This is a genomic window from Dermabacter sp. HFH0086, assembly GCF_000413375.1.
Classification (GTDB): domain Bacteria; phylum Actinomycetota; class Actinomycetes; order Actinomycetales; family Dermabacteraceae; genus Dermabacter; species Dermabacter hominis.
This window is the reverse complement of sequence record NZ_KE340308.1, coordinates 572,353-630,023: the sequence shown is the minus strand read 5'-3', so window position 1 is coordinate 630,023 and position 57,671 is coordinate 572,353. Positions and strand designations below refer to the sequence as shown.

Sequence of the window (57,671 nt, the reverse complement as noted above, 5' to 3'; positions counted from 1 at the left end):
TCACGGACGGTAGGTCAAGATCGCGTAATTCGCGGGCCGTGAGCGGCGCAGGAAGAGACGGCGCCGCCCACGAGGCCCAATAGAGATGAATGTGAAACGTGACGACTTCACTCGAAAGTGAACCGTCGGAACCGGGCTCGCTCACTCGAGCGTGGCGAGGTATTTCTCTGCGTCGAGAGCGGCCGAGCAACCCGAACCGGCCGCAGTGATGGCCTGGCGGTAGCGGTGGTCAACGACATCGCCACACGCGAAAACACCCTCGAGCGAGGTGTGGGTCGTGCGACCCTCGCAGAGGATGTACCCCTCGTCGTCAATATCGATCTGGCCCTTGAAAAGATCGGAGCGGGGCAGGTGCCCGATCGCCTCGAAAAGACCATCGGCAGGAACCGTTTCACGCTCACCGGTGACGGTATTTTCAAGCACGAGGTGCGAGAGCTCGTTATCGCCCTCGATGCCAACGACCTGGGTATTCCAACGGATTTGAAGCTTGGGATCATCTTCCGCGCGCTTCGCCATGATCTTCGAGGCACGCAGGGCGTCACGGCGGTGAAGCAGGGTAACGGACTTGCCGAAACGGGTGAGGAAGGTTGCCTCTTCAACAGCGGAATCGCCGCCGCCAACGACGAAGATGTCCTTGTCCTTGAAGAAGAAGCCGTCGCACGTTGCACACCAGCTCACGCCCTTGCCGGAAAGACGCTCTTCGCCGTCGACGCCGAGCTTGCGGTAGGCGGAACCGGTCGCGATGATGACGGCCTTTGCGCGGAACACGTCACCGCTTTCGGTGCGGATAGTCTTGATCTCGCCTGCGAGCTCAACGTCGGTAGCGTCCTCGAACAGGATCTCGGCGCCGAAACGCTCCGCTTGTTCCTGCATGTTGCCCATGAGGTCCGGGCCCATGATGCCCTCCGGAAAACCGGGGAAGTTCTCGACCTCGGTGGTCGTCATGAGGGCGCCGCCAGCATCAAGCGAGCCAGCGATGACCACGGGCTTCAGCCCAGCGCGCGCCGCGTAAACGGCGGCGGTGTAGCCCGCCGGGCCCGAACCGACGATCACAATGTCACGCACGGGGGCGTCCGAAGCGTCGGCAGGCGAAGCAGTTTCAGCCGCCTCGGTCTGCGCTCCCGCAAGGCTGATGCCGAAGCCACCGCCGAGGGTGTTGAGGATCGGGGTCTGAGGCTCAGAGGTGGTCATGATGTCCTTTCACAGCGAAAGCTCGCAACGGTCAAACAGAACAAGGGTAGGTGGGAAGGCTGAGATCCGCGGTCAGCTCTTCGGATCCACGAGTACCCGTGCGGAAAACAGGAGATCGGAGGCGCCGTCGGCATTTCTTCCGCATGTGGAACGCACGACGGACGCGGAAACTTCCCCACCCTCGCGGCGAACTTGCGTGAGGTTATGCTCATCGAGCACAAGGAGCCACGCGTTTTCGTCGGCGCCCCACGACACCTGCTCGAGCATAAGCACCGACTCTTTCGACGACAGGGACTTCAGGCACTGCGTGACGTCGAACGTCGCGGGCGTTTGCAGGCTTCCGGTATCGAGAAGGTTTTGGACCTCGGCGCCGAGCGTGTACTCGGTGAGTACCGGAAGGCCGGCATTATCGGTTCCAGGGGCCGAGTTCGAATCGGCGATGCTTTGCGAGGCAGGTGCGTCCATCGTCACGCTGAGGTTGAGCGCCCACGACAGCATGACGCCAAGGAGAATCGTCACGACGAGAAAAGCGGCGAACACCCCGGGTGGGAAGCCCGTCCAGCTTTTCAATTCGCCTCGCGCGCGTGAGCGGCGACGCGAGCCGCGACGAAAGAACATCATTCCTGATTGACCTTCACTTCGGCGATTTCGAGGCGGAACCCACCGTCGACAGCGCCGAGGTTCGGGGCCCACAGCACAAGCGCCCGCGCGTCGACGGGCTTCTCGGGCGTGAGGGTGAGGTCTTGGCCGGCGGCGACCTCGCCCGAGGCGAGCACGTCGCCGAGCTGGCCGTCCTCAGTCAGGGTGCGCAGCTCGATCGTGCCGCCCTGCTGCGCGCCGGGCGTGACGCGGACGTTCTTGACTTCACCTTCGCCGAGGTCGAGCTTGACGCCCATCCCGTCGCGAAGCTTGCCGAAATCGGCGCCGTTGTACCGCTGGGTCTTCCACACGGTACCCGGATCGCCGTCAAGCATGTTCCCCGCCCTCTCGGGCTTATCAGCCTTCGTGGGGTCCGGCGGGTACACGATGCTCACCTGGTTGAGCGGCGCGAGGGGCTTGGGCGTCTCGGTTGGTTTTTCGCTCGGCTTTTCAGCCGGGGCCTCGGTTTCTTTCGGGGCTTTTTCTTCCGACGCCTGCGTGGTCGGGCTCGTGGCGACATCTCGATTGTGGCGGCCCACCGACGTCACGGACGTTACCGCCCAGACGAGGCCGAGGATGACGGCGAGGAGGGCAGCAACGAGAATGACGCGCGCCGTTGTCGAGCGAGACACTGTGCTGGCGCCGGAAGCCGGGGTGCTCCCCGATGCGTCGGAGGCGAGTGCGATGTCCATGACGTCGCGGAATGCTGAAGCGTGCTGTGGGCTTTGCGGGGCGGGAGCGTTCGCGTCGAAGGCGCTCGCGTCGCGGCCCTGCACGGGGATGACGACACCCGCTCCGGGAGCGTTTTGGCGCACGCGAGGGGCAGCGTGCTGCACTGCCGAGGGAGGCGCCACGGCCGGGCGGCCGGGAGCTGAGTGGGGTTCATCGTTCGTGTTTGGTGTGCGCGGAGATTCGGCGAGGGACTCCTCGCGACCCGCGACCGGAATAGGGGCGGGTGCGGCAGGGGCGACGGGCGCCACCGGCGCCGTGGGTTCCTCCGCAGGCGCAGCCGGGGCGTAGTGCGTACTCGGGTCGATGTGGCCGGGGAAGGTGCTTGCCGCGCTTGGGTTCTGAGGGGCGTCGATGACCTCGGACCACGGCTTTTCAGAATCCGTAAGGGGCCTGTCGACCGTCTCGGCCGTGCCCGTCAGTGTGGCTTCAGGGGCCTCGGAGCCCTCGGTGATTTCGGGGCCTTCGCTGTTTGCGGGAGTTTCTGTGTGCTCAGCGTTCTCTTCGGCCTCGACATTCTCATTGGCCTCGGGGTTCTCGGCGGGAGCAGGCGATTCGGAATCGCTTACCGCAGCTATGCTCTGTGCTTCCGCCTGGCGCTCAAACGGCCCCGCGACAATGGGTCCCGCGGCCTTGCGCACCGCGAGTGGGACAGGCGCCCCCGCGTGTTGCTCGGGATCGTACGCCTCGAGAGTGACCGGAAGCGATTGCCACGGTGAAAGCTCCTCGCGTACGTCCTCAATCGACAACGGACGCGGTCCATCCGCGGGCGCATTCGGCGTGAGCGGCGTCAGAAGAGCCGCAGTGAGCGCACCCAGCTCGGCGGGAACCGTGCGCGGAGACGTTGTCGACGGATCGAAGGAGGCGTCGGAACCGAAAAACTCCGGCCCGCGCCCCGCGAGCCCGACATACAAAACCCGGCCCACGGCTCGCACGTCCGGGCTGAGAGTGAAGGGTTCGGTGAGGTGCAAAAGACCCTCGTCGCCCGCATCTTCGACACCTGCGCCGAGGATCGTCACCTGATCGTGCTCAAGATCCACGAACACGCGATCCTCGTCAAGGTGGTGGTGGCGAATGCCCTTGCTACGGGCCTCCTGGAGCGTCGTCGTCACGCGACCCGCGATCGTGCGGGCCGTTTCTGCGCGAAGCGCGCCGTCGCGGGTGAGGTCAGCGAGGGTGGGAAGGCCCGGATCCGTATACACCACCGCGGTCGCCTTCGACTCGCCGTCGCTCGGCTCAAGCACGTCATGGACGGCCTCGAGGCCGGGAACGCTCACGAGAGACACGCGGCGGGCCGCATCGAGAACATCGGCGGCAAACTCCCCGCGCACGAGGAAGACGAGAATCGGCTCGCCGCTCTCCTTCACACCGCGATGCCACGACGCCCCTTCGGTGGTGGACGATGGCACGCGGCCAGATTCTCCGCGCCCCGAACCGTCCAGGGCAGGGCTCAGCGAGAGGGAGGAAAAAAGCTCCTCGAGGCTGCGAATATCGGTCACGGTCATCCTTTGGTTCGCTTGAACAGTTCGATCCGATGTTTGACCATCGTAGCGGGGTGCCTCTGGCACGCTCGAGGTTTCCTCCACGGCGGCGGGAGTCTCCTCCTGCGGCTTTTCTGCTGGTTTCCCGCGGCCACGCTTGCGCATGACTCGGGAGGCGATCATCGTTGCCGCGTCGCGGATCTCAGACACGCGAAGCGCCCACGCGACAAGAGCAAACACCCCTGTCATGACCGCCGCAACGATGACGCCCACGACGATCGCGATGAGGCGCCCCTTCCACGTGAGATCGCCGAGAAGTGCGAGGAGACCCCAGCCCGCGGCCATTGAGACCAGGCCGGCAACGAGAAGACGGGCAACCATCGACACGGCACCGAGCGAGTTCACCTGACTCATGTCGACGCCCTTGCGGGCGAGATTGCGCCGCATGTGCCACACGCCCTCGAGCCACCCGATCAGAATCCCGACCGAGCTTACGAAAGCGCCCGCCGCAGCGGCATAGCGAGGATCGACCCAGAAGAGGATCACGGGGATCGCGATGAGCGAGAGCACCGTTGGGGGAACGCGCATCAGGAAGGCCGTGCGGGTGTCCTCATAGGCGTAGAAGTAGCGAGTCACGAGGTAGGTTGCCGCGAACGCGGGAAGTCCCAGCGTGTAGCCGATAAGCACGAGCCCATTTGCACCCGCGCCCGTGGGACTCGTGCCGCCCACAACGACCCACATGATCGGCGCCGCGAGAACAACGAGCACGGCGGTCGCGAGGATCATCGGCACGAACAGAATCCTGTTCATCGACGAATACGTGCGGTAGGCCCCGAGGTGGTCGTGTTCGGTCACGCGCTTCGACATCCGCGGGAAGATACTCGTCACGAGCGATACGGCGATGATGCCCTGCGGGAGCATAAAAACCGTGTAGGACCAGTCGAGGGCCGCGAGAGCGGGGTAAAGCTCGCGGGAAGCGCCGACCCCGCTCGCTTGCGCTTTTTCCACCGCCGAGACCGCACCGCCCGTTGACCAGCGACGTGCGAACACCGCGATCTGGCCGATAACCATCATGGCGAACGTCCACAGGCCCATCGTGCCGAGCTTGCGTAGGCCCAGACCGCGAAAACCCCACTTAAACCTGATCTTGAGGCCGATCTTCCTCGTCCAGGCCCACACGAGCAGGGCCTGCGCGGCGCTGCCCCCCACTTGGGAAAACGCGAGCACGAGCACCATGCCCCACGTCCACTGCGTGCCATCAGGCTGCGTGCCCCACAAAACGAGGAACAGGATCGAGCCTGCAATGTTCATGATGTTGTTGAGCGCAGGTGCCCACGTGAACGGGCCGAAACTCTCGTGAGCGTTGAGGATCTGCCCGAACATGATGTAGATGCACGAGAAAATCATCTGCGGCATCATGAAATAGCCGAGAACCGTCGCGGCCTGCGCCGTTCCCGGGTCGAGCTTTGAGTTCGCCACGACCGTCAGGAGCGGAACGGCAAGCGTGCACAGGGTCGTGATGGCCGCCGCGACAACGAAGAACAGGGTGAACAGGCGCGAACAGAAATCCTCGCCCCGATCCGGGAGCTTCGCTGCGCGCACGACCGCCGGTACGAGGATCGCGTTGAGCGTGCCGCCGCCGATGAGGATCCACAGCGAGTTCGGCAGAATTTGCGCTGCCGAATAGGCGTTCGCCGCGATCGATGCCGAGCCGCCGAGCACCATGCCGAGCAAAAAGGTGCGCACGAAACCCAGGAGTCGGGTCGACGCGGAGGCAACAGCCATAACGGCGCTCGCTCGCATAGCTTTGCCCCGCGCGGAGGAGGTGCTCGGTTTGTTCATAGTTCGGTTCGGGTCCTTAATTCCTGTGTCACGAATGGTGCGGGGAGGCGTCGGGGTCGTCGACGCTCTCAAGATCCTCGGGCGCCGTGATGGCTGGGCTGCGGGCATCCGACTTCGTGCGGCCCGCGCGGATCACGCCCGTGGCGACGAGCGCGGCAAGAAGCACCATCGCGACGAGGGTCGTCCAGTTCTCCCACTCCGGATTGACGCTCAGTTGGCTCTCGCGAGAATCGAGGATGACCCCGTTTTCGCTCGCGATCATCACCGTGAACGTGCCGTTCCCGCTTTTCACTGCTTGCACGGGAACGGAGTGATCGCTCGTCGTGAGGGCGGGGAGAGTGATCGGTGAGAGCTTCCCGCCCGTCTTTGCGATGCGGTCAGAAAACGACACCGTGGGCTGGAGCGTTGCCGGGGTGGGGAATCCGTTGTGGACGGTAAATGGGATCGATGCTTCGTTGGAGACGAGGTTGTAGGTTCCCGCGAGCGTGAGCGAGATTCGCCGGGTGTTCGCTTCCGTCACCGTCGCGATGCTAGAAAGCCGTCGAACGTGCGCGTTCGCGTCCGCGAAAAACGGGCTGCTCACCCCCGAGGCCGCCAGAAGAACCGCTCCGGAAAGGTAGCTCGGGTCCTTGAGCGTCGCGCGCACGTCGGTGAGCGACGTGAGGCTCTTCTCGACCCGTTCGCTTGCGCCCGCCGGCACCTTTTCGGGCGAGGCGTCGATGTGGGCGGGGCTGGCGTCGGAACCCTCACCGATCGCGCGCACGGACTTCACCGAGCCAACCCAGTAGTTCCCACCCTCGCCGATGATCGAGGTCGTGCCCTTTCCTGCCGTCGCCGCGTCGAGAAGCGTGGTGGCAGGGGCGTGGGCGACCCACGGCGCGGCGCTCAAGGCATCGAGCAGGTGCGACGTGCGCTCGGGGTTCAGTGAAGAGGTCGCGGACGGCGCAAGCAGGAGGGTGCGCGGGGCCGACGCCGGCTGGCCCGCGATGAGTGCCGTGTCCGCGAGAGCCCGCTGGTAGGACAGTTCGGGGTCGTGTGCGTCAGCGAGATGCTCTGAAAGCTCGGTCAGACGCGTGTCGTAGCCGACGAGCGCGACCGTGGATTCACCCTTGCGTGCAAGCTGCGCGTAGCCGCTCGGTGTGACGTTGGGGTTCGTGGAGGAGAAGAAGGATTCGGCGGGGACAAGGGCGACTTTCGCGCCCGATGCGCGTATCGCTTTCGCGGAGACCGCCTCGGGTTCCATGCGGACGACTGTCGGCGCCGTGCTGAGGCCCGCGCTTGTCGCAGCGGCGGAGGCCTCTTTTTCGAGGAGCTTCGCGGTCGCGCGGGCAGTTGCCGGGCTCGCGAGGGCGAAAGGCGCGAGCGTAACGTCGTGGCTCGAAGCCGCGTCGATGAGCGCCGAGCGGCGCTCGTCCCAGGTGTGATCCTGTCCCCACGTGGTTCCGGGGGCAGGTGCGCTCGCGGGTTCATCGGCGCCGCCCGCGTCGGAGGCAGCGGGGGTCGTGGGCGGGGAAGGGCTCGGGCTCGGCGTGGAGTCGGAAGGGGCGGGATCGAGCTTAGACAGCGCTTCGTCGAGCGTACTCATCCCTTTGGGGGCCTTAAGCTCAGTGAGCATGGAGGGGTCGAGCCACCAGCTCACGTCAGTACGCTGGGCAATGTCCCACTGCGCAGCGAAGGCACCCTCGCGAACGTCCTTGGCGAAGGCATCGGGGTCGGTCGCCGCGAGCGCGGGATCGGTACTTGCGAGAGGCGCGAGGTAGGCGAGGGAAATCCGGGGCGTTTCGGCGGTGGGCTGCCACACGAGAAATGTGCGGAGAGTTGCGGCGGCGGTGCTTCCGGTGGAGGGCTGGGTGCCGTCGGCTGACGACTGCGCCCCCGTGACTGCCGTGAGGGCGATGCGGCGCGGCCCCCACAGTGATTCGTCACGTGTATAGCCGAGAGAGTCCGCCGGGACGCGCACCGTGAATTCGGCGGCCTCGCCCGGCCCGAGCGTGCGCGTGGCCGAAGTTCCGCGCACCGTTCCTCGGTGCGATGTATCCGCCGTATCCATCGCCGCCCATTCGTCGGCAACCGTGCGATCCGTGACTCGCGACGTGAGCCCCGAGAGTTGCAGGGCCACGCCCTCGAGCGGGGTGCTTCCCGTGTTGGTAATGTTCACGCGGGCTTCGACAGTACCGCCCGGCTTCACCGCCGAGGGGGTGAGCGCGCGAAGATCGAGCGTGAGGGGCGCGCGGGCGTCAGGTTCCGGTGACGGGGTGGGTTCCGACGGCAGGGCGGGTGCGGTCAGTGCCACATTCGTGGGCGGTTGCTGGCCGGTAGACTGGTACGCTGCGGTGTCCCGCTGGGCGAGCGCGCCGGCGGGCACGAGAGCCGCACACAGGATCGAATACAGTGCGACCATGACGAAGAGGGCGCGACAAACGCGCCGCGTCACGGATCGAAGCATGGAACCACTGTAGAGGGCGCAGCTTCGTGCCACGTGCCAAACACGGATGGCGCGCGCGGAGCGATCCGCACATCACAGATCAAGGTGAGGAATGAACGACGTGACTAACGGCGACAAGCGTGAAGCACACCGGATGGGGATCGAGACGGTTCGCATCCGCGCGCGGAGCATGTTCCAGGCGCTTCCAGCCTCCGTTCACGAGCTCGGTCAAATGTTCGAGAGTGCAGGCGAGGAACTGGCACTCGTCGGCGGGCCCGTGCGCGACGCGCTTCTTGGACGTAGCAGCGATGACCTTGATTTCACGACGTCGGCGCGGCCCGAGTCGACGGAGCAGATTCTTCGGCAGTGGGTCGGCAAACGGGGCGCGATCTGGGACATGGGGCGCGAGTTTGGCACGCTCGGCGCGCAGCTCGACGGCGTCAAGGTCGAGATCACGACGTACCGCACGGAGGAATACGATCCGCAGTCTCGAAAGCCGCAGGTCGCGTACGGTGACACGATCGATGGTGATCTCTCGCGACGCGACTTCACCGTGAACGCGATGGCCGTTCGTCTTCCCTCCCTCGAGTTCATCGATCCGTTCGGCGGCCTCGAAGATCTTGCCGCGGGGCTTCTTCGTACACCGGTCGCCCCCGAACAGTCCTTCAGCGACGACCCGCTTCGGATGATGCGCGCCGTACGTTTCGCCTCGACCCTTGGATTCGACATCGAGGAGGGAACCGCGCGCGCGATCGCCGCCCTCGCCGGCCGCCTCGAGATCGTGAGCGCCGAGCGTGTGCGCGAAGAACTCGTCAAGCTCATGCTCGGCGATCACCCAAGGCGTGCCCTCGAGCAGATGGTCGATTTTGGCCTCGCCGAGATCATCCTTCCCGAGCTTCCCGCGATGCGGCTCGAGATCGACGAGCACCACAGACACAAGGATGTCTACACGCATTCGCTCACGGTGCTTGAGCAGGCGATTGACCTTGAAACAGGCCCCGAAGGACCGGTTCCCGGCCCCGACTTCATTTTGCGATTCGCGGCGCTCATGCACGATTGCGCGAAGCCCAATACGCGCCGCTACGAAGAAGGCGGAGTCGTGACCTTCCGGTTCCACGAAGTCGTGGGGGCGCGCATGGCGAAGGCCCGAATGAAGGCACTCAAGTTCGATAAGGAGACGACCAAGGCGGTCGCACACCTCATCGAACTGCATCTTCGCTTTCACGGCTACGCGGATAGCGAATGGACAGACTCGGCCGTGCGCCGCTACGTGACGGACGCGGGCGATCAGCTCGAACGCCTTCACCGCCTCACGCGCGCCGATTGCACGACGCGTAACAAGCGCAAGGCCCAGCGCCTTCGCGAAGCCTACGATGACCTCGAAAAACGCATCGCCGAGCTCGCGGAACAAGAAGAGATCTCCAAAATCCGGCCCGATCTGGATGGCCGCGCGATCATGCAGATTCTTGACCTCAAGCCCGGCCCGGCAGTCGGCAAGGCATATGCCTACCTTCTTGAGCTGCGCATGGAGGAGGGACCTCTCGGCGAGGAGGAAGCCTCGAGGCGCCTTCAGGAATGGTGGGCGCATAATGGGGCGCACGAAAGCGCGCCGGCGACGAGAGGAACCTCGAAGTGAGCGACAAGAGCCCAAAGGGGACGAGCCGTACCCGCTCGAGCGGAAAGCGTGCAGCGCGCCCTGCGACCACTCCCGCGGCAGCGAGCATTGGTCGCAGCCGCACGAAACCGCGCCCCGAAAGCGCCGCGCCCACGAAAGGCCGGCACGCTGTAGCGGCAGCAGGCACGGCTGCGTCTAAGCCCAAACCCAAGCCCACGAACTTTCTCAACTACCCGCGCGCCGGAAAAGAAGGGTTTTCGCGGTGGCTTCCCTCGTGGCGCCTCCTTTCCGCGGCCGTCCTCGTTCTCTTCTGTGCTGGCGTGGGCTTCGGTGCGTGGCTGTATGCGACTACCGAAGTACCCGAGCCGACCGATATCGCCGTTGCTCAAACGACCCGCGTGTACTACTCGGACGGAAAGACTCTCCTCGGCGAGTTCAGCGACCTCAATCGCACGATCCTGCCCGCCGACGAGATCCCGGACAACGTCAAGGAGGCTGTCGTCGCCTCCGAGGACTCCACGTTCTACGAGAACCGCGGCATTTCGCCGAAGGGTATCGTGCGCGCTCTCGTGAACAACCTTTCTGGCGGCTCCCGCCAGGGGGCTTCGACGATCACCCAGCAGTACGTCGAGAACTACTACACGGGCAAGGTCACCTCGTATACCGGCAAGGTGCGCGAAATGATCATGGCCGTCAAAATCGATGAGGAGCTCGACAAGAACGAGATCCTTTCGCGCTACCTCAACACGATCTACTTTGGCCGTTCCGCCTACGGAATCGAAGAGGCGGCGCAGGCCTACTTCGGCAAGAGTGCGAGCGAGCTCGATGACGCCGAGGCCGCACTTCTCGTCGCCGTCATTCCCGCACCGAGCGCCTACGACCCGGCGAAGAATCCCGATAAAGCGAAAGCGCTCTGGCAGCGGGTCATCGACCGAGAGGTCAACGAGACGGGAAGCCTCACGAAGGAGGAGGCTGACAAGCTCAGCTTCCCCGAGACGATCGAATACAAACGTCAAAACTCCTTGCGCGGCACAAATGGCTACCTCATGACGACGGTGCGCAAGGAACTCGAGGCGCGAGGCTTCGACGAGGACGACATCGACACGGGCGGCTACACGATCGTCTCGACGATCGACAAGCACACGCAAGAATCGACCGTCGAAGCGATCGCGAATCTCCCCGAGGACCGCCCCGAGAATAACCGCGTGGGAACTGTGAGCATCGACCCGTCAACCGGTGCGATCCGGGCGCTCTACGGCGGCGAGGACTACCTCAAGCAGCAGCGGAACGACGCTACCCAGTCGCGCATGCAGGCCGGTTCAACGTTCAAGGCGTTCACGCTTGTTGCCGCGCTCGAGGAGGGCTATAGCCTCCACTCCAACTGGGACGCCTCTTCGCCTAGGACCTTCAAGGGGTGGACAGTCAAGAACTTCGGCAATGTCTCGCGTGGCAGCGTCGATCTCCTGACCGCGACGCGGCACTCCTACAACACGCCCTATGCGGCACTCAACGTTGACATGGGCGCCGAGAAGACGCGCGAAGCGGCCGTCAAGATGGGGCTTTCCGAGAAGACACCCGGTCTCGACGACAGTCCGAGCAACGTCCTTGGCTCTTCATCGCTCACGGTTCTCGAGCTCGCGGGGTCGTATTCCGTGATCGCCTCGGGCGGGATTAAGCGCACGCCGCACATCGTCGAAAAAGTGACGAATGCTGACGGTTCGAGCAAGTACGCCTATAAGGATGACGGCGAGCGAGTTCTCAAGGAGTCCACGGCGATCAACGCGACCGTAGCCCTCCAGGAACCCACGAGCTCTCGCGGCTCGGCACGAATCGTCAACAAAAAAATGGATGGCCGCCCGGTCGCGGGCAAGACGGGTACTTCAAGCTCGTTCCGCTCGGCGCTTTTCGTGGGTTACACCCCCCAGCTGGTCACAGCGGTGGGCATGTTCCAACCAAGCTCCGACGGCCGCACTGAAGAGCCACTCACCCCGTTCGGCCCGTGGGAGGACATGACCGGTGGCGGCGCGCCCGCGAGTATCTTCGCCGACATCATGACGAGCGCCCTCGACGGGCAGGATGAACTCGACTTCCCGGACGAAGTCGATACCGATGGCAAGAAGAAGCGGAAGAGGACAAAACGGACGCAGGCGCCTGCGCCGCGCGTGACCAAGGAACCCGAGGTGACCGAGGCACCATCGGAAGAGCCGAGTGAGGAGCCGCCCGCAACCGAGGAGCCGTCGCAGGAGGCGCCCGAGCCGTCTCCTTCTCCGTCCGAGGAGAAGCCGGCATCGCCAGCGCCGAAGCCGAAGCCCGAACCGAAGCCTGAACCGAGCGAAAAGCCGGAGACGCCGAAGGTACAGCCGACGCGCGGCAACGACAAACCCGTTGAGCCGACCGCGACGCCGAAAGAACCTCGGTAGCGGTGAGGTCCAGGCCACCGTCGGACCCCCTTCCCCGAACCCGGGCGAGCCGCTAGACTTGGGAAGTCTGTGGAAAACCGCAGGCGCATGCATGACCCTCCTGCCACGGAAGGACCGTGGCCGCGATAGACCACAGGAGGTGGGGATTTACACATGCGTAAGTACGAAATGGTTGTGATCCTGGACCCGTCGATCGACGAGCGTACCGTGGACACTACTTTTGAGAAGCTCATCAAGGTTGTTCCTGCTGAGGGCGGCACCGTCGACAACACCGACGTGTGGGGCAAGCGCAAGTTTGCGTACGAGATCGACAAGAAGCAGGAAGGCATCTACGTCGTTCTTAACTTCACCTCGAAGCCCGAGACCGCCAAGGAGCTCGATCGCCAGCTCGGCCTCAACGAGTCCGTTCTGCGCACGAAGCTCATGCGCGTCGACGAGAAGTAAAAACCTCGTTTACACGCCACACCGCACCATCAGCTGAAGGAGAGTCATGGCGAACGATACCGTCATCACCGTCGTCGGAAACCTGACCGCCGATCCCGAGCTGCGCTTTACGAACTCGGGGATTCCCGTCGCGTCGTTCACCGTCGCGTCGACCCCCCGCACGTTCGACCGTCAGTCGGGCGAATGGAAGGACGGCGAAGCTCTCTTCCTGCGCTGCTCCATCTGGCGCGATGCAGCCGAGAATGTCGCCGAGTCCCTCACGAAGGGCACCCGCGTGATCGTTCAGGGCCGCCTCCAGCAGCGCTCCTACACCGACCGCGAAGGCAATAACCGCACCTCGATCGAACTCCAGGTCGACGAGATCGGCCCTTCGCTTCGCTACGCGACCGCGAAGCCGACCCGCACTCAGCGCGGCGGCGGCGGAAACTTCGGTGGCGGTTTCAACGGTGGTAACAGCGGTGGCGGCAACTATGGTGGCGGCCAAGGCGGCTACTCCAACCAGGGAGGCTACGGCGGTAACCGCGGTGGCGCCCAGGGTGGACCGCAGGGCGGCCAGAACCCCGCCGATGTTGACCCCTGGAGCAACGGCGGCGCTGAAGAGCCACCGCCCTTCTAAATCGCGCCGCGCCACTCGGCACACATTCTCAATTTATCCATTCCATCCCGGGTAGAAAGCCCGGGCTCCCCTCACTCAAAGGAGCACCACGATGGCGAAGCCAGAGCTTCGTAAGCCCAAGAAGAAGCAGAACCCGCTCAAGAGCGCCGGTATCGAGAACATCGACTACAAGGACCCCGCGGTTCTGCGTAAGTTCATTTCGGATCGCGGAAAGATCCGTGCACGCCGCGTGACCGGCGTCAGTGTCCAGGAGCAGCGCAAGATCGCGAAGGCCGTCAAGAACGCCCGCGAGATCGCCCTCCTTCCCTACTCGACCTCCGGTCGCTGAGCCAAGGAAGGATAGAGAAAAATGGCTACTACCAAGCTCATCCTCACCAACGAGGTTTCCAAGCTCGGCGGCCCCGGCGATGTCGTCGAGGTCAAGGCCGGCTACGCGCGCAACTACCTTCTGCCGCGCGGCCTTGCCACGCCGTGGACCAAGGGCGCTGAGCGCCAGCTCGAGCAGATGGCTGCCGCAAACTCGAAGCGCGCCGTGGCGTCGCTCGAGGATGCGCAGGCACTGCGTGACCTCCTCCAGACCAAGCCGGTCGTCGTGGCCGAGCGTGCGGGCCAGAACGGCCGCCTCTTCGGCGCCGTGACCGCCGCCGAGGTTGCCGAGGCCGTTAAGGCTGGCTTCGATCGCGAGATCGATCGCCGCAAGGTCGAGTTCACCGCGCCGATCAAGTCGCTCGGCGAGTACACCGTGACGGTGCGCCTGCACGAAGAGGTTTACGCAAACCTCGTTGTCCAGGTCGTTGCCGCGAAGGGTGCGCGCGCCTGAACGGCATAGCGTAAACGCTCGAATGAGAGCGAACGAGGAAGCGGCGGGCCCACACCCGCCGCTTTTTCGTGTCATCTGGTGGTCTTTCGCGCGCCCTGCCAAAAAATTGAATACATTTATGCAATGACCTCCCCATCCTCACACCCGTCTACAGCCAGCGATCCCCACGAACACGGCCACCTTTCCCGATCGCTCACGCATCGGCAGATGGCCATGATCGCGATGGGTTCCGCGCTCGGCACAGGCCTTTTCCTCGGTTCCGGAGATGCGATCGCCGTGGCCGGTCCCGCCGTGATCATCAGCTTTGCGATCGGCTCCGCCATTGCCATGACCATCGCCCTCGCGATGGGCGAGATGGCCTCGCGTCACCCCGTCCAGGGCGGATTTGGCACACTCGCCGCGCGCTATCTCTCGCCTTTTTGGGGATACCTCGTGCGGTGGCTCTACTGGATCGTGACGGTCGGGGTGACCGCCGCTGAACTGTATGCGTGCAGCCTGTATCTCCAGTTCTGGGCGCCGGATCTTCCGCAGTGGGCGGGGGTCGCAATCCTCGGCGCGATTGTCGTCGCGATCAACGTGGTGAGCGTCAAGAGCTTCGGCACGATCGAGTTTTGGCTTTCGAGCATCAAGGTCATCGCGGTCGTCGTCTTCATTCTCGTGGGGCTGTGTCTCGTGTTCTTCGGGCTCCCGGGAACACCTGCTGCCGGGGTCTCGAACTGGACGAACGACGGTGGCTTCATGCCCTTTGGCTTCAAAGGTGTGTGGGTCTCGATGGCGCTCGTGATGTTTTCCTTCGGCGGCATCGAGATGCTGTCGATCTCGGCCGCTGAGGCGAAGGATCCCGCACGGTCGATCCGCACGGCCGCGCAGTCGACCGTGATTCGATTGAGCTTCTTTTACGTCGTGGCGATCGGGATTATCGTCGCGCTCGTGCCGTGGAAAGAAGCCTCGGGTGCCGCTGGTGACGTGCGCCTGTCGCCGTTCGTCATGGTGTTCCACGAACTCGGGATTCCCGCCGCGGCGGGCCTCACGAACCTCATCGTGGTGATCACCGCGCTGTCCGCCGCAAACGCCAACGTGTATGCGGGCTCGCGCTTTCTTCACTCGCTCGCCGCGGATTCGCTCGCCCCGCAAATGCTCGAGCGCACGACCAGGCGCGGCATTCCGCTGCCCGGCATCATCGTGCACGCATGCGGGATCCTCGTCGTCGTGGTGCTTGCGATGACGGGTATCGGCGGTCTGTTCCCCCTCATCATGTCGACCGTGATCTTCTCGGCGGTCATCGTGTGGGTTTTGATCCTGGTGACCTACGTGGTCTATCACCGCACGCGCGACGGCCGCGAATTATTCCGCATGCCCGGTGGCGTGGTGACGGCGATCGCGGGCATTGCCGGCCTCCTTTTCGTGTTCTCGACGGTGATCGCCGTTGAGCGCATGCAGCTCGCGGCCATGGTGGGCATCCCGTTCGTGCTGCTCGTGACCCTCGCGTACGTGCTCGTGTTCCGCCACCGCATTAGCGTTGAGGCCATCGACGCGAGCTTTGCCGAGGCTGAAAAGGCGCGCGCCGACTTCTCGTAACCTTGATCCCATGCCTTCGACACCTCAGCGGCGCTATGTGCCAATGCTCGATGTTGTGCGTATTTCGGCGATCGTCGCTGTCGTAGGCATCCACTGTCTCGCGCCCGCCGCCACTGCCGAAGGTGCCCCCTGGGCTCTCGTTGTGTTCCGCTCGATGCTGAACGCTGCAGTGCCCGTGTTCATCATGATCTCCGGCGCCCTGAACCTCGCTCCGGTGGCGATGCGCAATGGAGCATGGCCGTTTCTACGTTCGCGTTTCGCGCGGCTCATTCCCGCGACCATCGTGTGGACGCTCGTGTATGGCGTTGTGATCAATGGCGTGGTTCTGGGTCGCGACCTGACCGCGGAGCGGCTAGGCAAGGAAGCGCTCATGGGGGATCAGTCCCCGCAGCTGTACTTTCTGTGGCTCATCATGGGACTGTCCATCATTACCCCCGTGCTCGGCTCGTTCGTTGCGCATTCGAAAGCGCGTGCGTGGGCTGCCACCGGTGTGAGCCTCGCGTGGGGTTTGTCTGTGTATCTTGCTCCGAACGCGTTTGAGGCGGTCGGGCAACCCACGGGTGTGATTTCCGGGGCGGTGCTCACCTACTGGATTTTCTACGTAGGGCACTACCTTGCCGGTCACGTCGCGTTCGCCCACCCGGTCCGACGGCGCCTTGCGCCCGCCGTGCTCGCCCTCGGTATCGCGCTGCTCGTGGCTCTTGGCGTGTGTGGCGGTCTCGGTATTGAGAACGAGGGATGGGGCAAGCTCGTCAGCGGCAACTACCGCTCACCCTTGAATGTCGGTGCCTCGTTTGCGCTTGTGGCGGGCCTTCTTGCCGTGAGCCGCGAGTGGGAGGTTTCCGATCGTGTGCAGGGTGTGTTGCGGCGCCTCGGCGATGCGTCGTTCGGCGTGTTCCTGTGCCATTTCGTTGTGCTCATCGGTGTGCGCCTCCTAGTGCCCGGGCTCGACTCGAGCGGAACGCTCGCGTGCGTGGGCGCATGGGTGCTCGTGCTCGGGCTTTCGTGGGCACTGTCGCTTGTCGCGGCGCGAATCCCTTGTGTGCGAGCGGTGTTTTAGCGGCGCGGCCTCGTAAGGCGCCTGGTCACCGTCGGACCCCGCCTGCCGCTCGAGCGTGGGGCTTTCCTTCACAACCTCCACACTTTGCAAAGTCTTTACTTTTTGCGTGGGGCGCGGGAAGATATGTCAGCACACACTTCCCTCGTGCCCATGTCTAGAGGAGATTTTCCATGTCGATGAGGTCCACGTTCCGCGGCGCATCCGCCGCGTTCGCCGCCGCGCTTGTGCTCGCTTCGTGCGGGGCGACGGGCGGTGAGGTGTCCACGCCAACCGAGACCCCCACCCACGCACCCGAAACGGCGAAGCCGAGCCCCACCCAGATCCCCTCGGCCGAAGAGAGCGACAAGCCGAGTGCGGAGCCGAGCGCGAGCGAGGATGCGAGCGCAACGCCGAGCGAGAGCTCGAGCCCAACCGCGTCTTCCGATTCTGAAGCCAAGGTGGGCGCGGCTCCCGCGATAATCGCTCACTTCACTGAGGACACCAATCCGGATATCGGCGACTTCCCCTTTAGCCGTGACGTGGTTGCCACGTCCATCTCGAGCGTCTTCGATGATGGCGGTGAGGCAACCGTGGAGTGCGATGGCGATATTGACATCACCGCGGGCAAGCCGAAGACTCACTGCACGGTGACGACAGGGGACAGGACCCGCGAGGCCTACGCCTACGGCACCTTCTCGAATGTGCAGGGCCCGGGCCTTCTCGTCGCCTTTGACAACGACTTTGATGCCTCGCTCAGCGCGAAGTTCACCGAACCCGGAACTGAGGTTCTTGCCTACGGCATCGGTGACATGTGGGCCGTCGATTCTCCCGTGGACGGCGCAACTGTGTCCGAAAAGGCGCTCAAGGCGATGCAGTCCCTCGAAATGCCCATCTCGAAGTTCGAGTGTGCGGGTGAGATGTCGATCGCTGACAGCCGCAACTCCCAGGTGTGCCCGATCGAGGCGGAATGGGGCAAGGCAGAGGCCACGGTCATCGCAGCGACGATCCTCAATTCTCAGGATTCGGGCGTGCTCGTCGTGACACAGGTGCCTACCGACGACTAGTTCACCCCGTGGCGTTGCCCACCCGGCCCGTGCGCGGATTCGCGCGCGCGAGGCGGTGGGGCTATATTAGGGAGCGCTTCGATCTCGGTGTGCCGTGAAACCCGGTGTCGAAGTTCCCGCGCAAGTGGCGGAATTGGTAGACGCGCACGGTTCAGGTCCGTGTGCCTTTGCGGGCGTGGGGGTTCAAGTCCCCCCTTGCGCACCCCATGCGGGCCCCTCCTACGGGAGGGGCTTTCGCGTATCTGCACGCGTGTACTCGGGTGAGGGGTTGAGCAGCATGAGTGAGGAGACACCCTCGGGCTCCCACACAAACGCATGGCTCGGTGCCATGGGGGAGGGCGCGGGGTTCATTCCGACGGCTGCCGATCGGGCCGCCGCTGCCGGCGTTTTTGACAACCTTCCCCTCGCGGGTGCGCAGCTCGAGCTTCCGGACGTGCACGATCCCGACTGGTGGATTAAATCGCGCATTTCCTCCGGCGAATTCGATCGCGAGGCGCTACTGCCCGCCACTGTGGTGCTGCGCAAGGAACACGATATGCTCGCGCACACTCTTCGCTCGCTCCCATCGCAAGACGCGGTGCGCGAATACCTCGAGGACTACAACGCTCGGGCGCGCCGCGAAAACAGCGCGGCGGTCCGTGACGCTTCGCTGCGGCCCGCCTCAAGCGAGGAACCTCCGCTTCTCGTGCCTCTCGTCGATGTCGAAAACTGGGTCTCTCGCTGGCACCGCCTCCGCCAGTTGTGAGGGCCTGCCGCCCCGCTGTGCACGCCCTCAGGGCAGAGGGAGCGCGGCGGCGAAGGGATCCGAATCGCTATCGGTGGTGGCCGTGTATTCGGCCTTCGCAAGGGCCCGATCACGTGCCTCGGCTCCGCAAAGCGAGGCGATGAGCGCGGCCGTCATGTCCATGCCCGCGGCAACGCCCGAGGACGTCCACCGATCGCGATCCTCAACCCAGCGAGCCTCCCTCTGCCAGGCAACCGTCTGACCGAAGGTGCGCGCCCACTCGAACGCGGCTTTATTGCTCGTTGCGCGGTAGCCTTCGAGCAGCCCGGCCGCAGCGAGGAGCGCCGAGCCAGTGCACACGGACGCGAGGAGCCGGGCACGCGCGCCGGCCTCGGTCAGCCACGCGAGAAACGGCGCATCGTCGACGAGCGTTCGCGTGCCGGGCCCTCCCGGGACGAGAAGGATGTCGATCGGCTCCTTGGAGAGCTCCCGAAACGAACGGCCACACTCCACGCGAAGGCCCTGCGCGCTCGAGACGAGACCCGCCTCGGGCCCCACAAAGTCGAGCGTGATGCCCTCGACGTGGCTCAAAAGCTCAACCGGCCCGCAGACGTCAAGAAGCTCGAAGCCGTCAAAAAGTACGACGCTGATGCGCCTCGTCATCTTTTAATCTCCTCTGAGATGCGCTGGCCGAATTACGTCAATATCGACCTTCGTGGAAATTCCGTCGACTGTGCCGTCAAACCGCAGCTGCCATACCGCCCAGCGATCCTCCTCGGGTCGCGACGACCCGGAAAAAAGCCAGGTTGGGCGGCCTTCGGCGTGCGGGAGATCGTAGTGGCGCCGCCACTCGGCACTCGAGTAGATCACGAGCTTTCGCCCCCACGCCTTTTCGACAATGCTCACGAAGTCAGCGACCTCCGCGTTTGCGTGCTGCGCCTCGGGGCGTTCGTCGCACGCGCCATCAAACTCGAGGTCGAGGGCGGGTGGAAGCGCAACCGAATCCGGCGGGGCTGCCTTCAAGAAATCGCGTGCCTGGTCCGCGCCGGGGGAGCACAGCGTGAAGTAGTGGTAGGCGCCCGGGGTGATGCCGTTTTTCGTGGCGCCCTCCCAGTTCGCGGCAAACTTCGGGTCGGTATAGCCGGTGCCCTCGGTCGCCTTGATGTACGCAAAGCTCACGCCCGCATCGGCGACATCGCCCCAGTCAATCGTCTTTTGGTGCGAGGACACATCGATGCCGAGGCTTTCGCCCTCGCGCAGATCCACCCCGCGCGGCAGATTTGTGAGAGCGGAGGCATCCGCGGGGGTGTCCGGGATGGTCATCACGCGCGCCTTCACGGGTGCGGGGGCGGCGGGGACCGCCCGTTGGTCCGACGGTTGCCCGGCCGCAATGGTGCTCACGAGCGTGCCAATCGAGACGAGCATGCAGGACGCGGCGAAGATGGCGACGATCGCTTTGTATTGGCGCCGATAGACGTCGGCGCGAGAAAAGCGCGGCATACCGAAAGTGTAGTGGTCAAGCGCTCACGGATGTGGGTGCGACGCTAGGTGAGCAAGCGTCGGAACGGACCCTGTAGCGTGGTGGTGTGCCTTCCCAGTTTCCGCCACTGACCACCGAGTTCGCGCGCGAGTTTCCCGATCTCGTGCGCGAGTGCGCGCCCAGCATCCCCACCGATACGCGCGTGGGGGCCGCGAATGCGCCGCTCGCGAGGGAGCTCGGGATTGATTCCGGGGCGGAAATTGAGGCGGTCGAGGGCCTCGCGCGCAGCTTTGCGAATGCGAACAGCGCGCACGCCATGGCGTATTCGGGCCACCAGTTTGGCACCTTCTCGCCCGTCCTCGGCGACGGCCGCGCTCACCTCATGGGCGAGCTGACCTGCGGCGATGCGATCGTGGACGTGCACCTCAAGGGCAGCGGGCTCACGCTGTTCTCGCGTCCTGGATCGGACGGCAAGGCGCCGCTCAGCGCGATGTATCGCGAATACCTCATCTCGGAGGCGCTTGACGCCCTCGGCATTCCCACGAGCCGCGCGCTCGCGGTTCTCGAGACGGGGGAGCGGATCAGGCGCCGCGCACCCGAGCCGGAACCTGCGGGGATCCTCGTGCGCACGGCTGCAAGCCACGTTCGCGTGGGCACCTTCCAGTTCGCGAGGGTCGCGGGCGATCAGGGATCAATCGCGGCGGATACGCGCGACACGCTCGTACGATTCGTCCTCGATCGGCACTACCCCGGATGGGAAGAGAGTGCCGACGCTCGCCGGCGGCCTGCCCTTGCTCTCCTTCGCGGCGTCGCAGCGCGCCAGGCGCGGCTCGTGGCCCAGTGGATGGGGGTGGGGTTCGTGCACGGCGTTCTCAATACCGACAACGTCAGCGTTGCGGGCGAATCGATCGACTTTGGGCCGTGTGCCTTCCTCGATCGGTACGAGGCCGGGGCGTGCTTCAGCTCGATCGACACCGGCGGCCGCTACGCCTACGGCCAGCAGCCGGCCATTACGCAGTGGAACCTCGCGCGCTTCGCCGAAGTCCTGCTCGACCTCATCGACCCGGATCCGCAGCGCGCGATCGACGACGCGAGTGCGGTACTAGCGGAGTTTGAGGAGGAGTACCGCGCTGCCTTCACGCGAGTGTTCGCGCGAAAGCTCGGAATTGAGGCGGAACCGGACGCCGCGTTGGCGCAGTTCGTTGCGAACACCCTCGAGTCCCTCGAGCGCGAGCACATGGACTTCACCCTGTTTTTCAGGGCCCTCGCCGAAGGAAAAAGCATCGACGGAGAGTTTGCCGCGGGCAGTGCGTGGCGAGCTGAACTCGAGGAGCTTCGCTCGCGCGGGGGAACGAGCCTCGAGCGCGCGGAGGCGCTCATGCGCGAGACGAACCCGATCTACATTCCCCGCAACCACCACGTCGAGGCAGCACTGCGCGACGTCGAGCGCGGCGAGCGGGGAAAATTCGAGCGCCTCCTTGCCGCGATTCGCGAGCCGTGGACACGCCGCGACGGATTCGAGGACCTCGAGGCGCCACCGCCCAACGCTCGATTCTTCACGAGCTTTTGCGGGACGTGAGCCGCTTTCCCGAGGATCGATTCAGCCGCCGAGCTCGAACGCGAAGCGCTCGAGCGGAGTGTGGCCCGCCTCGGTGACCGAGGTGGCGCGGTCATTCGTGCCATCGCGCTTATCGAACGCTTCGGCAAGGGGAAGCGCCGTGCTGCGCGCCGCTTCAATGAACTCCTCGACGGTTGTGTCTTCGCCGTTGAGGCCCTTGATCGCCATCGCGCCGTACCCGGCGCGCGTAAGCTCGCTCGCCACCACGATCAGCTGCTTGAGCGCCGCAAGGTACATGCTCGGGGCGAGGCCCTCGTGGCGTACGTTCGGCAAGTGGCGCACGAAGAGCATCGCCGCCATGCGCACATTGCCCGTCGCGAGAAGGAACAGCATGTGGTCGATCTGGTGGCTGAGATGCATCGGTGAGGACATGATCAGCGGGTAGGAAAACTCCGCGAGTGCCGCGGCCTCGGGAAGCCTCCCGGCGCGCGCGAACGCGAACAACGCCTCCGAGGCGATCGACTGGGGCTCTTCCGCGCACTCGTAGCCCCGGTCGAGGATTTCGTCCACGAGGCGAAGCGCTGCCTCCGGCTCGTCGATCTGCCACAAAATCGTGGCTTCCTGCGCCCTCGCGCACGCGTCGCAATTGGAGTATTCGTCGGGAGGGCACGCCTTGATGCGAGTGAGAACCTCGCGGGCTTCGTCGACATTGCCCGTCTCGAGCGCGAAAGAGAGTTCAGCCCACAGGATTCCGGCTTCCCCGGCTCCTTCGCGTTGATAGGCGGCGCGCATCATGTCGAGCGCGGAACGCACCTGGGAAAGCGAGTACTGGGGGTAGCTCAGAAGCATGACCGTGAGCCACTTGTACCACCACAGGAGGTCGACGTCCGGCTGAGTCTCGAGAGGACGCACGGGGTAGCGAGAGGGATCGGAATCGTGCATGTGCGCGCACCACAGGAACAGCGTGAGCTGCTCCGTGGCCTCGGCTGCCTGGAAGGCGAAACCTACGAGCCGCATGCGGATCTCGTAGAGGGCTCGCTTATCGCCTCGCTCCTCTGCGAGTCGCTCGGCGCGCTTGCCGATCTCCCACCGCTCCCGCGGCGGCATCGGCGCAGGGGAGTCGAAGCGGCGCGCGAGGCTTTCGACGGTCTCTGTTTCGCTCATCGCGACTCCGGGGTGCCCTTCCACCACGTGTCGGTGATGGTCACGGGCGTTGTGCGCTTGTGTCGCGACGAGAGATAGCGGCGCTCAATGTTCTCTGCGGAGGGCGCGGGGATGTCTCGGCCTTCGAGGTAGTCGTCGATGTCGTCGTAGCTCACGCCGAGCTCGTCCTCGTCCGTGCGCCCGGGGTTGCCATCGAGCAGGTCGGCGGTCGGCACCTTGGTCCAGAGCGGATCCGGTGCGCCCAGATGTTCGAGAAGCGAGCGGATCTGGCGCTTGTTGAGCCCGTAGAGAGGGAGGATGTCCGCGCCACCGTCGCCAAACTTCGTAAAGAACCCGACCGTGGACTCGGCGGCGTGATCCGTGCCGATCACGAGGAGCCCTTCGTCACCGCCGATCGCGTACTGAGCGACCATGCGCAGGCGCGCCTTGATGTTGCCCGCGTTGAAATCGCTTGTCTCATGCCCCGCCGCAGACGCAAACTCGTGGCGAAGTGCATCCGCAGCGCCCTTGATGTTGATGGTCATCTCGCGGTCCGCGCCGATCCACGCCATTGCCGCGGCCGCATCGGCCTCATCGTGCTGCACCCCGTGTGGAAGGCGCACCGCGACGAAATGAGCGTCGCCGCCCTCGGCACGCACCTTCTGAACCGCGAGCTGAGCGAGGCGGCCCGCGAGAGTCGAATCGACGCCGCCGCTAATGCCGAGCACAAAGCCGTTCGCGCCGGTCGAACGCAGGTACTCGGTCAGGAAAGCGACGCGGCGCTCGACCTCTGCCGCAGGGTCGATCTGGGGCTTCACGCCCATCTCGTTGATAATCGATGCTTGGAGTTCACGCATGGTCCCAGCCTAACTTTCGGTGCCTTCGCCCGGTTCGAGAAAATCCTCGATCGAGAGATCGCGCCGCATGAGATTCGTGGAAAGCGCGAGCATGTCGGAAAGGGACTCGTTGAGGATCGCGCGATCCGCGGGCCGCAGCGGGTTGTGCCCCGCGAGCATCGCCTGCACGTAGATGAGCCGCACCGTTCGCGAGGCCACCACCTGATCCTCGCTCTCGATGCCCGCGAGCATTTTCACGAGGGGGCTATTCCAGTTGAGAACGAGTGTGGCAAGGGTGGGCAGGCTCGAGTCTGGGCCTTCCGGCGCACGCTCCGTTTCCGGTGAGGAGGCCGTGACCTCACGCATGAGGTCGCCCCAGAAGCCGCTCGTCGATTCCTCAAGGCGGCGCAGCTCCATGCTCCTCAAAACATCGGGATCAACGACGTAGAGGGCCGGGACATCCTCGGGAGTAAATGCGCGCACCTGGACGTCGCAATCGAGCCCAAACAGCGCGGTTTCGGCGAATGCGCGCACGCGTTCGGCGGCCTCTTTGTCTGGACCGAACACCGCCCCGAACTGCGCAATCACATCGCCAAGGGTGATGGGCGCGGCGCTCGCGGACGCAATAGTCTCGCCGAGCATCCGCATGAGGTCTTTTTCGTACACGTAGCCGGCATTGACGACGACCTGGTCGCTCGGGACTACGCCCGCGAGCTGGCGGAATTCCTCCGTTGTTTCGGCGTAGCGCACACGCGGGTTCGCCTCGACGATCTCGCTCACGAGCATGCGCCCCTGGTTCGTCTCGAACGTGAAATGAGGCAGCACGATCCGCGCGAGCTCCACATCGTGAACGGCGAGGGAGCGCAGGGCCAAGTCGTGAATGGCAAGGAAACGCTGGAGGCCGCGCGGATCGCTCTCAGCAAGCGAGAGGATCCAGGACCGCAAGGTCGAGGCAATCGCGCGCTTCGTGACCGCGAGCGCCTCATCGTTGACGAAACCTTCGCGCGAGGCGGTGGGGGTGAGCCCCGTGGAATCGAGAACGACTCGCACGAAAAATGCCCATTCGGGCAGGAGATCGGGGAGGGCTTCGGAGACGAGAAGCCCGCCCATGTAGGCGCGCGTGGCCTGCCGCGCGCCTGGAGAGGGGGAGGCCGGAAGAACGAAAGCGGTTCCTCGCGTGCCCGTTTCGGGAACGGAAATGTCGATTATGTCGAGGGGTTGTGCACCGAGAAGTTCAGTTCCGTACTCGGCGAGGTGCTCGAGATCCCGCTCGAGGGCCCAAGCGTGAAGGTCATCTTCGCTGCCCTCCACGGGAGCATCTGCCGCCGAGGGGAGCACCCCGGGGGAGAGGTGACGGGTAAAAAACGGGGTGCGGTTGACGAAACGCTCGGTTCCACGCGGCCCGCAGACCTCGAGCGTCACGGGGAGGAACTCCGCGAACGTGGTCGCGAGCTCCCACACGCGAACGTATGACGTGAGCTCGCGAGCATCCGGCCGGGGGGTGAGCCGCACGCTCGTGCCGACTGCAACGTGAGAGCCGGCCGAACCCTCGAGAGATTCGAGCGTGAACGTGCCGTCGCTGCGGCCCACCCAACGGCTCGCCTCCCCACCGGAGGCGGGGCGGGTCTCGACCACGATTTCATCGCTCACCATGAAGCAGCTCAGCAGCCCGATGCCGAACTGCCCCAGCCGATCCGTGCGAGGCAAGTCGAAAATGTCCCGCTTGCTCGATTGGCCGACGGTCGAGAGGAGCTCCGCCATTTCCTCGCGGTGCATGCCCGCGCCGTTATCGGTGACAACGAGCTCGCCAGATTCGGGGCCCACGGGCGTCACCTGGATGAGGGCATCATCGAGGGTCAGCGTGCCCGCCTCGATGCGCGTCATGATCGCATCGCGAGCGTTCTGAATGAGCTCGCGCAGGAACACGCGCGGATTCGAGTAGATGTGCGTGCTCAGAAGCTCGACGACCGCGTGAAGGTTGACCTGAAACGGATGGGAGGGAAGCGTCATGCCTCGATCCTACGGAAACAGGTGAGCCTTGGCAGTCGTCGGACCCTCGATTGTGGATAACTCGCGCCCGGTGCCCGTCAGGCCTTCTCCCCGGGTGCCGAACCCTCACCGCTCTCGGGCGTTTCGGATTCGGCCGCCTCGCCAGCGTCCTGCTGCTCTTCAGCAACCGCGGACTCCTCGGTGTCCTCCGTGTCCTCGGCGCCCTCAGCATCACCGGGCTGCGGAGCATCCTCCGTATCCGAAGAACCGTCGGACTCCTCAGCGCCTTCTGCACCCTCTCCAGTCGACGCTTCGTCCTGAGCCGCGTTCTCGACACGGTCGTGAAGCTTCTTCTTGATTTTCTCCACCCGGCGCTTCGCACGGATACCGAACAAGAGCATCACGAAGGCGACCGCCGAATAGGCAACCATGATCCAAATGAGGTGGGCGAAGTTGATCGAGCCGCCCGCGATCGCGACCCTCAGTGCGTTCACGACCGACGTGAAGGGCAAGTACGGGCTGATGATCTGGAAGAACTTCGGAGTCGTCTCAATCGGGTACGTAGCACCCGCCGACGCGAGCTGAAGCACCGTGAAGATGAGCGACATGAAGCGCCCCACGGGGCCAAAGCACGCGACGAGTGCCTGGTTGAGAGCCATGAACGTGAGCGAGGCGATGAACGAAATAAGGAACGCCTGGCCAAGACGCATCATGTCGATCCCCACGAGGAAGTGCACGGTCGAAACCATGAGCACCGACTGAAGCACGCTCACCAAGGCACCCGGAAGGTAGCTCGCGAGGGCGACCATTGCGGCAGGCATGTTGCTGCCCACGCGGCGACCGCTCAGGGCCGGGAACACCAGGAAGAACGCGAGCGCGCCGATCCATAGCGAAAGCGTCATGAAGTACGGGCCAAGGCCGTAGCCGTAGCTTTCAACCTCGTGCAGGCGGTGCTTCGACAGGTCTACCTGCTGAGAGGCAACGCTCGCGAGATGATCCTTCTCAGACGTGGAGTAATTCGGTACTTGCTCGACACCATCGGCAAGGCCGTCGTGGAGCTCATTCGCGCCGTCCTTGAGTTTGCCGAGGCCGCCGCCGAGTTCGGTCGCGCCGTCATTGAGTTTGCCGAGGCCATCGTTGAGCTTCACGGCGCCGTCATTGAGTTTTATGGAGCCGTCGTGGAGCTTCACGGCGCCATCGTTGAGCTTGCCGATGCCGCCATCGAGCTTTATGGCGCCGTCCTGAAGCTTGCCTGCGCCGGTTGTGAGGTCACTCGAGCCCGTCGCGAGGCGCTGTGCGCCGTCGTTGAGTTTTCCGCTCGCGGCGTCGAGCTTCGAGGCGCCGTCGGCGAGGGTCGAAGCGCCCGCGTACGCCGTGCCCGTTCCGTCCTTGAGTTGGCTCGTGCCATCCGCCAAACGACCCGTGCCGTTTGTCAGGTCGCCGGCACCATTCGAGAGCTTCCCGAGGCCGTCATCGAGCGTGTTTGCGCCGGTCGCGAGCTGGTTGATGCCATCCACGAGCTCGGTCGATTTCGCGTCGAGCTCGCCTACTCCGTCGTCGAGTCTCTTGAATTTGTCGGCGACTTCTCGGGACTTCTCAGCCGCGTGGTCGAAGAGTGCGGGAAGTTCGTTGACCTTGTTATCGAGTGCGTGCGCGGCAACGTCGAGGGGAACGATGATCTTGAGGTCGAGGTCGCTCACGCCAGCGTTGATCTTGCGAGAGCGTTCCGCAATCTGATCGGCGCCGCTCTTGAGACCATCGATCGCGAGCTTTTGCTGCTCGGGATCCATCTCGTCCCAGTGTTCTTGAATGTCCGCGAGCGATTCCGTGTAGTCTTCGGTGCCCTCGACGTCTTCGACCGTGAGTTTCTTGAGTTCGACGGCCTCGTCGTGCGCGCCGCGAGTCTTGTCCTTGACCTTGTGCAGGTCATCAACGATCGCGGGCCCACGATCGCTCAGGTCCTCCATGCGTTCGGCGATGAGCTCGGAGCCATCGGCGAGGGCCGCCGAGCCCTTCTTGAGCTCCGCGACCGCTCCGGGGAGGATCGAAGTCTTTGAGTTCAGTTCGTTCAAGCCCTCGGCAAGTTTCGCGGAGCCATCCTGGGCGTCCGTGAGGCCGTCACGCAGGCGAATCGCGCCGTTGTTGACCTGCGAGGCACCGTCGGAAAGTTGACCCGCGGCCGAATCCAGCCGGCCCACGCCGTTCGCGAGATCGCCTGCGCCAACCGCGGCGCGCCCCGTCGCATCCTTGAGCTGAGTTGTGCCATTCGCGAGGGTGTTCGCGCCGTTCGCGAGGGTGACGGTGCCGTCCTTGAGGTCGCCGAGACCCACGACGAGCTTGCCGGAGCCGTCTTTCGCGGTCGTGGTGCCGTCGGCAAGCTGGGCAGTGCCGTCCTTCGCTGCAGCCGTTCCGTCCACGAGCTGACCGGAACCATCCTTCGCGTTCGCGGTGCCGTCGGCGAGCTTGTCGGCGCCGTCTTTTGCGTCAGAAGAGCCGTCGGCGAGCTGCCCGGCGCCGTCCTCGGCATCCGAGAGCGAGTCGTGCATATCGTTGAAGCCCGCGTAGATGTTGTGGAGGTACTCGTCGCTCACCTTTTCGTTGAGCGAATCCGTGACCTTCGTGAGGATGCTCTGGGCGAGGTTGCCCGAGATCATATTTTTCGCGTCGTTGGTCGTGATTGAGAGTTCGGCTTTCGCGGCCGTCGAGGGGTCGTCGTTTCCAACAGAGGCGACGTTGGTGCTGAAGTTCTCGGGGATTCTCAAGACCGCGTAGATCTCGCCGTCCTGGAGCGCCTTGTTGGCGCGCGACTCGGACATTTCCGTCCAGTCGAGGTTGTTGTTCGAGGTCGAATCGAGGAGTTCATCGGTCAGCTCGTCGCCGAGGTCGAGGTCGGGGTCGGTGTTGCCCTTGTCGAGGTTGACGACGGCGGCGGGCACCTGGTGGAGCCTGTTGATGGGGTCGACGTTAGACCACGTGAGAAGTGCCGCGTAAACGAGCGGAACGAGCGAAACGCCGATCACGAGGATCATGACGCGAATGATGGAAAGGCTGTTTCCGGAACTGCGGAGGCGTCGCGCGATGGAATTGGCCTTGGCCGTGCGCATGGCCTTCAGATTGTTCTGTGACATAAAACGTTCTCCTTAGGCGGCCTTGTGGCCAGTCGCGGCCGCGAGGAAGTCGGTTGTCGTTTCGACCATCGCTGAGACCGGGAGGTCGTCGCGGAGGTCCTTGGTGGCTTGCGAAATGAGACCCGCCGAGAGGAACTCGGCGTAGCGCGCGGCGCGGGGACCGGTGAGACGGGTCAGTGCGTCGCGGAGCGTGCCGATGCCTAGCATGCGCCCTGCAAGGAAGCGCGTGAGTTCGCTTTCGGCGGCGCGCCCGCTCGGGCCGTCGAGAACCGCGAGGTAAAACGTGCGGTTCTCGCTCAGGTGCGTGAAGAGCGCCGTAAAGCTTTCGGCTGCGAAGCGGGTCCAGTTTTCGGGGTGGTCGGGGTTGTCCGACGCCTGCTGGGGGAGCGTCGCGAAGGCCTCTTCGAGGCGAGCCATAGCCGCGGCGTGCATGAGCGTGGGAATGTCCCCGAAGTGCTGGTAGAAGGTGGGGCGGCTCGCGCCGGCGCGTCGAACAAGTTCGGAGACGCTCGGGGGCTGCGGGTTTTCGTCGAGGGCGTCGACCATGACGCGGACGAGCGATTCGCGCGATTTTTGAGCACGCGGATCGGTCGGCGTCTCCTCGACGTGATGGCTGAGGGCACGCCGTGCGGCATACAGGACAGACATGGGGCCTCGACTCTGCTCTTTCTTACAGGTGTCAGTCTTTTCGACCGGGTCAAACATAAAGCACTGATTTACAGATGTAAAGAGCGCTGGCTTACGTTTGTAAGAAATGTGTCATACCTCGCGTTAGGTAGTTCCTAGCCTTTATCGGTGCAGAACACTGTTACTTTATTGTCATCCCCTCAATGCTGAACCTTTCCCCCTAGGACCCCCGTGCCCAGATCCAGCAAGAAAGAGTACGCCCTTAAGGTGGCGTACCACCTCGTCACCGAGACCGGTTGCGTTGACGGCCTTACCTTCGATTCGCTCGCGGCAGCCACAGGTATGTCGAAGTCGGGCCTCATCTATCACTTCCCTTCTCGTCACGATCTCCTCGTCGATCTTCACCACTACGCCGCGAAACTGTGGGAGCGTGAGGTCACCCGCGTGAGCGGCGGGAAGGCCCCCGAAGACCTCACGCCGGCCGAACGCGAGCGTGCCCTTGTAGTCGCCCTCGAGCGCGAAGAGCCCCTCGTAGAAATTCTTCTCAATATCCAGGCGCTGAGCCACCGTGACCATGAGCGGGCTTGGGACGAGATTGATGAACGCTGGCTTCTCAACCCGAGTGAGGATGTCGAGAGCGACGACGACTTAGAGCGACTTGAGGATCACGTTCTCAGTGCTGGGCTTTGGGTGTATAACCACCTCAGCGGGCGCCCGATTTCCGAAAGGAACAGGGCGAAGCTCGTCGCGCGACTGGTAGCGCGAGCCGAAGTGCGCGGGTTGCGCGCCTAAGCGGATTCGGGAACCGCCCTGATCGCGTTCGCGATCTGAGCGCTCAACTCGACGCGCTGCCCGCCACCTTCGATGCTCATGAGGCCCGTCGAATCCATTTCCTCGAGGATCGTGATTCGGGTGCCCGGGGCGAGCGTGCGCTTCGCGCAGTAGCGAAGGATGTCCGGGTTTTCGTCGGAGACGCGTGAAATAACTACGCTCTCGCCCCGTTCGCAGCGCGTGAGCGGAACGCCGGGGTCGGGCGCATCGTGAATATCGCACGGGATCGGATCGCCGTGGGGGTCGACTGCGGGGTGCCCGAGCATGTCGTCCATGCGCCCAATCAGTCGGTCGCTTGTCGCGTGCTCGAGCTTGTCTGCCTCCTCGTGAACCTCGTCCCACGCGAGGCCGAGGTGGTCGACGAGGAAGGTTTCGAGGATCCGGTGTCGCCGCACGACCTGACGCGCGATCGTCTCGCCCTCGGCGGTGAGGGCGATCGCGCCGTAGGGGTGGTAGTCGATAAGGCCGTCGGTCGCGAGGCGTTTGAGCTGCGCTGACACCGTCGAGAGCGAAACCCCGAGTGCGGAGGCGATCGCACTCGTTGCGGGGGTGTGCCCGTCGTCGGGCCACTCGCTCGCCTTCCAGATGACGGCGAGGTAGTCCTCGGTGACCCTGGTTGGTTCGGGCGTGGCGTTCATGCGGGGTGAGCCTCTCGTGGGCGGGCGGCGAAGGGCCCTACGGCCCGTGTCAAGAATCGCCCGCGCGCTATTCTCCGTCAAATTGTTTGGACGTCCTCACTTTCGTTTTCCTCTAGACACACCGCATGTCGAGGCGAAAGTGTTGACAGACGTGGACATCATCGCACTCCTGCTCGTGGGCGTCGGGCTTGCCGCCGATGCCTTCGCCGCCGCTCTCACGCAGGGTGTGCACATGCGCCAGTTGTCCTACCGCGTGGCGCTCCTCATCGCCGTCGTGTTCGGGGCGTTTCAGGGCCTCATGCCCGTGCTCGGGTGGGCACTCGCATCCCAGTTCTCCCAGGTGCTCGCCCCCATCGACCACTGGATCGCCTTCGCGCTGCTCGCGCTCATCGGCGCGCACATGATCCGTGAGGCTTTCGTGGTCGAGGAGGAAGACGCTAGCGGCGAGCAAGCGGCGATCAACCTCAAAACACTTCTTCTTCTGGGCATCGGCACGAGCGTCGACGCCGCCGCGATCGGCGTGTCCTTCGCGATGCTCGCCGTCAACATCGTTGAGGCGGCTGCGATCATCGCCCTCGTCACCTTCGCCCTGTCGTTCGTTGCGGTCATCATTGGTCATCGTGTCGGGGCCCGATTCCGAACTCCCGCCGCGGTAGCGGGCGGCCTTGTCCTCATCGCTCTGGGCGCCAAGATCTTGATCGAACACCTCACAACGTGAGTTGATGCGGGCGATGATGCGCGCGCCTCGCGAATGGTTTTATCCTGAGGCACGTGCCTTCTCCCCGCGTCTCTCGTCATCGCCGGACATTTCTGCACGCGATTCCCGCCGAGGCGAGGGTTCATGTCGGCTCGAGCGCCCGGACCTTTGTGACCCTCGGCGAGGCGCGAGGCGAGTTCGTCCCCGCGGTGCGCATCTCCTTTTCGGTTGCGGTCCCCCTCGTGATTCTCCTTTTCTTGGGACGCCTTGATCTTTCACTCTTTGCGTCATTTGGCACCTTCAGCTCGCTTTATGGCCGATTCGTTCCCACGCGCGAGCGCGTGCGGCAACAGGCCATTGCGGGAGGCGCCCTGGTAGCGTGCGAGGTTTTCGCGACCGCTGCGCGCCACGCGGAGATGCTGGTTCCGACGTTTCCTGGGGCCTGGATCGTCGTCATCGTCGGCACGATGGTGGCGGCCCTGACGTCGGGCCTCGTGCCTCGCTTTTCGCTGAGGCCGCGGGGCGTGCTCTTCTTCGTTTTTGCGGCGACGGCTATCGCGACGAGCCCGCACGTGTTCCCGCTGTGGATACCGCTTGTATTCGGCGGCGGAAGCGTGCTGATTTCCTTAGCGTTCAGCGTGCTCTTTCACGTGCTCGGCGAGGCCAACACGGGCCGCCCGGTGCCGGTGCCGGAGCGCGTGAGCGTTGCCGATTACGCACAGGATGCGGGCCGCTTCGCGAGCGCGGCATTGATTGCGGGGTCGATCTCAACGGCGCTCATGATTCCTTCGCCATATTGGGCGCAAGTGGCGGCCGTGGCTCCTCTTTCAGAAACCCGCCGCGTGGGGCAGGTCAACCGTGCCCTTCACCGCGTTGTGGGGACCGTCCTTGGCGTCGCCATCGCGGCGTTCCTCATGTCGTTTCCGAGTCAGCCGTGGCAGACAGTCGTGTGGATCGTCGCGATGCAGTTCCTCGCGGAGATGTTCGTGACGCGCAATTATTCATTTGGGCTCGTATTCGTCACGCCGCTCGCCTTGCTCATGGTGCATCTTGCGAACCCCGCGAGGCATTACGAGATGCTCGTTCCCCGCATCGTCGAAACATCGATTGGTGCGGGCGTCGGCATTGTCGTCGTCATCGTCGGGCTCATCGTCGAGCGCTGGTGGATGTCGCGTAAAGGAGCGTAGTTCCCTTCTCCTTGTCGCGAATGGCTCTAAGGCAGGCGTCGGCCACTCTTCCCGGGCGGGCTACTGCGCTGCGCGCTGGAGCCGGTATTCGAGGTGTGCGCGCACGGTGGGCCACTCGTGGTCGAGGATCGAGTACAGCGCCGTGTCGCGTGTGGTGCCGTTTTTGAGAACTCGGTGGCGCCGCATGACCCCTTCAAAGGTGGCGCCGAGTTTTTCGATCGCCGCGCGTGAGTGCCTGTTGAAGGTGTGGGTGCGCAGCTCAACGCGCTGAAGCTTCTCGACCTCGAAGAGATACCGGAGAAGAAGGAACTTCGCTTCCGGATTCACCGCGGTGCCCTGCACGCTCTGCGCGTACCAGGTTGCGCCGATCTCGGCGACCCGGTTCGCCCGGTCGATGTTGATGACGTTCGTCATCCCGGCAATGTAGCCGGAATCCTCGTCGACTTTACGGATCACGGTATAGGGGAGCATCGAGCCTGCTTCGCACAGGTCGAGACGCCTCTCGATGTCCTGGCGCATTTCTGCGGGCTTTGCGATGTTTGCGTACCAGAGCTTCCATAGTTCGCCGTCGTTCACCGCGTCCTTGAGTCCCTCGAGATGGTCGAGTGAGAGCGGTTCGAGGACGACGAAGTCGCCGGCGAGGCGAAGGGGTGAAGTGGGCATGCGGAGCATCCTACGCCGCGCGTTCTTCGAGCCCTTTGAGGAGAGTTGTCGCGTTGCGCTTCCATTCCTCGCTCACGGTGAGGCTTCCGTCTTTCAGGTCAGCGCCGTAGCTCGTGTAGCCGAGCAGTGGCTCCACGAGGTCCATCCGGAGCGATGCGGCGACGGGGGTGAGCGCGCGTGCCGCATCGAGCCCGCCGTTGGAGTAGCCCCACGCAATGATGCCGAGTGGCTTGCCTTCCCATTCCGCCGCGAGGTAGTCGATCGCGTTCTCGAGTGGCGCCGAGAACGAGCCGTTGTACTGGGGCGTTGCCCAGACGATCGCGTCAGCACGCGCGACGGTGGCCGCCCACGCACGCGTGTGCGGGCGCTCGTAGTTCCCGGATCGGGGGTGGTCGAGCTCGTCGAGGAAGGGCAGGTTAACGTCCTTGAGATCCGCGAACTCGACGTCGAAGGTCGTGGTCTCCTTCGCAAGGCTTTCGAGTGCGCGTGACACGAGGATCCCCGAGCGCGATGGACGCGTAGTTCCGTGAATTATCAATAACGTGGGCATGTGTCGAGGTTACGCCTCAACCTCTCAATTCGGCCCGTGCTAAGTCACGCATGACACAGTGAGAACATGAAGAACTACACCGCAGAGCACGTTTTCGCCCTCGGGTATCGCGCTGCCGCTGACGCCCTGACGGCAGCTCTCGCCTCGGGCTTCGATCCGGCAGGCGACCCTGAACGCACCTTCACGAGTGTCGGGACCGGCGAATTCCTCACGATGCCCTCAAGGGTCGGTGACGATGCCGGCATCAAAATACTGACCCTTGCGCCGCACAACCCGGACAAGTCTCTCCCGTTCATCCAGGGCACGTATCTGCTGTGCGACGCGCAGACGCTGACGCCGCGCTCGCTCGTCGACGGGATCGCCCTCACCGCGCTTCGCACGCCCGCGGTGGCCATCGCCGCGGCACGCCCGGCATTACGCGCGATCGCCGCGCACGTCACGCTCAGGCCGAACGTCGTCGCCTTCGGCGCGGGAGTTCAGGGGGAGGGGCTCGTGCGGGCGCTCGCCGATGAGTGCGGCAGCGGGGGCGTGGGCTTCGACGCTCTCGGGTCTGTCACCTACGCCGTGCGCAGCCCGGAAAACGTGAGTGAAAGCGCGCTCGCGGTGGGCGCGGGCGGGAGTGCAGGCGACGTTGGAACGGTGAAGGCAGGTTCCGACGCCTGCCGCGCTGCCGTCGAGGCCGCCGACGTGATCGTGTGCGCGAGCGCGGCAAAGGAGGCGGTGTTTGACGATGCGTGGGTGCAGCCGCACGCGGCCGTGCTCGCCGTCGGCGCCCATACACCGCAGACCCGCGAGGTTCCCGCCGAGACGATGGGACGTGCCCGCGTGATCGTCGAGGATCAGGCGGTCGCCTTGCGCGAGAACGGGGATGTCGTGCGCGCGATCGCCGACGGATCCCTCACCGAAGGCGCGCCCATAAGCATGAAGTCGCTTCTCGGAGATGAGGCCGCCGCGAAGGTTGAGACGAACGCTCCGAGTGCCCCCACGGTCGTGACGACCGTGGGTATGAGCTGGCAGGATCTCGTCGTGGCCGCCGCGGTAGCCCGACACGCGGAAGGGAACGCAGGCTTCAGGAAGAGTTGCGAGGATTGAGGCATGAGTGAAACCACCGCACAGCTGAGCGTTATTGAGCGCAGCAAGCGCATCGCCAGGCGGGCTGCACTCGCGACGACTGCCGGTATTGCCGCATCTCAAGCAGTCGCCGTGGGCACCCTCCTCGCCATGGACGCCTACACAAAACGCGGGCGCAAGAAGCGCCGTGCGCCCAAGCCCGGGACGTTCGATTCGAGTGTTGAGAAGTCCGACATCAGGATCTTCACGAGCGGCGAGGAACTTTACGATTCGATGATCGAGTCGATCGACAATGCCGAGCACACGGTTATGCTCGCGACCTTCATCTGGAAGGGAGACCGCGTAGGCCAGCGCTTCATGGACGCCGTGAACAACGCGGCTGCGCGCGGAGTCGATGTGTTCCTCATTTGGGACGTCTTCGCGAATCTCGTGGTTCCTCGCCAGTTCTTCGAGCAACTTGATGAGCGCATCAACGTTCACCGCATGTACCCCATTTCGGGGTCGTTTTGGCGTGCTCCGGTTCGCTCGACCGGCCTGCTCCACTCCAAGGTCCTCGTCGTCGACGACGAGGTGGGGTACGTGGGCGGCTTCAACATCGGCGATGCCTACGAGAGTGAATGGCGCGACACCCACGTGCGCGAGGTGGGGCCCGCCGTGTGGGAGCTGCGCCAGGCGTTCGTCAACGTGTGGAACGAGGATCGTCGCGCCGATGAACGCATTGACTGGATCGCGCCAAACGCATGGAATACGCGCGTCGAGGTCCACCCCAACCTCCCGCTCCAGGCCGTCTACCCGATTCGCCGCATGTACCTCGCGGCCATCGAGCGCGCCCAGAAGAACATCTGGCTCTCGACCCCGTACTTCGTTCCCGACGGTAAGCTCCTTGAGCCGCTTCGTGCCGCTGCCGCGCGCGGGGTCGATGTGCGTCTCATGCTCCCCGAACAGTCCAACCACGTCGTCGTCGACTGGGTCGCGCGGGGTTTCTACCAGGATCTACTCGACGCTGGCGTGCGCATCTTCCTCTACACGCCCGCGATGAACCACTCGAAGATCGCGACGATCGACGGGATGTGGGCAACCGTCGGAACCGCCAACCTTGACCGGCTCTCACTTGCGCTTAACTACGAAACCAACCTCGAGGTTGCCGATCCGGCATTCGCCGAGGCTCTCGAGAAAGTGTTTGAGGCCGACTTCAAGGATTGCTTCGAGGTGGATCCCGAGAAGTGGAAGGCGCGCGCAGGAATCGAGAAAGTTACCGAGAAGCTGCTCGTTCCGCTGCGCCCCATAATGTAACGCGGCTCGTTCACCTGTAGGCCACCGTCGCGTCAACCGCCCGTGGAATTGCCACCTTAGCCTGGCCCGATCACGCGCGGTCGACATGCGTGAACACGCCCCACGAAAAAGGAGTTTCCCGTGAAGTACACGCACCGAGTGCAGGTCTCGGCGCCCTTCGATGTTGCCCTTGAGGCGGTTCGCCACGCCCTCGCCGAGGAAGGCTTCGGGGTGGTGTACGAACTGAACATGCAGGGCACCCTCTCCAACAAGATCGGCGCTGAAGCTGGCGCCGAGCTCGGCCCATATGTGATTCTCGGTGCGTGCATCCCGGCGCTCGCGAGGCGCGCTCTTAACGCCGATCCGTCGATGGGGGCGCTTTTGCCGTGCAACGTCGTCGTGCGCGCGGGGGAGAGCTACGAGCAGAGCATCGTTGAGTGCATCGACCCGACCGTCATGAGCGGGCTCAGCAGGGGCGAGGAGGTCCGCGCGATGACGGAGGATGCCGACCACGGCCTCCGTACCGTTCTCGCGAGCATCGACCATTTCGTCCCCGCGCAGGGTTCTGGAACCGGTGCCCCTGCTCTGGTCACGGAAGCGCCCGCCGTGCGCCCGCCGCAAGCATCGCATGCCGAAGGCGTCGAGGTCGCGGCGGTCGAGGGCTACCGACCCGTGATCGTTGGCCACCGCGGAGCAGCGCTCGTGACGACCGAGAACACGCTCGCGGGCTTCCGCCAGGCAAAGACGGACGGCGCTGGCGTCGTCGAATGCGACGTGCACCTGAGCGCCGACGGCACGCCGATCATCATGCACGACGAGACGATCGACCGCATGGCCGATCCAGCTTCTATTCCCGCAAAAGGCGCGATCAAGGACCTCACGAACGCCGAGCTCGCACAGGTGTCACTCCAGGGTGGCCACGGCGTTCCGCTCCTCACGGAGCTTCTCGCGATGGAGGACCTCGAACTCTATGTCGAGGTCAAGGTCGCGTCGGCCGCCACGGCTTCGGCGCAGCTCATCCACGATAAACGCCCGGGGCACGGCGAGCGCGACACGGTCATTTCGTTCGTCCCCGAGGCTCTCGCGGCTGTGCACGAGGTTGCCCCGCACGTGGGCCTCGGTCTCCTCGTGAATGCGGTCGAGGAGTCGACGTGGGACACGCTCGAGGAGCTCGGCTGCACGTGGCTGAGTTGCAGCGTGGACGGTCTCACCCCCGAGGCCGCGAAGGAAGCGCACGCGCGTGGCTACAAGATCAACGTGTGGACGGTGAACACGGAGGAGCAGCTCGCAAAGGCCGTCGAGCTCCGCCCCGAGTCGATCTCCACGGATGATCCCCGCTGGGCGATCGAACAGCTCGCGGCCCGCTAAAGCGTCGCGTCTCTCATCCTGAGACCGCGACTTCCCGAAAGATGGCCGCGGCGTGTAAGTTTTCAAGAGCGCCTTTACCACTCAGTATCGACAGAGGTGTACGAAGACGACTGCATACACTCACGACAAAGGATGATCGATGGCCACTTCACTTGATGCGACCCTTGACGCCGTTTTGCGCCGCAATCCCGGCGAAAGCGAATTCCACCAGGCGGTCAGGGAGGTGTTCGAATCGCTCGAACTGCTCCACGCTCGGCGCCCCGAATACGCCGAAGCCGCGATCCTCGAGCGCATCGCCGAACCGGAACGGCAGATCATCTTCCGCGTCCCCTGGGTTGACGATGAGGGCAAGGTGCGGGTCAACCGCGGCTTTCGCATCGAGTTCAACTCGGCACTGGGCCCCTACAAAGGGGGATTGCGCTTCCACCGCAGCGTCAACCTCGGCATCGTGAAGTTTCTTGGCTTCGAGCAGATCTTTAAGAACTCCCTCACCGGCCTCCCGATCGGCGGCGGCAAGGGCGGCTCCGATTTCGACCCGCACGGCAAGTCTGACGCCGAAATCATGCGCTTTTGCCAGTCGTTTATGACCGAACTCTTCCGCCACATCGGCCCCGATACCGACGTCCCCGCGGGCGACATCGGCGTGGGCGGCCGCGAGATCGGCTACCTCTTTGGCCAGTACAAGCGGCTTGCGAACCGCTTCGATGCCGGCACCCTCACCGGCAAGGGCCTCAACTGGGGTGGCTCGCTCGTGCGCACGGAGGCGACCGGCTACGGCGCCGCGATCTTCGCGAACGAGATGCTCAAGGCGAAAGGTCTCGACTTCGAAGGTCGCCGCGTGCTCGTGTCCGGCTCCGGCAACGTCGCGCTCTATGCCATTGAGAAGGCCCAGCAGCTCGGCGGCGTGGCTATCACGGCGTCTGATTCGAGCGGCTACGTCGTCGACGAGGAGGGCATCGACCTCGACCTGCTCAAGCAGATCAAGGAGGTCGAGCGCGGCCGCATCCGCGAGTACGCCGAACGTCGTGGCGGCAAAGCGCGGTTCGTCGAAGGTGGCAACGTGTGGGACGTCCCCGGCGAGATCGCCATCCCCTCCGCCACCCAGAACGAGCTCGACGCCGCGAGCGCAAAGACGCTCCTCAAGAACGGCCTCATCGCGGTCTCCGAGGGCGCGAACATGCCCTCGACCCCTGAAGCCGTGGACCTTTTCCAGGAGGCCACCATTGCTTTCGGCCCTGGCAAGGCCGCCAATGCGGGAGGCGTGGCAACCTCGGCCCTCGAAATGCAGCAAAATGCCGCGCGGGACTCGTGGACGTTCGAGGACACCGAAAAGCGCCTCACCGACATCATGGTGAACATCCACGACACGTGCGCCGCGACAGCCGAAGAGTACGGACGCCCCGGTGACTACGTTGTGGGCGCCAACATTGCGGGCTTCGTGAAGGTTGCTGACGCGATGCTCGATTTTGGTGTGATCTAGGCGTGCAGTTCGCGGTGGCGCGATGAACGCCGTCGCCTTCGCGGCGGTGATCGGTGTGGGCATCGGCCTCGTGGTCGGTGCCCTCGGCGCGGGTGGAGGCATCCTTTCTGTCCCCGTGCTCGTGTTCGTGCTCGGCATGGCGCCCCACGACGCGACCGGTGCCTCGCTCGTCGTCGTGGGCCTCACCGCCATCGTCGCGCTCCGCCACCCCGCACAGCAGGGCAATGTCCGCTGGAGGGAGGGGCTCACCTTCGGCGCCGTTGCCATCGTCGGCGCCGCCCTCGCCTCGCGACTCTCCCTTTTCGTGCCCGAGCGAACCCTGATGCTCAGCTTCGGTGCACTCTTACTCATCGTCGCTATCGTCATGGCGCGCCGCGCCTACACGACGAGGCTCGAAGAGAACGTGAAAGAGAGGGGGCCGACGCTTGCTGGGCAACCGTCGGAACCCGAATCCCAACCGTCTCGGCTTGCCCTTGTGCTTGCCGCGAGCGCCACGGGGCTGCTCACGGGCTTTTTCGGCGTCGGTGGAGGGTTTCTTGCCGTGCCGATGCTCGTGATCGCGCTCGGTCTGCCGATGCGTGCGGCGTCGGGCACGAGCCTGCTCGTCATGATCATGACGTCCGCCGCGGCGCTGCTCGCGAGGATCGGAACCCCCACGCATATCGATTGGCCGTCGGTACTCATATTTGCGGCCGGAACGGTGCTCGGGGGGATGGCCGGTGGGCCCCTCTCGGCGAAGGCGCGGCCCTCGAGTCTCACGGCACTTTTCGCGGTGCTCCTCGCGGGCGTCGGGGTGCTGACGCTCGCGACTGCGTGAGCATTCGTATCCTTCACCACGTATGGATCACCTCGGGGACCTTTCCACTTTCCCCTCGGGACAACGGCGTTTACTGTGGGGGTGTTCCTGCGTTTGCGACACGCCTAGGAGGTCCCAGTGGTAGAGACCTACCCGATCCTCACCCTCGTTCCGCCGATCCTCGCGATTCTCCTCGTGATCGTGACGAAACGTGTGCTCATATCGCTCTTCGCAGGCGTCGTGGCCGGCGCGATACTGATCGCTGACTTTTCTCCGCTCGGCTCGCTTGGCGAGGTCGGTAAGGCTGCCCTCGGACTCGTGTGGGAAGACGGCGGGCTGAACTGGTACACGATCCTCATCATCGCCTTCCTGCTCGAACTCGGCACGATCACGTCTCTCGTCCTCATGGCCGGCGGGACGTCGGCGTTCTCGGACTGGGTGGAAAAGCGCGTGAAGACACGGCGCGGGGCCCAAATTCTCACTGGCCTTTTGAGCCTTTCGTTCTTTATCGACGACTACTTCAACGCTCTTTCGGTGGGGCAGATCGCACGGCCCATCTCGGATCGGCAACGCGTCTCGCGCGCCAAGCTCTCGTACCTGATCGATTCGGGCGCGGCCCCCGTCGTCGTGCTCATCCCGTTCTCGAGCTGGGGTGCCTCCCTCATCGGCATCATGGCCCCGATCCTCGCGGCCTCCGCACTGCAGATGAGCGAGGTCGAGGCCTTCGTGCGCGCCGCACTCATGAACTTTTACGCGGTTGCTGCGCTCGTATTTCTGTGGCTCGTGATCGCCTGGCAGCTCAATTTCGGGCCCATGCGTAAGGAAGAGGAGCGGGCCTTCGCCGGCGACGGCGTGCACGCCGATGAGAAGGATGCGCCCAGTCAGGCGACCGACAAGCTCCCGCGTCACGAACCGGGCGCGAAGCGCGCGCTGCTCGTTCCGTTCGTGCTGCTCATTCTCGGTGTCGTGGGCGGAATGTACGTCACCGGCGGCATCGAGGCCGGCGCGTGGGATCTCTTCTCGACGATGGCCAACGCCAACGTGGCGCTGTCCCTCAACGTCGGCGGCATCATCGGCCTCGTCGTCGCGTTCTACTACCTGTACCGCTACACCCTCTCCAACCCGGTCTTCTCCTCGACCGTGCGTTTCGGTGGCGCTTTCCAGGGTGCGAAGTCGATGCTTCCCGCGATTTCGATTCTTCTTCTCGCGTGGATGCTCGGCGCAGTCATCGGCGATCTCGGCACGGGCAGCTTCCTCGCCGACGTCGTCGCGAACGTGAACCTCCCGGCCCACTGGCTCGTCCCGATCCTGTTTGTGATGGCCGGTCTCATGGCGTTCGCGACCGGCTCCTCGTGGGGTGCCTTCGGCATTCTGCTGCCGCTCGCGGGCCAGCTCATGAATGCTTCTCCCGGAGGCAATGAGCTTCTGGTCGCGGCGTTCGGCGCGGTCATCGCCGGCAGTGTGTTCGGCGATCACTGCTCGCCGATTTCCGACACGACGATCCTGTCGAGCACGGGCGCCGGCTGCAAGGTGAGTACGCACGTGAACACCCAGCTTCCCTACGCGCTCGTCGCGGCCGGATCCTCGCTCGTGGGTTACGTCGTATTCGCCGCAACGGGGATGGCGCTCGCGGGCTTCGCCGTGATGCTTCTTGTGCTCGTCGCCGCGGCCCTCGTGCTGCGCTCGCGCAGCCGTGGTGAACGATCCGTGAACTCAGGTGTTGCCGCTGGCGCAGCCTGAAATTCACCGACGGGCAAGACTCTGTGAGGACTCGATTTCTAGCCTGAGCTCGGCACTGTTTGTCGAGTTCAGGATAGAAATCATGCCCCGAGCATCCCGGTCTCGACACCCGTCACCTCAACCAGGTAACGGCAACCGTGGAAACTGGCGACACTGCCTACGTCGACGGCAACGGCACCACGGAGACCATCACAAAATCCAGCTGGCAAACGCCCCTCTCCGCCTGCTGCCAACCCGCCAGCAGACACAGCACCGACAACATCATCATCGAAGCCCACCCAAAGAGCTGACGTCATTCAACCTTGAGGGGACTTAAGTCCGCTTCTCGCTCCTTTTACGTGGCAGTAAAGTTTCTCTGACTCCCTCTTCGGGGCGTTACGGGAGCAGCAGTGATGCTGCAAGTGAGTAGAGGATTCTCGCGTGGGTGGCTGGTCTAGTAATCGTGTGTTTCGTCGTGCTGTTTTGTTGACGGCGTATGGGGTGTCGGCGGCGTTGGTGTCGGCGGGTTTGGTGCCTGCATCGCAGGCCTGGGCTGATACCACTCCTGCCCCTTCTCCTTCGCCTGTGGAGCAGGCCACTCCCACCTCGGGTGGTGTGGTTGATTTTCCGTCGGCTGTGATCCAGGCCCGAGCGACGGGCAAGCGTGTGGAGGTGACGGCGGAACGGTCGGAGTCCTCGAGCACGTGGGTGAATGCGGATGGGTCGGTGACGACAGAGCAGTTCGCGGCCCCGGTGCGGTTCAAGAACGATAAGGGTGAATGGACCTCATTCAATACTGATCTGGTTGAGAAGGCGGATGGTTCGCTTGCTCCCACGTCAGTGCCCGAGGGGGTTGTGTTGGCGGGTGAGGTGAAGGGCACAGATGCTCAACCGGCTGAGGTAGCGTCGCTGTCAGGTGGGGCAGCGGATTCGCAGATCGCGGTGACGTGGCCGGATTCGCTTGGTGCACCGCGTGTGGAGGGGCCGACGGCAACGTATGCGAAAGCGTGGCCGGGGATTGATCTTCAGGTAACAGCGACGCGCGATGGGTTCGAGCAGTCGTTCATTATTGCGGACCGCACCGCTGCCGAGTCTTATGCTGCGGACCAATCGGGTTCGCTGGTGACATGGGATGTGCCGTTGTCGATCCCAGAGGGTGTGACGGCCCGCGAAATCACAGGTGAGCGTGTCGAATTCGTTGATGCGGCTGGGAACGTGGTGTCTCGTTTCGAGGCCCCGATGGCATGGGACGCGTTCGTGGACGTGAAGAGTCGCGAGCACACACAGCACACGGGTGTGAGTGTGCAGCTCGTGGAGCAAGAAGCGACGGCGGTGACGCTTCGGTTGTCACTGTCGCGGGAGTGGCTGCTCGATGAGGCACGTGTGTTTCCGGTGACGGTGGATCCGGTGTATGCGTCTGCGACCACGCGGCCGACGTTTGACGCGTTCGTGCAGTCGAATGTTTCGTCGGATCGTTCGAGTGAGCGAGAGTTGAAGGCTGGCACGTATGACGGGTCTGCGAAAGCTCGATCGTTTCTCACGTTTTCGACGGCATCGTTTAAAGGGTTGAAGGTTCAGTCGGCGTCGTTGAAGTTGTATGAGTCGTGGTCGTATTCGTGCAGGCCGACGGCGTTGGAGGTGTGGTCGACGAACGCGGTCGCAACTTCGGCGGTGCGGTGGCGTGCGCAGCCGGGCCTGGTAGCTAAGCAGGGCAGCGTGACAGTTGCGAAGGGGCATAGTTCGTCGTGTGCTGCGGGCTGGGTGAGTATTCCGATCACTGGTCTCGCGCAGTCATGGGCAACCTCGAGCGCAGGTAGCGCATCGTTGGCGTTGAAGGCTGCGTCCGAGACAGATGTGAACGGGTGGAAGCGTTTCGCGTCGATGGAATCGACCACACCTCCCTCGATCGTGTTCACCTACGACCGCAAACCGAACGTGGCAGCAGTGCCAACGGTTGCCGGAACCACCACCTATGGTGCAGACACGTATGTGGCCTCGAAACGCCCGGTTGTGTCGACGGTAGGGACGGATCCGGATGGGAATTCGATGCGAGCGAATATCGAGGTGCATACCTCGACTGCGGGCACGACGGATTCGTTTGTGACAAAGTGTGCGACTGGTCTTGGGGCGTCAGGTTCCACGCTCTCGTGCACGCTTCCGGCTGATCTACCTGATAACAAGACGCTGTATGTGCGTGCGAAGGTCGTGGATGAGCTGGGCGTGTGGAGCGCGTCGTGGTCGGGCTGGAAAACGATCAAGACCGCCCAGGCGAAGCCTGCCGCACCAACCATCACCTGCCAGAGCTACAGCAATGGATCATGGACAACGAATGTGCCGGGCGCAAATGTGCCGTGCACGATCACTGCACCAGTGCTCACCGGTAATAACCAGGCCGTGCAGCTTGATTACCGGATTGATGGGGCTACGGTAGCGGCGACGGTTGCGGTGACTGCGGGCAAGAGCGTCACGGTGTCGTTGCCAAAGACGGCGGGCGGGCACCAAATCAGAGCCCGCGTGTCCACAGCATCACGCCTGACGTCCGATGCTGGCGTGTTCACTGCCGGGTGGGGCGGCCCGGCCTTGTATTCCCCGGGACGGCTCGAGGCATCTAACGGCGAGTTCAAGGTGCTCGCGAAAGCACCACCACGCACCGCGAACGAGATGACCGTCTCTGCGCAAATGCAGTGGCGCCCGTCGGGCAGCAACGACACCTGGATCAACGCGGGTAGTGCCACTGCTGTGACGGGTGCGCTGGGCAAAGAGACCGTGTTCACCGGCACGTTTGACGCAGCCGCGGCACTTGCGGCGGCGAACAAAGCTTCGCGTGGTCCGGTGCGCATGGATTTCCAAGTCTGCTTCACCTATTCGGGTGTGAAGACCCCCATGTGTACCGGTGGTGTTGCGCCGACTGTGGTGGTGCGCGTCCCACACGCTTTCGGCGACGGTTACCCAACCACGGATGTCGAAACCGGTCAGGTCGCTCTCTACACGGGTGAGTTTCAAACCTCCGACACGGACGTCACTGTCCCCGGGTACGGGTCAGATACTACGCTGTCGCGTTCGCACCTATCGTTTACGGGTAGTGGCGATGTGAAAGCGTGGCCAGTGGACCCTGTCACTGGCATCTTCGGCCCCGGGTTCACGGCAAACCTGGAAGGCGACGACTCCGCTGGTCTCGCCGGCGTGGAAGTGATTGATCAGCGCATGAGTGACGGGTCGATCGCTCTCATGGGGGAAGACGGCGACGCGCTCGTGTTCGTCAACCCTTCCGGTAAACGCGAAACGGTCACCGGCACCCTCGTGCCCGGAACGACCGACACGGAACTCTCCGGCGTAACGGCAAAGATCACTGGTACAGCGGCGGCCCCCACCCTCGTCGTGACTGAAGACGATGGGACCGTGACAACATTCCAACCTACGACTGGTGGTGCGGGTAAGAATCTTGACTTTAGGCCGGTGTCGATCGCCGCGGTGGGGGATGGGTCCTCAACCACGTTCGGTTACGACGCGACCACTGGTGTGGTGACGCGTATCGTTGCGCCGCTTCCTGATGGTCTTGCAGCCGGGGCGTGCCCTCCTTCGGGCGTGTTGCAGCCTGGCTGCCGCGCGGTAGAGCTCGCCTACACCAGTGTCACGGACCCGAACGGAATGAGCGTGCAGCGGCTTGCAAAAGCATCAGCGACACTGTTTGACCCTGCCACGAACCAAATGGTGACCACACCTGTCACGACCTACACTTACGACTCACTCACCAGGCTCTCGAGCGTGACGGATGTGCGCTCAGGGCTCAAGACCACCTACACGTGGGATGGAGCATCGACCAGGCTCAAGACGATCACCCCGAGTGGTCTTGCGGGTTACACGATGAACTACGCACCCAACCCTGACCCTTCGATCCCGACGATGATGGTGAAGAACGTCCAGCGGGACGGGCAAACTACCGGCGCCCCTCCCGTCCAGATCGCATCCATCGTCTACAACGTTGCCACCAGCGGGGCCGGGTTGCCGGATCTGTCACGTGCGGGTGTGAAGGCATGGGTGAAAGAGGCCGACGGCACGCCTGAGTTTGACGCTCAGGTCCCAGTCAACGGTTACGCCGTATTCGGCTCGGACCATCCCGTGAATGCCCTCGTAGGCAAAGACGTTCCGGCTGCGGACATGCAGTACGCCTCGTTGAGTTACATCAACGCGGACGCATACACGATCAACACGGCCAGCTACGGCGCTGGTGCGTGGCAGATTGATGCCACGTGGTATGACGCCAAGGGCAACGTGGTCCGCACCCTCGACGAGAATGCAGTCAACACGACCCTCGCTGACCCGGACATGTCGCAGGCCCAGGTGGATGACCTGTCCGAGCAGACCGTTTACAACGCAGAAATTAAAGACACTGCAGGCAATGTGCTCGTGCCCGCCGGGTCTCGTGTCGAGGAGACGTTCGGGCCTGCCCGCGACGTCATGCTCAATGACGGCTCCACAGCCAGGGTGCGACCGCATTCACGCACGATTTATGACGAAGGAGCACCCAATAACGGGATCAATGCCGCGACCGGTCAGCCGTACTCGCTTGCCACGACCGTGATCTCGGATGCGGTCACGACAGGTAGTGGCCCGGACGCGGTGAGCGTGGTGGAGGCTGTGTCGACCATAAAGAACGGCTACAACCCTCTTGACGGCTCGGCCGTGACCTCACCGACGTCGGGCTGGACTCTCGGAACACCGACCACCGTGACCGACAACGCCGGCCGCGTGACAAAACAGATCTTTGATCCCCGCGGCAAAGTTGTCACCACGATCGCGCCGACCTCGAACGGTGACGATGCAGGCACGACTCGCACCATTTACTACACGGCAGGGCCCAATGCTGCGGATGCTTCCTGTGGCAACACGGCGCAGGCTAAAGCCTGGGCGGGGGAGGTGTGTCGCACGTTCCCAGCCTCTGCCCCAAGCGAGGGGCCGAGTATGCCGAGCAGCAAGGTCACCGGGTATGACTATTGGCTCGCCCCCACTACAACCGTGGAGACATCTGGTGCCGCGACGCGGACCTCGAGCGTGAAATACGATGCCGCAGGCCGCGCTATCTACACGAAAACCTCCACGAGTGGACTCGCGGGATCGGTGCCGATGGATGCGATCTTCACCCAGTACAACCAGGCCACGGGCCTTGTGGACGCCGTCGGTGTCGCGAACAGTGCTGGTACTGGTATCGCGGGTGCGAAACAGTCCTACACCTACGACGCGTGGGGCAAACAGATCACCTCGACAAACCAGCTGGGGGACGTCACCACGACGACGTATGACGCGAAAGCCCGTGTGACCTCGGTCGATGACGGCAAGGGCGTGACCTCGTTTGAATATGACGGCACCGATGCGAATGGGAAAGCAGAGCGGCGCGGTCTGGTCACGAAACAAACCGTGACCCGTGGCTCATCCTCACCTCTGACGTATGCTGCGGCGTATGACGCCGCGGGTGCGATGACCACCGAGACACTTCCCGGCGGCATCACCGTCACCCACGAACTCAACGAAGCAGGCGAAGAAACCGGCCTCACCTACACCGGCCGGGTCACGGACCCTGAGACCGGAGTTGCTGCGCCTGGCGTGTGGTTCTCCTGGTCGCAGACTAATGACGTGTCGGGTCGTGTTCGCACAGACTCCTCGACATTCTCGACCGCTATCGCTACGACGGCGGGGCTGGCGCCGGATGTGGATGTGACGGAGGTGCTTGATGCGAGCCCGCTTGATTTCGATCATCGTTACACCTACGACAAGGCAGGCAATCTTGCGAAGGTTGAGGATTTGACTGGCCTGCCGGTAGGGGAGGCGACAGTGTCGCCGTATGTGGTGCGTGAGTACACGTTCACTGCGAAGGGTGCTCGTGCTGGGGTGAAAGAAACAATCCGTGCTGACGGCACCCCGACCGGTGCAGCAACCACAGGCAAGACACAGACCCTTACCTATGACACTGCTGATCGCCCGACGGGCGGGTATGTGTATGACCTTTTCGGCCGCCAGACCACGCTCCCGGCAGCACATGCTCCGAACCCCAGTGAGGGGAATATTAGCCTCGCGTATTTCGATAGTGATTTGCCGCAAAAGATCACCCAAGGCGACACCACCACAACGTTCACGCTCGATGTCTCTGCTCGCAGGCTCGTCCAAACCACGGTTACACCGGCGGGGTCAACTACGACGACGCGGCATTACGCCGATGATAGTGACAATCCGGCATGGGTGGACGTGAAGGAGCCGAACGGTGCCGTGGAGACGACCCGGTTTACGGGGTCGATTAGTGGGGATCTCGGCGCGACCATCAAGACCGACGGTGTCGCGGAGTTGACGTTGCCGAATATTCACGGTGACATCGTCACCACTGTGCCAATCTCCGCGACCGCGACCGCGGATACTCCTGCGGAGGCGATCGCTGGTTGGGCTGGGTACAAGGAATACGGCGAGGCCATTGACCCCACGCAAGCAGGCACGGTTGGGGGTCCGATTGGGTATGGGTGGCTAGGCGCGAAAGAACGCTCAACAACCGACGCCACCGCCGGTCTCACCCTCATGGGCGTACGCTTGTATAACCAGGCGACAGGAAACTTCACCTCCACAGACCCCGTCCCCGGCGGCAACTCCACGACATACAACTACCCCACAGACCCCATCAACCAGCACGACCTCGACGGCAAAAAAGGCTGGTGGAAGCGCAATTGGAGGAAAGTAGTAGGGGGTGGCGCAACCGTACTCGCGATCGGGGGTATGTTTGCATGCGGAGTTAGTGTTGTTTGCGGCGCTATCGTCGGAGGAGTGGCTGCCGGCGCTGGATATCTGTCGAAGCACTATGGACGAAAGTCATTTTCAAAATGGGGATTGGCTAGTTCCGTAGTAGGAGGCGGGGCTCTTGGCTTTTTCTCTTTCACAAAGTTTGTGCGGAATGGGAATAATCTGTTGAGAGTTGGTCGCACCTCCAAGGGTGCGCCGTGGCGTATATCGGGTGGACCGTCGTTAAAGCACTACAAGCGTCTCTCAACCTCCGCAAAGAAGAAATTGCGCAACCGTGGCTCTTTCCACTTTGAACGCAAATGGGGCGGTTGGCGAAACCATCGTACAGGCAAGGAAGTGGAGACGTGGAATTTTCGAAAGAAGGGCTAAGTGGATTGTCGGACCTGGTGCGCTCAATCATTGAGCCTGCTACGAAGCGCTTAAGTTCGTCGCTCGGAGTTAATGCGTCAGTAAACGGCGAGTTCGTTGTCTGGAACGTGGACAACGAATATGGACCGCAATTCTCGGTGAGGTACAACGAAAACCTTTTCCGGCTCTCGTTTCTTGAGTTTGGTCTTGTTTATCCGGTGCCGTCGCCTTGGAGCGAGGAGATGTTTATTGAGGTAGTGGAGGACATTCTCGCGATTGCAGAAATGTGCACCAAAGGCGAGTACCTCATTGGTCAGCGCAAGCGCAGGTTCTTCCCATCATACAACTTTCTTATTCTGGATTTTTTGGATGGCAGATATGTGGAGATTCCGGAAGTAGATGCATTATTTCCCACCTCTATTGTGCGACTCTAGTCTTTCTGTTAATATCAAAAGTTGTTACACGGGTGTTGTAGCCTTTCATGCAGGTAGAGCGGCGAGTTTGCCTTAAAGCGAACTGCATTTTGAGATTAGCGGAAGCGTTGAAAAAGGTGGAAATTTCGTAGTGGCGTGTGCGGTAAGAAATGTTCTTTATGATAGATATTTAGCGCGAGTGCGTTGGTTGGGAGTCGCCAAGTTAGAAGCGGAGGGGGCAAATCGTTAGTGGGAAAGGCGCGGTCGAGAATTACCGCACGGCACCGTCTGAGCCGCTCATGTCGGCCTAGGACCAGTCGCGCACGAAGGACTTGTAGTTTCGGTACTACAGCGAGAGCCCGCTTGGGAAGAGTAGGAAGCAGATACCGCAGAGGGTATGCGCACCGGGGGGCATTTAAGACTGCGGGTATTGTTAGACTCCAGTCGTTCGCGCTGTGGAGAGTGACCCGCTAAATTGGGTGAATGTGTTGAATTCTTGACGCTCGTCACGGTTTGTATCTCGCTCGCACTATTTGTTGCTGATACTGTTGTCGACATGTTCAATGCCCCCAAGGAGCTTGGGTTGTTCGCCAAATTCGTACATTGTAAAGCGCATTGGGTCGACCGAGCTAGCGACAAGACTTCTCTTGACAGAAAGCTTTTATATGGGACAGTTTTCTTTGAAGTTGTTGGGTGGGTGCTGTTGAAAGTTTCGGAGCTCCTGTAGCGAGCGGGGTCATGGATCTATCGTTGTGTGCGTCTGCGATAGCGACGACGGCGGGGCTGGCGCCGGATGTGGATGTGACGGAGGTGCTTGATGCGAGCCCGCTTGATTTCGATCATCGTTACACCTACGACAAGGCAGGTGATCTCGCGAAGGTTGAGGATCTGACTGGCCTGCCGGTGGGGGATGCGACAGTGTCGCCGTATGTGGTGCGTGAGTACACGTTCACTGCGAAGGGTGCTCGTGCTGGGCTGAGTGAAAGAATCCACGCGGACGGCCCGCTGGCCGGGACCGCCACGACGGGGAAGACACAAACACTTATCTATGACACTGCTGATCGTCCGTCGGGCGGGTATGTGTATGACGTGTTTGGGCGCCAAACCACGGTTACACCGGCGGGGACAACTACGACGACGCGACATTACGCCGATGATAGTGACAACCCGGCTTGGGTGGATGTGACACAGCCGAACGGGCTTGTGGAGACGACCCGGTTTGCGGGGTCGATTAGTGGGGATATCGGAGCCTATATCAAGACCGACGGTGCGGCAGAATTGGCTTTGTCGAGTACTTATGGCGATATTGCCACGACCGTTCCCATTTCCGCGACCGCGGTCACGGGCACCCCTGCGGAGACGATCGCTGGTTGGGCTGGGTACGAGGAGTACGGCGAGCTCGCGGATTCCGGCCAGGCGAGTACGGTTGCGGGCCCGGTTGGGTGTGGGTGGCTTGGTGCGAAAGGACGCGCGGCGAGTGATGCTACCGCGGGTCTCACCCTCATGGGCGTGCGCCTCTACAACCAGGCGACAGGGACCTTTACCTCCACAGACCCCGTCCCCGGCGGCAACTCCACGGCATACAACTATCCCACCGACCCCATCAATATGTGCGACCAGTCAGGAAAGGAAGCCTGTAAACGAAAAAAGGGAAACTCGCGGCCACAGGTATCCAAAACGCGCCGGCAAACCACTGGAAAATGGCACAATGCAAAAGAAATATGGCTCTCTGCGCTCATCTTCGGGCAGACTTTAGGTCCCAAAAAAATACTTCAAAAAACTGGATTATGGAAGAAGTTGCCAAAATGGGCACAACGGGTTGCACCCTCGGGGATTGGCATCGACCAACTACAAAAGAAGAGTTTCTGGATATGGACCGAGTATAAAGAGTGCGGAAAAGGTGGTGTCATGAAGTACTGGTACCGCGGATACTCATTTCTTCAGTATAGGGCGAAATATTCCATCCTCTATTGGAGGACTTCATGGGTTTACTTAAAGGCTCTGCACACAAGCTCAACGGGAAGGATCTCTGGAAGGCTTCCCGGTTAGCCATGAATAGTAGGCGCACGGAGGTGTCAGGCAAAATGGCTAGTGAGCCAAAAGACGAAGACTTGGAGCCCACAGAAGAGTCCGGAGAAGGCAGTAAATTTCATGGATTCCTTATTTTGATAGATTCTGCTACTTATGTGACTCTTCGCACACTTCCCGACGGGTTAACACCCGTCTCAATCGCGGTAACGGTAGTGGCCAGTATTTTGTTGGCGTATACCGGGTACGAGTTCCTTTTGAAAGAGGACAAGAAATTTTCACAAGGTGGTATATGGTTAGCCCTTGTGAAGAGCCTGAGTGTCGCTTTAGGTACATCGCTTGTGACATCAGTGTGCACTCGTTCGATAGTCCTGACGGTGATCTCTCTGGTCGCGGCAATAGTGTTTGAGCTACTTCTGCTCGGGTGGACCAGACTTTGAGATGTGCGGCGCATAAAAGTGCGATTGTGTGGCCGGTGCCAATAGTCGCTGGGGAGCGCATCCCATCGGGGTACGGGGTGCTGGAATGTCGATGAGGGGTAGGCTCCCGCTAATGTCCTGGTGGCTGAGTAAGAATTAGGAGCACTTATGTGGGCTGAGAGCAATAGATTAACCTTCCGTAAGGTGCGAAAGATAATAATGCAAATTTTGACCGAAGAAAATCCAGCAGACCTCCCCGAATTTATTCTGCAAAGTTCGTCGTCTGTCTACTCTACCGAGGCGAATGCTATTTACAGATACTCTTGCAATAACGTTCAAGAGGGTATCAGTAGTGAGCAGGTAGAACAGGTAATATATGATGCTAGCCGTGACCCGCTAGATGCTAATGCTGTAAGTCGCGCAGCGCAGAGAATCGTGGAAGCGTTAGGGTAGTGTCACTTGCGGCATGGTGGATCCGTTTATCACGTCAAAACTGAAACAGGGTCTCGGTAGTAAATTCCACTTCAGTATCCAAAATATGGATTTAGGCAATCTAGATGCGGCAAAGTAAGCAATTCGAGTCTCGGCTGCAGCGGATCACGTCGCAGCCCTCGCATTCTCGGCCTGGCGGGCCGATGCTTGCTGGGCGCGAGCTTGGTTGGTTGCCTCTGCCGGGTGTGGGTGTTAGCTGTGTAGGTCGCCCAACGCCACGGCGAGGTTGTTCTGCTCGCCTACTCTACTGTCTGCCGGCGTTGCTTTTTTGATGGTGATGCCGAGCTTTTGCCACGGATACTCCTGCGGAGACGATCATTTGTTGGGCTGGATGGAAGGAGTATGACGAGCCCGTGGAAGCCTCCGAGGCGCGTACGGTTTCAGGTCCGGTTGGGTGTGGGTGGCTTGGTGCGAAAGGACGCGCGACGAGTGATGCTACCGCGGGTCTCACCCTCATGGGCGTGCGCCTCTACAACCAGGCGACAGGGACCTTTACCTCCACAGACCCCGTCCCCGGCGGAAGCTCCACGGCATACAACTACCCCACGGACGTTGTTTCAATATTCGACCTAACAGATCGCTGCGGATCTACAAGCACGGTAGTGTGCCGGAGCGATGCAACGTGAGGTACTCGAAGTACGATAGGGATGGACGGTCGCGCATCTGCAACGGGATCGGGACAGCGTAGTTCAGGTATGTCGACTAAGAGAGGCGCAGCAGGTTCAGGCAAGCCCAACAGTTCCAGCGTAAAAGGCAGGTCTGTGGACAAGCACGACCACAGATCAGGCCGTAATCTGACGTGACGCCACCAGAGGTGGCGCGCATTCAAGAAGGCGACAAAACCACCAAGAAGGAAGCTGTAGACGCGCCGGGGAGGGTGCGTAGATACGTGCTGTGGAACCGGAAAATAGACGACGCAGTTTATGGTGGAAACAGGAAAGATGGGCCAATGTGAAACTGCTACCGCATATAGTAGCTTTTGAAGGAGGTGGCTGTGTCACAAACGTTGCCAAATGGTGCACGAACTGAAGCGGGACTCGCCAAATATTCGACGATGGATTTCTTGGAAATTTGTGAGGATAATCTCGGCACGCTTTTAAAGGGCTTGGATGGTCATCTGTACTATCTGAAGGCCGATGAGTTGAGCCGGAAATGCATTCTCAAAAATATGCGCGAAGGTGCTGCTCTATACGTCAATCCCGAGGGTTACTGGTCATCCTCTGAAGCGGAAGCGCATAGAGGGCGGATCGGAAAATGGTTTACGGGGCGCGACGGCAGCGAAATTGCGCGGCGTTATGCCGACGATAAGGCTAAATACCCTCTAGTGTACTCTGCGCTATTTTGGAGCCACTTCGATTCGAAACGAGTCCTGTATCTTGAGGGGTATTCGCTGGAACCGCTGCTTAAATTGGGTCTAGAGGAGCGCAGGTGAACTCCCTTCAGTTTGGTTAGAGGCATCATTGGAATGGCCGCAGTGCTGCTTATCTAAATGTTGGGGTCTCTAAGACGAGACCAAATGATTCCATGGTGCCGATTCTGACGGGCCCAGTACGAGTGTTTGACCAGCCCGTAGTGACGATTCATTGCGTCGCCGCTTGCTTCGCAATCCTCGCCTTCGATGCTTGCTGAGTGCGCCCGCGCCGTTCTTGGTCGTGCCGATTGCGAAACCCTCGTGGGGGTAGGTTGTTGGGTTGGGCTGGAATATAGATGTCTCGCCGCGAATTCGCACCAGTTCCCCTGAAGCGCGAGAAATAGCCACCATTCTCATCGTTGAAGCTGCGCTGGCAGAGCCACGGTGAACGATCCGTGAACTCCGGTGTTGCCGCTGGCGCAGCCTGAAATTCACCGCTTGGCAAGACGCCGTTAGGACTCGATTTCTAGCCTGAGCTTGACACTGTTTCTCGAGTTCAGGATAGAGATCATGCCCCGTATCCCCGCCCCGGGCGAGGCTGCCACTGCCGGCGCTTCGCGCTCTCGCCGCACGCGCGGTGGCCTTCGCGCCCTCGCCATTGCCGCGGCCCTCGCCATCGCCGTTCCCGGTAGCTTTGCCCTCCCCGCCGATTCCCCCTCCGTTCTCGCGCCGGCCACGGCCCAGGCCGCGCCAAGCGAAGATGACGTTGCAAAGGGTGGCGTGTTTGCGGATTCGCAGACGCGCCGCGTCGCGCCGGGCCTCGACCTCACGACCTTCTCGCGGCTCGAGAGCGCGGGCTGGAACGAGGGCAGTGTCCTGACGGCCGATCTCACCGAGCAGACCCTCTCGATGGACGTTGTTGACAACGGCAAGGTCGCAAGCCGCTCTCCGCTCGGCGAACTCATGACCTCGGGCGAGCGTGGCGATCAGGCGGTTGCCGCGATCAACTCGGCGTTCTTCGACATCAACTTCAGCGACGCGCCCGTGTACAGCTCGGTCTCGAACGGGGAGTCGGTCGTGGGTTCGGATAGTCACCGCCCCGCCTTCACGATCGTGGGTGGCAAGGCCGTCGTGCAGGCCCTTACGACCTCGGGCAAGGCCACGCTCGGCGATGGCTCCGCGATTGACCTTGCAACCCTTAATGACCCGAGCCTCCCCGAGGGCAAGGTTGGCGTATATAACTCCCGTTGGGGCTCTTACACTCTCGATCGTCCCATCGGCGGACCCGACAAGGTGAGCGCTCACGCCGCTTACGCCCTCGTCCAGGACGGCAAGGTCGTCAAGGCGAGCGGCATCGTCGAGAAGGGTGTGGGGGAGCAGGAGATCCCCGAGGGCGCGCAACTCCTCCTTGGCCGCGAAGAGGGTGCCGACAAGGTCGCGGCGCTCAAGGTTGGCGACAAGGTCGACGTCGCGATCGGCCCCGACCAAGACGTCGACATGGGCGTTCAGGGCAGCGATCAGATCCTTACGAACGGTGAGGTCATGGCCATGAACGATGATTCGCTCGTGAAGACGAGCCACCCACGCACCGCGATCGGCGTGAGCAAGGACGGCTCGAAGGTGTACGCGATCGTGCTCGATGGCCGCAGTGCCAACTCCCACGGCATGACCCTCCCTGAGCTCGGCCAGCTCTTCAAGGACCTCGGCGCGTACAACGCCGTGAACCTCGACGGTGGCGGCTCCTCCGCGATGATCGCGCGCGCCGCGGGCGATGACGGTCCCGCGGTGTGGAATACGCCTTCCGACGGTGACGTGCGCTCGGTGAGCGACGCTCTCGTGTTCTACTCGAGCGCCCCGAAGGATGAGATCTCGGATGCTCAGCTCTCGGTTGTGCTCGAGAACGAGAATGCTGTGTTCCCGGGCCTTCACCGCACGCTTGAAGGCGAAGGCCTGGGCAAGAACCTCGCCCCGCTTGCCGTTGACGGTGAGTACACCGCTGAAGGTGCGGCGACCGTCGAGAAGATCGACCAGGGCACGGCGATCGTTGAAGGTGTTGAGCCGGGCGAGGCGACCATCACCTACGAGACCGGCGTGCACATGGATTCGGTCACGATGCGCGTCCTCGGCGACCTCCTCGCGATCCGCCCGAGCGCCCGCACCCTGAGCCTCCCGGATCCCGATTCGACCCGCAACGTCACCCTCACGGGTATCGATTCCGACGGTCACCGCGCCCGCATCGAAACCCAGGACGTCAAGGTCGAGGCGAGCAAGGGCTTCACCGTGACCGATGACGGACTCGGCACGTGGACGATCGCCGGAACCGGCGATGCCGAAGCCGGCACCGTGACGTTCAGCGTGGGAGAGGTTGAGACGACGATCCCCGTGAGTTACGGGACCAAGGAAGAGCAGGTCTTTGACTTCACCGATCTCGGTGCCTTCAAGGACGGCAACGCACGCGCCGCAGGCTCGCTCGAACCCGCGAAGGGCGAGAACGGCGAGGATCCCGCAGTCCGCATGCAGTTCGATTTCACGCGGGAAACCGCGACCCGCGGCTACTACCTCATCGCGAACGAACCCGTGACGCTCGAGGGCAATGCCATCTCGTTCAGCGCGGATGTCAAGGGCGATAGCAATGGCGTGTGGCCACGCCTCGAGGTCATCGATGCGAAGGGTACGAAGACGAACATCAATGGCGACAACATCACTTTCGATGGCTGGTCGAAGGTCGTTTTCAACGTGCCGGAGGGCCTCGCGCAGCCGCTTACGGTCAACGCCGTGCGCCTCATGGAGACCCGCCCCGGTGCTAAGTACAAGGGCGACGTGACGATCGCGAACCTGACCGCCACGACGACAACGGCGGTCGAAGCTGAGGCCGGGAAGGCCATCCACGACCCGGCGTTGCTCACGGTCGGTTCGGTGGCGGATCGCCCGCAGCGCGTGGCCGTTATGAGCGATGCGCAGTTCGTGGCGCGCGATCCGAAGTCCCCCTCGGTCGAGGGCGCGCGCCGTACCCTCCGTGAGATCAAGGCGGCAAAGCCCGATCTCCTCGTGATCAACGGCGACTTCGTTGACGAGGCGACTCCCGAGGACTTCGACCTCGCAAAGACGATCCTCGAGGAGGAGTGGGACCCGTCGATCCCGTACATGTATGTTCCGGGCAACCACGAAATCATGGGCGGCAAGATCGAAAACTTTGAGAAGGCCTTCGGCGCGACGCAGCTGGATCGCAACCTCGGCCGCACGAAGCTCCTTACGCTCAACACTGCGGGCGGCTCGCTCCGCTCGGGCGGCATCGACCAGATCGAGAAGCTCGAGGAGGCCCTCGCGGAGGTCGAGCAGTCGGATGCTCTCACGGGCATCGTCGTCTTCTTCCACCACCCGCCGAGCGATCCGCTTCCCTCGAAGTCGAGCCAGCTCGCCGATCAGCGCGAGGCGCGCGAACTCGAGCGTGTGCTCGGCGAATTCCGCGACCGTTCCGGGAAGTCAGCCGCGGTCGTCAACGGCCACGTAGGCGTGTTCCACGGCTCGGCAGTCGAAGGCGTCACCTACCTCGTCAACGGAAACTCGGGCAAGAACCCCGCAGGCACGCCCGAGACGGGCGGCTTCACCGGGTGGACGATGCTTGGCATCAACCCGGGCGCAGGCAAGGTCGGTGCGAATCCGACGACTGCGGATCGCGTCGCGTGGCTCGCGGCCGAAACCAAGCCGTGGGTCGATGACATAACGCTCACGCTCCCCAAGGTCCTCGCCGAGGGAGAGAGTGCCGACTTCAGCGCCGTGTTCACGCAGGATGGCCGCACGGTTCCCGTTGCGTGGCCCGTCACCGCTCAGTACTCGGGTAGGGGAGTTCTCGTGGACGACGGTTCCGAGGCAGCCGAGGTTGCCGACGACAGCGCCGTGATCCGCGTGAACCCCCTGACCGGCGAGGTCACCGCAATCCGCCCCGGCGAAGCCGAACTCGTCGTGACGGTCAACGGGCGCAGCCACGCGCAGTGCATCACGGTCGAGGGCGCGAGTGCCCCGGCGAAGCCGGCCCCTGAGGAGGAACCGTCGGATGATGCCGTGGCGCCGGTCGAGCCCGCCCCCAGCGAGGCAGATCCGGCGGGAGGAGCCGAGGACTCCGATGAAGCGGCGGGTACCGATGAGGACCCGGCGGCAGGAGCCGAGGGCCCCGATGAAG

41 protein-coding genes and 1 tRNA gene (2 of these 42 only partly in view) are annotated in these 57,671 nt (G+C 63.0%); 26 read left to right on the top strand and 16 right to left on the bottom strand.

All coding sequences use genetic code 11. The annotated features are described in order from the left end of the window. The 5 genes from HMPREF1484_RS02850 to HMPREF1484_RS02830 form a co-directional block, all read right to left on the bottom strand. A protein-coding gene (locus HMPREF1484_RS02850; protein WP_016663516.1) for a hypothetical protein crosses the window boundary here: on the bottom strand, positions 1 to 145 show its 5' portion. The gene continues 200 nt to the left of window position 1, outside the view; the window shows 145 of its 345 coding nt (coding positions 1–145); the start codon lies at positions 143 to 145; its stop codon lies beyond the left edge, outside the window. After that, positions 142 to 1,191 carry a thioredoxin-disulfide reductase gene (trxB, locus tag HMPREF1484_RS02845; RefSeq protein WP_016663515.1) on the bottom strand — a complete coding sequence of 350 codons (1,050 nt, stop codon included), beginning with the start codon at positions 1,189 to 1,191 and terminating at the stop codon, positions 142 to 144. Before trxB ends, HMPREF1484_RS02850 begins: the two co-directional genes overlap by 4 nt. A 72-nt stretch (positions 1,192 to 1,263) precedes the next feature. Further along, entirely contained in the window at positions 1,264 to 1,812 is a 549-nt protein-coding gene (locus tag HMPREF1484_RS02840; RefSeq protein WP_016663514.1) for a hypothetical protein, read from the bottom strand. Then, a complete protein-coding gene (locus HMPREF1484_RS11145; RefSeq protein ID WP_232049682.1) occupies positions 1,809 to 5,825 on the bottom strand; it encodes a murein biosynthesis integral membrane protein MurJ in 4,017 nt (1,338 codons plus the stop codon). Before HMPREF1484_RS11145 ends, HMPREF1484_RS02840 begins: the two co-directional genes overlap by 4 nt. 85 nt (positions 5,826 to 5,910) lie before the next feature. After that, positions 5,911 to 8,328, bottom strand: coding sequence for a DUF6049 family protein (locus tag HMPREF1484_RS02830; protein WP_016663512.1), 2,418 nt, complete (start codon positions 8,326 to 8,328; stop codon positions 5,911 to 5,913). A 91-nt stretch (positions 8,329 to 8,419) separates the two neighbouring features. On the opposite strand from HMPREF1484_RS02830, the gene HMPREF1484_RS02825 reads away from it, so the two are divergent. From HMPREF1484_RS02825 to HMPREF1484_RS02775, 11 genes are all read left to right on the top strand, one after another. Further along, positions 8,420 to 9,943 (top strand): CCA tRNA nucleotidyltransferase, encoded by a 1,524-nt coding sequence (locus tag HMPREF1484_RS02825; RefSeq protein ID WP_016663511.1) that lies wholly within the window; start codon positions 8,420 to 8,422, stop codon positions 9,941 to 9,943. Then, complete coding sequence (locus HMPREF1484_RS02820) at positions 9,940 to 12,342, top strand: transglycosylase domain-containing protein (RefSeq protein ID WP_016663510.1); 2,403 nt, start codon at positions 9,940 to 9,942, stop codon at positions 12,340 to 12,342. The genes HMPREF1484_RS02825 and HMPREF1484_RS02820 overlap by 4 nt, the downstream gene beginning before the upstream one ends. Positions 12,343 to 12,495: 153 nt before the next feature. After that, entirely contained in the window at positions 12,496 to 12,786 is a 291-nt protein-coding gene (gene rpsF, locus HMPREF1484_RS02815) for a 30S ribosomal protein S6 (RefSeq protein ID WP_016663509.1), read from the top strand. Between the two features lie 46 nt (positions 12,787 to 12,832). Next, positions 12,833 to 13,402, top strand: a complete 570-nt coding sequence (locus tag HMPREF1484_RS02810; RefSeq protein WP_016663508.1) for a single-stranded DNA-binding protein — start codon at positions 12,833 to 12,835, stop codon at positions 13,400 to 13,402. A 91-nt stretch (positions 13,403 to 13,493) separates the two neighbouring features. Continuing rightward, positions 13,494 to 13,730: a 30S ribosomal protein S18 gene (gene rpsR / locus HMPREF1484_RS02805; RefSeq protein WP_016663507.1), complete on the top strand. Its 237-nt coding sequence runs from the start codon at positions 13,494 to 13,496 to the stop codon at positions 13,728 to 13,730. Between the two features lie 21 nt (positions 13,731 to 13,751). Next, on the top strand, positions 13,752 to 14,222 hold the full coding sequence (rplI, locus tag HMPREF1484_RS02800; protein WP_016663506.1) for a 50S ribosomal protein L9: 471 nt from the start codon (positions 13,752 to 13,754) through the stop codon (positions 14,220 to 14,222). 123 nt (positions 14,223 to 14,345) lie between these two features. Continuing rightward, positions 14,346 to 15,800, top strand: coding sequence for an amino acid permease (locus HMPREF1484_RS02795; RefSeq protein ID WP_034371283.1), 1,455 nt, complete (start codon positions 14,346 to 14,348; stop codon positions 15,798 to 15,800). Between the two features lie 10 nt (positions 15,801 to 15,810). Continuing rightward, positions 15,811 to 16,860, top strand: a complete 1,050-nt coding sequence (locus HMPREF1484_RS02790; RefSeq protein WP_081976397.1) for an acyltransferase — start codon at positions 15,811 to 15,813, stop codon at positions 16,858 to 16,860. Positions 16,861 to 17,030: 170 nt separating this feature from the next. After that, positions 17,031 to 17,903 carry a hypothetical protein gene (locus HMPREF1484_RS02785; RefSeq protein WP_016663503.1) on the top strand — a complete coding sequence of 291 codons (873 nt, stop codon included), beginning with the start codon at positions 17,031 to 17,033 and terminating at the stop codon, positions 17,901 to 17,903. 118 nt (positions 17,904 to 18,021) lie between these two features. Next, positions 18,022 to 18,105 (top strand) — tRNA-Leu (locus HMPREF1484_RS02780). Between the two features lie 75 nt (positions 18,106 to 18,180). Beyond that, the gene (locus tag HMPREF1484_RS02775; RefSeq protein ID WP_016663502.1) at positions 18,181 to 18,648 is read left to right on the top strand and encodes a DnaJ family domain-containing protein; all 468 of its coding nucleotides are present in this window, start codon (positions 18,181 to 18,183) and stop codon (positions 18,646 to 18,648) included. A gap of 27 nt (positions 18,649 to 18,675) precedes the next feature. On the opposite strand, the gene HMPREF1484_RS02770 is transcribed toward HMPREF1484_RS02775, so the two are convergent. Continuing rightward, a complete protein-coding gene (locus HMPREF1484_RS02770) occupies positions 18,676 to 19,290 on the bottom strand; it encodes a DJ-1/PfpI family protein (protein ID WP_016663501.1) in 615 nt (204 codons plus the stop codon). A gap of 3 nt (positions 19,291 to 19,293) precedes the next feature. Further along, the gene (locus HMPREF1484_RS02765) at positions 19,294 to 20,127 is read right to left on the bottom strand and encodes a glycoside hydrolase family 25 protein (protein ID WP_016663500.1); all 834 of its coding nucleotides are present in this window, start codon (positions 20,125 to 20,127) and stop codon (positions 19,294 to 19,296) included. A gap of 86 nt (positions 20,128 to 20,213) precedes the next feature. Between HMPREF1484_RS02765 and HMPREF1484_RS02760 the strand changes: the two genes are divergently transcribed. Then, on the top strand, positions 20,214 to 21,686 hold the full coding sequence (locus HMPREF1484_RS02760) for a YdiU family protein (protein WP_016663499.1): 1,473 nt from the start codon (positions 20,214 to 20,216) through the stop codon (positions 21,684 to 21,686). 21 nt (positions 21,687 to 21,707) lie between these two features. On the opposite strand, the gene HMPREF1484_RS02755 is transcribed toward HMPREF1484_RS02760, so the two are convergent. From HMPREF1484_RS02755 to HMPREF1484_RS02735, 5 genes are all read right to left on the bottom strand, one after another. Beyond that, a complete protein-coding gene (locus HMPREF1484_RS02755; RefSeq protein ID WP_016663498.1) occupies positions 21,708 to 22,829 on the bottom strand; it encodes a hypothetical protein in 1,122 nt (373 codons plus the stop codon). Continuing rightward, positions 22,826 to 23,665 (bottom strand): ammonia-dependent NAD(+) synthetase, encoded by an 840-nt coding sequence (gene nadE / locus HMPREF1484_RS02750; RefSeq protein ID WP_016663497.1) that lies wholly within the window; start codon positions 23,663 to 23,665, stop codon positions 22,826 to 22,828. Before nadE ends, HMPREF1484_RS02755 begins: the two co-directional genes overlap by 4 nt. Before the next feature lie 9 nt (positions 23,666 to 23,674). Continuing rightward, positions 23,675 to 25,654: an HSP90 family protein gene (locus tag HMPREF1484_RS02745; protein ID WP_016663496.1), complete on the bottom strand. Its 1,980-nt coding sequence runs from the start codon at positions 25,652 to 25,654 to the stop codon at positions 23,675 to 23,677. A gap of 77 nt (positions 25,655 to 25,731) precedes the next feature. Beyond that, a complete protein-coding gene (locus HMPREF1484_RS02740; RefSeq protein WP_016663495.1) occupies positions 25,732 to 28,761 on the bottom strand; it encodes a YhgE/Pip domain-containing protein in 3,030 nt (1,009 codons plus the stop codon). A gap of 12 nt (positions 28,762 to 28,773) precedes the next feature. Next, entirely contained in the window at positions 28,774 to 29,409 is a 636-nt protein-coding gene (locus HMPREF1484_RS02735) for a TetR/AcrR family transcriptional regulator (RefSeq protein ID WP_034371258.1), read from the bottom strand. Between the two features lie 210 nt (positions 29,410 to 29,619). Between HMPREF1484_RS02735 and HMPREF1484_RS02730 the strand changes: the two genes are divergently transcribed. Further along, a complete protein-coding gene (locus HMPREF1484_RS02730; RefSeq protein WP_016663493.1) occupies positions 29,620 to 30,180 on the top strand; it encodes a TetR/AcrR family transcriptional regulator in 561 nt (186 codons plus the stop codon). Here the strand turns inward: HMPREF1484_RS02730 and HMPREF1484_RS02725 are convergent. Further along, positions 30,177 to 30,857 carry a metal-dependent transcriptional regulator gene (locus HMPREF1484_RS02725; RefSeq protein ID WP_016663492.1) on the bottom strand — a complete coding sequence of 227 codons (681 nt, stop codon included), beginning with the start codon at positions 30,855 to 30,857 and terminating at the stop codon, positions 30,177 to 30,179. The genes HMPREF1484_RS02730 and HMPREF1484_RS02725 overlap by 4 nt on opposite strands. A gap of 151 nt (positions 30,858 to 31,008) precedes the next feature. On the opposite strand from HMPREF1484_RS02725, the gene HMPREF1484_RS02720 reads away from it, so the two are divergent. Both HMPREF1484_RS02720 and HMPREF1484_RS02715 read left to right on the top strand, forming a co-directional pair. Then, positions 31,009 to 31,575: a manganese efflux pump MntP family protein gene (locus HMPREF1484_RS02720; RefSeq protein WP_040386395.1), complete on the top strand. Its 567-nt coding sequence runs from the start codon at positions 31,009 to 31,011 to the stop codon at positions 31,573 to 31,575. A 53-nt stretch (positions 31,576 to 31,628) separates the two neighbouring features. Continuing rightward, a complete protein-coding gene (locus tag HMPREF1484_RS02715) occupies positions 31,629 to 32,741 on the top strand; it encodes an FUSC family protein (protein ID WP_143485199.1) in 1,113 nt (370 codons plus the stop codon). A 60-nt stretch (positions 32,742 to 32,801) separates the two neighbouring features. Here the strand turns inward: HMPREF1484_RS02715 and HMPREF1484_RS02710 are convergent, their stop codons facing one another. Together HMPREF1484_RS02710 and HMPREF1484_RS02705 are read right to left on the bottom strand one after the other, a co-directional pair. Continuing rightward, positions 32,802 to 33,404, bottom strand: a complete 603-nt coding sequence (locus HMPREF1484_RS02710) for a GNAT family N-acetyltransferase (RefSeq protein ID WP_016663489.1) — start codon at positions 33,402 to 33,404, stop codon at positions 32,802 to 32,804. A 10-nt stretch (positions 33,405 to 33,414) separates the two neighbouring features. After that, positions 33,415 to 33,954, bottom strand: a complete 540-nt coding sequence (locus tag HMPREF1484_RS02705; RefSeq protein WP_084813912.1) for an NADPH-dependent FMN reductase — start codon at positions 33,952 to 33,954, stop codon at positions 33,415 to 33,417. 66 nt (positions 33,955 to 34,020) lie between these two features. Between HMPREF1484_RS02705 and HMPREF1484_RS02700 the strand changes: the two genes are divergently transcribed. From HMPREF1484_RS02700 to HMPREF1484_RS02670, 6 genes are all read left to right on the top strand, one after another. Beyond that, positions 34,021 to 35,046, top strand: coding sequence for an ornithine cyclodeaminase family protein (locus tag HMPREF1484_RS02700; RefSeq protein WP_016663487.1), 1,026 nt, complete (start codon positions 34,021 to 34,023; stop codon positions 35,044 to 35,046). Positions 35,047 to 35,049: 3 nt separating this feature from the next. Further along, positions 35,050 to 36,318: a phosphatidylserine/phosphatidylglycerophosphate/cardiolipin synthase family protein gene (locus HMPREF1484_RS02695; protein WP_016663486.1), complete on the top strand. Its 1,269-nt coding sequence runs from the start codon at positions 35,050 to 35,052 to the stop codon at positions 36,316 to 36,318. Positions 36,319 to 36,438: 120 nt separating this feature from the next. Then, positions 36,439 to 37,665, top strand: a complete 1,227-nt coding sequence (locus HMPREF1484_RS11140) for a glycerophosphodiester phosphodiesterase family protein (RefSeq protein ID WP_016663485.1) — start codon at positions 36,439 to 36,441, stop codon at positions 37,663 to 37,665. A gap of 139 nt (positions 37,666 to 37,804) precedes the next feature. Further along, positions 37,805 to 39,145: an NADP-specific glutamate dehydrogenase gene (gdhA, locus tag HMPREF1484_RS02680; RefSeq protein ID WP_016663484.1), complete on the top strand. Its 1,341-nt coding sequence runs from the start codon at positions 37,805 to 37,807 to the stop codon at positions 39,143 to 39,145. Positions 39,146 to 39,167: 22 nt separating this feature from the next. Next, positions 39,168 to 39,962 (top strand): sulfite exporter TauE/SafE family protein, encoded by a 795-nt coding sequence (locus HMPREF1484_RS02675; RefSeq protein WP_016663483.1) that lies wholly within the window; start codon positions 39,168 to 39,170, stop codon positions 39,960 to 39,962. 117 nt (positions 39,963 to 40,079) lie between these two features. Beyond that, positions 40,080 to 41,681: a Na+/H+ antiporter NhaC family protein gene (locus HMPREF1484_RS02670; protein WP_016663482.1), complete on the top strand. Its 1,602-nt coding sequence runs from the start codon at positions 40,080 to 40,082 to the stop codon at positions 41,679 to 41,681. 80 nt (positions 41,682 to 41,761) lie between these two features. Here the strand turns inward: HMPREF1484_RS02670 and HMPREF1484_RS11465 are convergent, their stop codons facing one another. Beyond that, positions 41,762 to 41,977, bottom strand: coding sequence for a hypothetical protein (locus HMPREF1484_RS11465; RefSeq protein WP_147594876.1), 216 nt, complete (start codon positions 41,975 to 41,977; stop codon positions 41,762 to 41,764). 268 nt (positions 41,978 to 42,245) lie between these two features. Here HMPREF1484_RS11465 and HMPREF1484_RS02665 point away from each other — a divergent pair, with 268 nt between their 5' ends. From HMPREF1484_RS02665 to HMPREF1484_RS02640, 5 genes are all read left to right on the top strand, one after another. Further along, complete coding sequence (locus HMPREF1484_RS02665) at positions 42,246 to 48,809, top strand: DNRLRE domain-containing protein (protein ID WP_147594875.1); 6,564 nt, start codon at positions 42,246 to 42,248, stop codon at positions 48,807 to 48,809. Continuing rightward, on the top strand, positions 48,785 to 49,222 hold the full coding sequence (locus HMPREF1484_RS02660; RefSeq protein WP_016663479.1) for a hypothetical protein: 438 nt from the start codon (positions 48,785 to 48,787) through the stop codon (positions 49,220 to 49,222). Before HMPREF1484_RS02665 ends, HMPREF1484_RS02660 begins: the two co-directional genes overlap by 25 nt. A gap of 717 nt (positions 49,223 to 49,939) precedes the next feature. Further along, the gene (locus HMPREF1484_RS02655) at positions 49,940 to 51,250 is read left to right on the top strand and encodes an RHS repeat-associated core domain-containing protein (protein WP_016663478.1); all 1,311 of its coding nucleotides are present in this window, start codon (positions 49,940 to 49,942) and stop codon (positions 51,248 to 51,250) included. A gap of 1,884 nt (positions 51,251 to 53,134) precedes the next feature. Then, the gene (locus HMPREF1484_RS02645; RefSeq protein WP_016663475.1) at positions 53,135 to 53,572 is read left to right on the top strand and encodes a hypothetical protein; all 438 of its coding nucleotides are present in this window, start codon (positions 53,135 to 53,137) and stop codon (positions 53,570 to 53,572) included. Positions 53,573 to 54,061: 489 nt separating this feature from the next. Then, positions 54,062 to 57,671 carry the 5' portion of a phosphodiester glycosidase family protein gene (locus tag HMPREF1484_RS02640; protein WP_016663474.1) on the top strand. 257 nt of this gene lie beyond the right edge of the window, so only the first 3,610 of its 3,867 coding nucleotides appear in the window; the start codon lies at positions 54,062 to 54,064; its stop codon lies beyond the right edge, outside the window.

Bases quoted from the DNA above. Each gene is read 5' to 3' on its own strand.
- HMPREF1484_RS02810 (WP_016663508.1), top strand. From the start codon at position 12,833: ATGGCGAACGATACCGTCATCACCGTCGTCGGAAACCTGACCGCCGAT.
- HMPREF1484_RS02675 (WP_016663483.1), top strand. From the start codon at position 39,168: ATGAACGCCGTCGCCTTCGCGGCGGTGATCGGTGTGGGCATCGGCCTC.
- HMPREF1484_RS02840 (WP_016663514.1), bottom strand. From the start codon at position 1,812: ATGATGTTCTTTCGTCGCGGCTCGCGTCGCCGCTCACGCGCGCGAGGC.
- nadE (WP_016663497.1), bottom strand. From the start codon at position 23,665: ATGCGTGAACTCCAAGCATCGATTATCAACGAGATGGGCGTGAAGCCC.
- HMPREF1484_RS02825 (WP_016663511.1), top strand. From the start codon at position 8,420: ATGAACGACGTGACTAACGGCGACAAGCGTGAAGCACACCGGATGGGG.
- rplI (WP_016663506.1), top strand. From the start codon at position 13,752: ATGGCTACTACCAAGCTCATCCTCACCAACGAGGTTTCCAAGCTCGGC.
- HMPREF1484_RS02765 (WP_016663500.1), bottom strand. From the start codon at position 20,127: ATGCCGCGCTTTTCTCGCGCCGACGTCTATCGGCGCCAATACAAAGCG.
- HMPREF1484_RS02700 (WP_016663487.1), top strand. From the start codon at position 34,021: ATGAAGAACTACACCGCAGAGCACGTTTTCGCCCTCGGGTATCGCGCT.
- trxB (WP_016663515.1), bottom strand. From the start codon at position 1,191: ATGACCACCTCTGAGCCTCAGACCCCGATCCTCAACACCCTCGGCGGT.
- HMPREF1484_RS02770 (WP_016663501.1), bottom strand. From the start codon at position 19,290: ATGACGAGGCGCATCAGCGTCGTACTTTTTGACGGCTTCGAGCTTCTT.
- HMPREF1484_RS02710 (WP_016663489.1), bottom strand. From the start codon at position 33,404: ATGCCCACTTCACCCCTTCGCCTCGCCGGCGACTTCGTCGTCCTCGAA.
- HMPREF1484_RS02790 (WP_081976397.1), top strand. From the start codon at position 15,811: ATGCCTTCGACACCTCAGCGGCGCTATGTGCCAATGCTCGATGTTGTG.
- rpsR (WP_016663507.1), top strand. From the start codon at position 13,494: ATGGCGAAGCCAGAGCTTCGTAAGCCCAAGAAGAAGCAGAACCCGCTC.
- HMPREF1484_RS02705 (WP_084813912.1), bottom strand. From the start codon at position 33,954: ATGCCCACGTTATTGATAATTCACGGAACTACGCGTCCATCGCGCTCG.
- HMPREF1484_RS02745 (WP_016663496.1), bottom strand. From the start codon at position 25,654: ATGACGCTTCCCTCCCATCCGTTTCAGGTCAACCTTCACGCGGTCGTC.
- HMPREF1484_RS02725 (WP_016663492.1), bottom strand. From the start codon at position 30,857: ATGAACGCCACGCCCGAACCAACCAGGGTCACCGAGGACTACCTCGCC.
- HMPREF1484_RS02775 (WP_016663502.1), top strand. From the start codon at position 18,181: ATGAGTGAGGAGACACCCTCGGGCTCCCACACAAACGCATGGCTCGGT.
- HMPREF1484_RS11465 (WP_147594876.1), bottom strand. From the start codon at position 41,977: ATGACGTCAGCTCTTTGGGTGGGCTTCGATGATGATGTTGTCGGTGCT.
- HMPREF1484_RS11145 (WP_232049682.1), bottom strand. From the start codon at position 5,825: ATGGCTGTTGCCTCCGCGTCGACCCGACTCCTGGGTTTCGTGCGCACC.
- HMPREF1484_RS02655 (WP_016663478.1), top strand. From the start codon at position 49,940: ATGGATCTATCGTTGTGTGCGTCTGCGATAGCGACGACGGCGGGGCTG.
- HMPREF1484_RS02755 (WP_016663498.1), bottom strand. From the start codon at position 22,829: ATGAGCGAAACAGAGACCGTCGAAAGCCTCGCGCGCCGCTTCGACTCC.
- HMPREF1484_RS02740 (WP_016663495.1), bottom strand. From the start codon at position 28,761: ATGTCACAGAACAATCTGAAGGCCATGCGCACGGCCAAGGCCAATTCC.
- HMPREF1484_RS02795 (WP_034371283.1), top strand. From the start codon at position 14,346: ATGACCTCCCCATCCTCACACCCGTCTACAGCCAGCGATCCCCACGAA.
- HMPREF1484_RS02830 (WP_016663512.1), bottom strand. From the start codon at position 8,328: ATGCTTCGATCCGTGACGCGGCGCGTTTGTCGCGCCCTCTTCGTCATG.
- HMPREF1484_RS02695 (WP_016663486.1), top strand. From the start codon at position 35,050: ATGAGTGAAACCACCGCACAGCTGAGCGTTATTGAGCGCAGCAAGCGC.
- rpsF (WP_016663509.1), top strand. From the start codon at position 12,496: ATGCGTAAGTACGAAATGGTTGTGATCCTGGACCCGTCGATCGACGAG.
- HMPREF1484_RS02735 (WP_034371258.1), bottom strand. From the start codon at position 29,409: ATGTCTGTCCTGTATGCCGCACGGCGTGCCCTCAGCCATCACGTCGAG.
- gdhA (WP_016663484.1), top strand. From the start codon at position 37,805: ATGGCCACTTCACTTGATGCGACCCTTGACGCCGTTTTGCGCCGCAAT.
- HMPREF1484_RS02785 (WP_016663503.1), top strand. From the start codon at position 17,031: ATGTCGATGAGGTCCACGTTCCGCGGCGCATCCGCCGCGTTCGCCGCC.